General features: G+C 63.6%; 47 protein-coding genes. 11 read left to right on the top strand and 36 right to left on the bottom strand.

The window, feature by feature from the left end; all coding sequences use genetic code 11:
* The 3 genes from ACLFKU_RS34695 to ACLFKU_RS34685 form a co-directional block, all read left to right on the top strand.
* The coding region (locus ACLFKU_RS34695; RefSeq protein ID WP_410852155.1) for a hypothetical protein at positions 1-207 on the top strand (207 nt) is incomplete at its 5' end.
* A gap of 161 nt (positions 208-368) precedes the next feature.
* Positions 369-551: a type II toxin-antitoxin system HicA family toxin gene (locus ACLFKU_RS34690; RefSeq protein ID WP_410852154.1), complete on the top strand. Its 183-nt coding sequence runs from the start codon at positions 369-371 to the stop codon at positions 549-551.
* Positions 548-958 carry a type II toxin-antitoxin system HicB family antitoxin gene (locus tag ACLFKU_RS34685; protein ID WP_368585666.1) on the top strand — a complete coding sequence of 137 codons (411 nt, stop codon included), beginning with the start codon at positions 548-550 and terminating at the stop codon, positions 956-958. The genes ACLFKU_RS34690 and ACLFKU_RS34685 overlap by 4 nt, the downstream gene beginning before the upstream one ends.
* A 94-nt stretch (positions 959-1,052) precedes the next feature.
* On the opposite strand, the gene ACLFKU_RS34680 is transcribed toward ACLFKU_RS34685, so the two are convergent.
* The 20 genes from ACLFKU_RS34680 to flhD form a co-directional block, all read right to left on the bottom strand.
* Positions 1,053-1,787: an RNA polymerase sigma factor FliA gene (locus ACLFKU_RS34680; protein ID WP_368585665.1), complete on the bottom strand. Its 735-nt coding sequence runs from the start codon at positions 1,785-1,787 to the stop codon at positions 1,053-1,055.
* A gap of 30 nt (positions 1,788-1,817) precedes the next feature.
* Positions 1,818-2,687 (bottom strand): MinD/ParA family protein, encoded by an 870-nt coding sequence (locus tag ACLFKU_RS34675; protein WP_368585664.1) that lies wholly within the window; start codon positions 2,685-2,687, stop codon positions 1,818-1,820.
* The gene (gene flhF / locus ACLFKU_RS34670; RefSeq protein ID WP_410852153.1) at positions 2,680-4,635 is read right to left on the bottom strand and encodes a flagellar biosynthesis protein FlhF; all 1,956 of its coding nucleotides are present in this window, start codon (positions 4,633-4,635) and stop codon (positions 2,680-2,682) included. Before flhF ends, ACLFKU_RS34675 begins: the two co-directional genes overlap by 8 nt.
* Before the next feature lie 282 nt (positions 4,636-4,917).
* Positions 4,918-7,020 (bottom strand): flagellar biosynthesis protein FlhA, encoded by a 2,103-nt coding sequence (gene flhA, locus ACLFKU_RS34665; RefSeq protein ID WP_410852152.1) that lies wholly within the window; start codon positions 7,018-7,020, stop codon positions 4,918-4,920.
* Positions 7,017-8,252: a flagellar biosynthesis protein FlhB gene (gene flhB / locus ACLFKU_RS34660; RefSeq protein WP_410852151.1), complete on the bottom strand. Its 1,236-nt coding sequence runs from the start codon at positions 8,250-8,252 to the stop codon at positions 7,017-7,019. The genes flhA and flhB overlap by 4 nt, the downstream gene beginning before the upstream one ends.
* A gap of 175 nt (positions 8,253-8,427) precedes the next feature.
* Complete coding sequence (locus tag ACLFKU_RS34655; RefSeq protein ID WP_410852150.1) at positions 8,428-9,741, bottom strand: DUF3443 domain-containing protein; 1,314 nt, start codon at positions 9,739-9,741, stop codon at positions 8,428-8,430.
* A 14-nt stretch (positions 9,742-9,755) separates the two neighbouring features.
* Complete coding sequence (locus tag ACLFKU_RS34650) at positions 9,756-10,301, bottom strand: DUF2844 domain-containing protein (RefSeq protein ID WP_410852149.1); 546 nt, start codon at positions 10,299-10,301, stop codon at positions 9,756-9,758.
* A gap of 337 nt (positions 10,302-10,638) precedes the next feature.
* Complete coding sequence (cheZ, locus tag ACLFKU_RS34645) at positions 10,639-11,349, bottom strand: protein phosphatase CheZ (RefSeq protein WP_176109974.1); 711 nt, start codon at positions 11,347-11,349, stop codon at positions 10,639-10,641.
* A gap of 1 nt (position 11,350) precedes the next feature.
* A complete protein-coding gene (gene cheY, locus ACLFKU_RS34640; protein WP_368585658.1) occupies positions 11,351-11,746 on the bottom strand; it encodes a chemotaxis response regulator CheY in 396 nt (131 codons plus the stop codon).
* Between the two features lie 61 nt (positions 11,747-11,807).
* Entirely contained in the window at positions 11,808-12,896 is a 1,089-nt protein-coding gene (locus ACLFKU_RS34635) for a chemotaxis response regulator protein-glutamate methylesterase (protein ID WP_176124469.1), read from the bottom strand.
* A gap of 5 nt (positions 12,897-12,901) precedes the next feature.
* A complete protein-coding gene (cheD, locus tag ACLFKU_RS34630; RefSeq protein ID WP_368585657.1) occupies positions 12,902-13,615 on the bottom strand; it encodes a chemoreceptor glutamine deamidase CheD in 714 nt (237 codons plus the stop codon).
* On the bottom strand, positions 13,612-14,574 hold the full coding sequence (locus ACLFKU_RS34625; RefSeq protein WP_410852148.1) for a CheR family methyltransferase: 963 nt from the start codon (positions 14,572-14,574) through the stop codon (positions 13,612-13,614). Before ACLFKU_RS34625 ends, cheD begins: the two co-directional genes overlap by 4 nt.
* A 204-nt stretch (positions 14,575-14,778) precedes the next feature.
* Positions 14,779-16,641: a methyl-accepting chemotaxis protein gene (locus tag ACLFKU_RS34620; RefSeq protein ID WP_368585655.1), complete on the bottom strand. Its 1,863-nt coding sequence runs from the start codon at positions 16,639-16,641 to the stop codon at positions 14,779-14,781.
* A gap of 39 nt (positions 16,642-16,680) precedes the next feature.
* Positions 16,681-17,214 (bottom strand): chemotaxis protein CheW, encoded by a 534-nt coding sequence (locus tag ACLFKU_RS34615; protein WP_368585654.1) that lies wholly within the window; start codon positions 17,212-17,214, stop codon positions 16,681-16,683.
* Positions 17,215-17,292: 78 nt separating this feature from the next.
* Positions 17,293-19,629 (bottom strand): chemotaxis protein CheA, encoded by a 2,337-nt coding sequence (gene cheA, locus ACLFKU_RS34610; protein ID WP_368585653.1) that lies wholly within the window; start codon positions 19,627-19,629, stop codon positions 17,293-17,295.
* A gap of 96 nt (positions 19,630-19,725) precedes the next feature.
* On the bottom strand, positions 19,726-20,103 hold the full coding sequence (locus tag ACLFKU_RS34605) for a response regulator (RefSeq protein WP_176109968.1): 378 nt from the start codon (positions 20,101-20,103) through the stop codon (positions 19,726-19,728).
* An 83-nt stretch (positions 20,104-20,186) separates the two neighbouring features.
* Positions 20,187-21,197 (bottom strand): flagellar motor protein MotB, encoded by a 1,011-nt coding sequence (gene motB / locus ACLFKU_RS34600; RefSeq protein ID WP_013090903.1) that lies wholly within the window; start codon positions 21,195-21,197, stop codon positions 20,187-20,189.
* A 22-nt stretch (positions 21,198-21,219) separates the two neighbouring features.
* Entirely contained in the window at positions 21,220-22,080 is an 861-nt protein-coding gene (gene motA, locus ACLFKU_RS34595) for a flagellar motor stator protein MotA (protein ID WP_368585652.1), read from the bottom strand.
* 136 nt (positions 22,081-22,216) lie between these two features.
* On the bottom strand, positions 22,217-22,867 hold the full coding sequence (flhC, locus tag ACLFKU_RS34590) for a flagellar transcriptional regulator FlhC (RefSeq protein ID WP_410852147.1): 651 nt from the start codon (positions 22,865-22,867) through the stop codon (positions 22,217-22,219).
* The gene (gene flhD, locus ACLFKU_RS34585) at positions 22,867-23,187 is read right to left on the bottom strand and encodes a flagellar transcriptional regulator FlhD (RefSeq protein ID WP_176109964.1); all 321 of its coding nucleotides are present in this window, start codon (positions 23,185-23,187) and stop codon (positions 22,867-22,869) included. The genes flhC and flhD overlap by 1 nt, the downstream gene beginning before the upstream one ends.
* A gap of 799 nt (positions 23,188-23,986) precedes the next feature.
* On the opposite strand from flhD, the gene ACLFKU_RS34580 reads away from it, so the two are divergent.
* Complete coding sequence (locus ACLFKU_RS34580; protein WP_152852578.1) at positions 23,987-25,051, top strand: glycosyltransferase family 4 protein; 1,065 nt, start codon at positions 23,987-23,989, stop codon at positions 25,049-25,051.
* Between the two features lie 293 nt (positions 25,052-25,344).
* Here ACLFKU_RS34580 and ACLFKU_RS34575 read toward each other — a convergent pair whose 3' ends face one another.
* Positions 25,345-25,647, bottom strand: a complete 303-nt coding sequence (locus ACLFKU_RS34575) for an H-NS family nucleoid-associated regulatory protein (RefSeq protein ID WP_013090908.1) — start codon at positions 25,645-25,647, stop codon at positions 25,345-25,347.
* 286 nt (positions 25,648-25,933) lie between these two features.
* Between ACLFKU_RS34575 and aqpZ the strand changes: the two genes are divergently transcribed.
* From aqpZ to ACLFKU_RS34560, 3 genes are all read left to right on the top strand, one after another.
* Positions 25,934-26,674: an aquaporin Z gene (gene aqpZ, locus ACLFKU_RS34570; RefSeq protein WP_410852146.1), complete on the top strand. Its 741-nt coding sequence runs from the start codon at positions 25,934-25,936 to the stop codon at positions 26,672-26,674.
* Between the two features lie 152 nt (positions 26,675-26,826).
* Positions 26,827-27,594: a histidine phosphatase family protein gene (locus tag ACLFKU_RS34565; protein WP_410852145.1), complete on the top strand. Its 768-nt coding sequence runs from the start codon at positions 26,827-26,829 to the stop codon at positions 27,592-27,594.
* A 287-nt stretch (positions 27,595-27,881) separates the two neighbouring features.
* Positions 27,882-28,178, top strand: coding sequence for a PXPV repeat protein (locus ACLFKU_RS34560; protein WP_410852144.1), 297 nt, complete (start codon positions 27,882-27,884; stop codon positions 28,176-28,178).
* Between the two features lie 113 nt (positions 28,179-28,291).
* Here the strand turns inward: ACLFKU_RS34560 and ACLFKU_RS34555 are convergent, their stop codons facing one another.
* Positions 28,292-29,113 carry a Cof-type HAD-IIB family hydrolase gene (locus ACLFKU_RS34555; protein WP_410852143.1) on the bottom strand — a complete coding sequence of 274 codons (822 nt, stop codon included), beginning with the start codon at positions 29,111-29,113 and terminating at the stop codon, positions 28,292-28,294.
* Positions 29,114-29,172: 59 nt separating this feature from the next.
* Entirely contained in the window at positions 29,173-30,051 is an 879-nt protein-coding gene (locus tag ACLFKU_RS34550; protein WP_410852142.1) for a BadF/BadG/BcrA/BcrD ATPase family protein, read from the bottom strand.
* Positions 30,052-30,191: 140 nt separating this feature from the next.
* On the opposite strand from ACLFKU_RS34550, the gene ACLFKU_RS34545 reads away from it, so the two are divergent.
* Complete coding sequence (locus tag ACLFKU_RS34545; protein ID WP_410852141.1) at positions 30,192-30,788, top strand: DNA-3-methyladenine glycosylase I; 597 nt, start codon at positions 30,192-30,194, stop codon at positions 30,786-30,788.
* A gap of 161 nt (positions 30,789-30,949) precedes the next feature.
* Complete coding sequence (locus ACLFKU_RS34540; RefSeq protein ID WP_368585642.1) at positions 30,950-31,375, top strand: hypothetical protein; 426 nt, start codon at positions 30,950-30,952, stop codon at positions 31,373-31,375.
* A 101-nt stretch (positions 31,376-31,476) separates the two neighbouring features.
* Here the strand turns inward: ACLFKU_RS34540 and rpsU are convergent, their stop codons facing one another.
* The 6 genes from rpsU to ACLFKU_RS34510 all read right to left on the bottom strand — a co-directional run bounded on the left by rpsU (position 31,477) and on the right by ACLFKU_RS34510 (position 39,230).
* On the bottom strand, positions 31,477-31,689 hold the full coding sequence (gene rpsU, locus ACLFKU_RS34535; RefSeq protein WP_006050883.1) for a 30S ribosomal protein S21: 213 nt from the start codon (positions 31,687-31,689) through the stop codon (positions 31,477-31,479).
* 418 nt (positions 31,690-32,107) lie between these two features.
* Entirely contained in the window at positions 32,108-33,049 is a 942-nt protein-coding gene (locus ACLFKU_RS34530) for an aldo/keto reductase (protein ID WP_410852140.1), read from the bottom strand.
* A 211-nt stretch (positions 33,050-33,260) separates the two neighbouring features.
* The gene (locus ACLFKU_RS34525; protein WP_410852139.1) at positions 33,261-35,615 is read right to left on the bottom strand and encodes a tetratricopeptide repeat protein; all 2,355 of its coding nucleotides are present in this window, start codon (positions 35,613-35,615) and stop codon (positions 33,261-33,263) included.
* A gap of 337 nt (positions 35,616-35,952) precedes the next feature.
* Entirely contained in the window at positions 35,953-36,252 is a 300-nt protein-coding gene (locus ACLFKU_RS34520) for a flagellar protein FliT (protein WP_410852138.1), read from the bottom strand.
* A 19-nt stretch (positions 36,253-36,271) separates the two neighbouring features.
* Positions 36,272-37,858: a flagellar filament capping protein FliD gene (fliD, locus tag ACLFKU_RS34515; protein ID WP_410852137.1), complete on the bottom strand. Its 1,587-nt coding sequence runs from the start codon at positions 37,856-37,858 to the stop codon at positions 36,272-36,274.
* Positions 37,859-38,006: 148 nt separating this feature from the next.
* Positions 38,007-39,230 carry a flagellin gene (locus ACLFKU_RS34510; protein ID WP_368585637.1) on the bottom strand — a complete coding sequence of 408 codons (1,224 nt, stop codon included), beginning with the start codon at positions 39,228-39,230 and terminating at the stop codon, positions 38,007-38,009.
* Between the two features lie 415 nt (positions 39,231-39,645).
* On the opposite strand from ACLFKU_RS34510, the gene ACLFKU_RS34505 reads away from it, so the two are divergent.
* Positions 39,646-41,778, top strand: a complete 2,133-nt coding sequence (locus tag ACLFKU_RS34505) for a tetratricopeptide repeat protein (RefSeq protein WP_410852136.1) — start codon at positions 39,646-39,648, stop codon at positions 41,776-41,778.
* Positions 41,779-42,061: 283 nt separating this feature from the next.
* On the opposite strand, the gene rffA is transcribed toward ACLFKU_RS34505, so the two are convergent.
* From rffA to ACLFKU_RS34470, 7 genes are read right to left on the bottom strand one after another with little or no spacing between them, the layout of a single operon-like run.
* The gene (rffA, locus tag ACLFKU_RS34500; protein ID WP_368585635.1) at positions 42,062-43,222 is read right to left on the bottom strand and encodes a dTDP-4-amino-4,6-dideoxygalactose transaminase; all 1,161 of its coding nucleotides are present in this window, start codon (positions 43,220-43,222) and stop codon (positions 42,062-42,064) included.
* Between the two features lie 9 nt (positions 43,223-43,231).
* Complete coding sequence (locus tag ACLFKU_RS34495; RefSeq protein ID WP_410852135.1) at positions 43,232-44,101, bottom strand: hypothetical protein; 870 nt, start codon at positions 44,099-44,101, stop codon at positions 43,232-43,234.
* Between the two features lie 56 nt (positions 44,102-44,157).
* Entirely contained in the window at positions 44,158-44,922 is a 765-nt protein-coding gene (locus ACLFKU_RS34490; protein ID WP_410852134.1) for an acetyltransferase, read from the bottom strand.
* Positions 44,820-45,455: a class I SAM-dependent methyltransferase gene (locus ACLFKU_RS34485; RefSeq protein WP_368585632.1), complete on the bottom strand. Its 636-nt coding sequence runs from the start codon at positions 45,453-45,455 to the stop codon at positions 44,820-44,822. The genes ACLFKU_RS34490 and ACLFKU_RS34485 overlap by 103 nt, the downstream gene beginning before the upstream one ends.
* A 12-nt stretch (positions 45,456-45,467) precedes the next feature.
* The gene (locus tag ACLFKU_RS34480) at positions 45,468-46,292 is read right to left on the bottom strand and encodes a phytanoyl-CoA dioxygenase family protein (RefSeq protein ID WP_410852133.1); all 825 of its coding nucleotides are present in this window, start codon (positions 46,290-46,292) and stop codon (positions 45,468-45,470) included.
* Between the two features lie 26 nt (positions 46,293-46,318).
* A complete protein-coding gene (locus ACLFKU_RS34475) occupies positions 46,319-47,017 on the bottom strand; it encodes a WbqC family protein (protein WP_410852132.1) in 699 nt (232 codons plus the stop codon).
* Entirely contained in the window at positions 47,014-49,242 is a 2,229-nt protein-coding gene (locus tag ACLFKU_RS34470; protein ID WP_410852131.1) for a glycosyltransferase, read from the bottom strand. The genes ACLFKU_RS34475 and ACLFKU_RS34470 overlap by 4 nt, the downstream gene beginning before the upstream one ends.
* 165 nt (positions 49,243-49,407) lie before the next feature.
* On the opposite strand from ACLFKU_RS34470, the gene ACLFKU_RS34465 reads away from it, so the two are divergent.
* Complete coding sequence (locus tag ACLFKU_RS34465; protein ID WP_410852130.1) at positions 49,408-49,584, top strand: hypothetical protein; 177 nt, start codon at positions 49,408-49,410, stop codon at positions 49,582-49,584.
* Positions 49,585-49,786: the final 202 nt, after the last annotated feature.

Here is a 49,786-nt window from a genome sequence, read left to right as displayed (position 1 = left end):
GGTAACAATGGGCATGGATTTCCCCTCCTGTGGGTATTGATGAAGGCTCAGACCTCATCATGGCACTTTGATGCCGAACCGCGGCTTCCGCCGCAGCCTCGGGACGGGGAAGTCCCTTACATTCGAAAAGGCCCGTCGATGACGGGCCTTTTCATTTTTCGCCACCGCTTTTTCACCCACTTTCCTCCGCATTCCACGCCGCGTTAGCCGTTCGGCTAGCTGGCGCCAATCGACCTCATCACGTTGAAATGATGACTTCGTTCGAGGTTTCTCAGACGCCGCGGCTTCGAGGGGGCCGAGCATCGACGGGCGAAATCTTGTCTGCTAGTGAGTTTGTGTAGGTGTGTGTATGATGGAGGGTGTGATGTATGAACAGTGCCGAGGTCGTCAAATTGATTCAAGCAAATGGCTGGCAGCTCGTCCGCATAGCGGGCAGTCATCATCATTTCAGGCACGCGGGAAAGCGGGGGCTCGTCACCGTCCCCCCTCCGAAAAAAGATTTGCCGGCCGGCACCCTGAACAGCATTCTGAAACAAGCGGGGCTCAAATGAAGCATCTGATCTTTCCGATCGCCATCGAACCCGGAGACAACACGCACGCGTTCGGCGTCGTGGTGCCCGATATCCCGGGCTGCTACTCCGCGGGCGACACGCTCGAACAAGCGTATGCGAACGCGAAAGAGGCGATCGAATCGCATCTCGAAACCTTGCTCGACGAAGGCTTGCCGCTGCCCGAGCCGCTCACGCTCGGCGAGCATCGGCGCAATCCTGAGTTCGAGGGGTTCACATGGGGTTTCGTGACAACGCGCAATATCCCGGCGTTGAAGAAGGCGGTTCGCATCAATATCTCGTTGCCCGAGGTGCTGGTGCAGGAGATCGACGCGTATGCACAGGCGCGCGGCATGTCGCGCTCGGCGTTTCTCGCGCTCGCCGCCGAACATGAAATGGCGGACGCTTGAGCAACGGTGGGCGGCATCGGCGTGCATCGGCATCGTCGCACCGCCGCATCTGAACGGCAGCGCCTGAAGATCGCCGGCCTGCCCCGCGGTCGCGTCAGTTCGTTTCGGCGTTCGCCCAGGCCATTTCGCGTAACCGGGCGCGCAGGCGTGCCACCGCCTGGCTGTGCAACTGGCATACGCGCGATTCGCTGACTTCCATCACCGCGCCGATCTCGCGCAGATTCATGCCGCGCTCGTAGTACAGCGACATCAGCAGCTTCTCACGCTCCGGCAAGCGGTCGATCGCTTCGATGAGCGCCGAGCGCAAGCTGTCGTCGAGCAGCGCCGACAGCGGATCGGAATGATCGACGCAGTAGCGGTCCAGAAAAGGTTCGTCGTCGGCGGAGCGGTCGAAGTCTTCGTAGTAGATCAGCTGGCTGCCGTGCAGGTCCTGCAGCATCGACTGATATTCGTCGAGCGGCATCTGCAGGTGCTCGGCGACTTCCGCCTCGCTCGCCGAGCGGCCCAGGTTCTGCTCCACCTTGTGCACCGCGGATTCCACTTCGCGCGACGTGCGGCGCAGGCTGCGCGGCAACCAGTCGTTGCTGCGCAGCTCGTCGAGCATCGCGCCGCGAATCCGCTGGCTGGCATAGGTCTCGAACTGTGCGCCCTGGTCTTCCTTGTAGCGGCCGGCGGCATCCAGCAAGCCGATCATGCCGGCCTGGATCAGGTCGTCGAGATCGACGCTCGCCGGCATTTTTGCGACAAGCTGCAAGCCGAGTCGACGCACGAGCGGTGCGTATTTCGTCAGAACGTCGGCCTGAGAAATCTTTCCCTGAGCGTTGTACATCGTGCTCCCCTTATCCTTCGTGCACGCCTTTTAAGCGTGATGCGCGGACGGTTGGTCGGCGTGGTGCGCCGCTGTAACTGTCGCAGGCGCCCGCCAGGGCGTTTGCGACGACATCGCTGGCCGCATCGGCCAGTACTGCAATTCGGCGGCGAGATGGCGGAAGTCGCGCGCGGCCGGGGTCGACGGAAACGCATCGACCACACAGCGCGACAGCTCGAGCGCCCGCGCCATGCGCACGTCGGCCGCGATGCAGCCGGCGCATTCCAACGCGACGGTCAGGTAACGGCCGGCCACGCCGGCGAGCTTCGCGAACGCGGCTTGCGCGTCGTTGGCGCTTTGCACGTGATTGGCGAGCACGCGCAACTGCGCGATCGCGTGCGCGTAGTGCAATCGCTTGATGCACGCATACGCGTCGGTGATCGCCTCGCCCGACATGCGCGCGACGATCATCACGTCGTGCGCCTGCTTCGCGAGCGGCGACAGATGCCCTTCGACGTCGAGCTGCGCGTCGATCAGCACGATGTCGGCCGAGCCGCCGAGCAGCGCGCTGAGTTCGGCCTCCGTGTGACCCTCGCGGTTGTTGCGCGACGCGGCCAGCACCGAAAAGCCGAGCGGGTGACGCGCTGCGGCGAAGTCGACCGGCGTGTCGCCGCGCATCACCGCCGCGAAGTTGCCCGCGCCGCGCAAGCCGCCAAGCATTGCGCTCACCGAGTTCTCACCGACGCATTCGTCGATCACCAACACGTCCTTGCCCTGCTGCGCGAGCGCCGCGGCGAGGTTCACCGCCGCTGTCGTATTGCCGACGCGCGACGACGCACCCGCCAGCGCGATCACGCGCGCACCGCCGCGCGCGAGCAACCGCCGTAACCCTTCGGCTTGATCTGAACCGAACTTATCCAAAGCGAACCTCGTGCAGCTCGGCCGTCGAACGTGCGGAAAGCGAGGACAGCAAAGCAGGGATGTCGTCGTCGTGCGGCACGAACGGCGAGTTGTCGCGCGGAATGCAGAAGGTGCTCTTGATCAGGAATTTCTTCGTCGCGACGTACAGGTTCTCCGGCACCTTCTGTCCGGTCGATACGTAATGCACCGGCAGCTTGTAGCGGATCACCGTATCCAGCACGCCGCCGAGGTTGGTCGCTTCGTCGAGCTTGGTCAGGATGCAGCCGGCGAGCGGATGCTGGTCCGGCGCACGCTGATAAGCCTGCACGACTTCGTTCAGCGTGTCGCCGTGGCTCGTTGCGTTGAGCAGCAACAGACGCTGCACCGGCTGGCCGGCGCGGCTCAGCATCGCGATCTGCTCGGACACGAGGCGGTCGCGCTGGCTCATGCCGATCGTGTCGATCAGCACGATGTGCTTGTTACGCAATTCAGAGAGCGCGAGTCGCAGATCGGCGCTGTCCTTCACCGCGTGCACGGAAACACCGAGAATCTTGCCGAAGATGCGCAGCTGTTCATGACCGCCGATGCGGTAGCTGTCGGTGGTCAGCAGCGCCACCTTGCTCGCGCCGAAGCGCATCACGCAGCGCGCGGCGAGCTTCGCGGTGGTGGTCGTCTTGCCGACGCCGGTCGGCCCCATCAGCGCGAACACGCCGCCGCGCTCCATCAGCGCGTCTTCGTTTTCCATCACCGGCAGGTTCGATTCGAGCACCGAGCGCACCCAGTCCATGCCGCCGTCCATCGTGTCGACGGTTTCGGGCATGTTGTCGACCAGCATCTGCACGAGCTGCGCGGAAAAGCCCGCGGCGAACAGATGCTTGGTGAGCGCGGCGCGCGCCGGACTGCGGCGCTGTCGATCGCCCCACATCAGACCCGCGAATTGCTCTTCCATCATGTCGCGCATCGACGACAGCTCGTTCATCACGGTGTCCCGGACGACCTGCTCCATGCGCCCCTTGATCGCTTCGGCGACGGCGGCCGGCGTGCGGCCCTCGTCGCTAGGGGACGCCGGCGCGATCTTCTGCGCGCTGCGGCGCGCGGCGACTTCGGCGGCTTCGCGCGCCCAGTCGGGCGTGTCGATCACCGGCCGCGCGTCGACCGCGTTGCCGAGGCCTTTGGCGGTCGCGACGGCGGGCGTCATCGCGGCGGGACGTGCGCTGTATTGGCCGTCCTGTTGCTGCTGCTCGGCCGCGATGCGGCGCGCGTGATCGATCAGCCACGGATTCGATTCGGCCATCGTGCGCGGCGCGGCGGCCTCGCTCGCTGCGACGGCCGGCGCTACCGGCACGCCGGCGGCCTTCAGCAGATCCGCGCGGATGTCTTTCGACAGGCGCGTGGATGCGGCGCGGGCGCTCGCGCCGGAAGGCGCGGCGGCAGCGGGCTGGCTCGCGACGGGCGCGGCGCTCGTCGCGATGGCCGCGGACGCGCCGCTCGCGCCCAGCATCGCCGGGCCAACTGGCGAACCGGCGGGTAACGAGGCCGGCGCTGCTTCGGTCGCGGACAGCATGTCGGCCGCCTGGCCGACCGCGGAATTGAGCGCCGAATTGAGCGGCGTCCTGTTCGCCGGGCCGCCCATCGAATCCGCGGCTGCATTCGCAGGCTCGATCGCCGGCATCGCTTCGGCACCCGCTTCCGGGCTCGCGCCGAACACCGACGAAAACACGTCCGGCATGGCACTCGCATACGGATTCATCGGCGCCGCGGACAAGCCTCGCGGGGCCGCCGTCGATGCCGCGCCTTCGCGCGCCTTCGGCGTGATCGCGGCCAGATCGCTATCGGCGAGCGCGACGATTTCGACGCTGCCGTCGTCCATCGTCCGATTCGACAGCACGACCGCATCGGCGCCCAGTGCTTCGCGAACGAGACGCAACGCATCGCGACTGGTAGCACCGACAAATTTACGAATGTTCAAGCTGGACCCCCGATGAGGTATACGGACTGACGGACCGGCAATACACCGCTTCCCATTGCGATCAATTATTGCGAAACGCGTCGGGCGACGATCGATGGATAAAGACCGTTAAAGGCGGGCAATTCGCGCGATGGACACACGGCAGGCATACCGCCTGCGGAGGCCCGCAAAGGCGTTTTTACCGATCCAACGGCAGACGGAATCGCAAGCGCAAACAAAAACCGGCGCCCCACTGGAGCGCCGGTTTGCGTCGTATCGACAGTCACGAGCGAGCGGCCTGCGTCAGCCGTGCGCGCCGATCAGGTTCACCACCTTGACGTTGCGCGTATCGGGCACTTCCGCATACGACAGCACTTTCAGCTGCGGCAGGCTGCGGCGCAGGAAGCGCGCGAGCATCGGCCGCAGTGCGTGCTGCACGAGCAGCACCGGCGCGAGGCCGAGGTTTTGCTGACGCATCATCGCCTTCTGCGTTTCGCTGAGCAGCGTGTTCGCGAGACCCGGTTCGAGACCCGGGTTCGGTCCGGTCGAGAGCGCCTGCGACAGCACCCGTTCGAGGTTCGCGTCGAGGCCCATCACCTGCATGTCGGCGGTGCCGGGGAACCACTGCTGCGTGATCGCGCGACCCAGCGCGAGCCGCACCGCGGCGGTCAGCTCGTGCGGGTCGGTGATCTTGGTCGCGTGCTCGGCGAGCGCTTCGAGGATCGTGCGCATGTCGCGGATCGGCACGCCTTCTTCGAGCAGGTTCTGCAGCACCTTTTGCAGCGTGGTGAGCGGCAGCATCTTCGGCACCAGATCGTCGACCAGCGACGCCGTGTCCTTCTGCATCCGCTCGACCAACGACTGCACCTCGCGGCGGCCGAGCAGCTCCGACGCATGCGTGACGACGAGGTGATTCAGGTGGGTCGCGACCACCGTGCTCGAATCGACGACCGTGTAGCCGTACACCTGCGCCTGCTCGCGCAGGTTCGTATCGATCCAGATAGCGGGCAGGCCGAACGCCGGGTCCTGGGTCGGCGTGCCCGGCAGCGCGGCCGACACCTGACCCGGGTTGATCGCGAGCCACTGGCCCGGGTACGCCTCACCCGAACCGACCTCGACGCCCTTCAACGCGATCCGATAACCGTTCGGCCGCAATTCGAGGTTGTCGCGGATATGAATGACCGGCGGCAAGAAGCCGATTTCCTGCGCGAACTTCTTGCGGATGCTCTTGATCCGCTTGAGCAGCTCGCCGTCCGAGTTCTTGTCGACAAGCGGAATCAGCCGGTAGCCGACTTCGAGGCCGAGCGTGTCGATCATCGTCACGTCGTCCCAGCTCGCCTCGGCGTTTTCGACCGGCGCGAGCGCGGCCGGCGCGACGTCGACGAGCGCCGGCGCGTTCTTGCGCTCCTCGTTGCGCTTCTTCATCGTGCGGCCGAGCTGGATCAGGCCGCCGCCCAGAATCAGGAAAGCGAAGTGCGGCATGCCCGGGATCAGGCCCATCAGCACGAGAATGCAGCCCGTGATCATCAGCACGCGCGGGTTCGTGAAGAGCTGCCCCGTCAGCTGCGTGCCGATATCTTCGTTGGTCGCGACGCGCGACACGATCACGCCGGCCGCCGTCGAAATCACCAGCGACGGAATCTGCGCGACGAGGCCGTCGCCGATCGTCAGCAGCGTGTAGTTCTTGCCCGCCGCGGCAAAACTCATGTCGTGCTGGACCATCCCGACGATCAGCCCGCCGATGATGTTGATCACCATGATCAGCAGACCGGCGATCGCATCGCCGCGCACGAACTTGCTCGCACCGTCCATCGAGCCGTAGAACTCGGCTTCCTGCGAGATTTCCGTGCGACGCTTACGCGCCTGCTCTTCGTTGATGAGGCCGGCGTTCAGATCGGCGTCGATCGCCATCTGCTTGCCGGGCATCGCGTCGAGCGTGAAGCGCGCGGACACTTCGGCGATCCGGCCCGCGCCCTTGGTGATCACCATGAAGTTGATCACCATCAGGATCACGAACACGACGATACCGACCGCGAAGTTGCCGCCGACGAGGAAGTGGCCGAACGACTCGATCACCTGGCCGGCCGCATCGGGGCCGGTATGGCCTTCGAGCAGCACGACCCGCGTCGAGGCGACGTTCAGCGACAGCCGCAGCAGCGTCGAGAACAACAGCACGCTCGGGAACGCGGCGAAGTCGAGCGGCTTCATCGTGTACATGCTGACGAGCAGCACCATCACCGACAGCGCGATGTTGAACGTGAACAGCAGATCCAGCAGGAACGGCGGCAACGGCAGAATCATCATGCCGAGGATCATGCAGATCAGCACCGGCCCGGCGAGGGCGCGCAGGTTGGTGCTGCTCAGCGCATCCGGCCGTCGGGCGAGGAAACCGGCGCGAGCGTTCATGCGGAGGCTCCGTTGTTGTCGCCGCTAGTGGCGTCGTTGGCGTTGTCGGCGGTCGGGTTCAGCGTGTCCGCGGCTTCTTCGGCGGCGTCCTCGTCCGACACGCCGCCCTTGTCGAGTTCCGGCGGCACGTCGAGTTCGGTCGGCGCGAGCGGCACGTCGCCGCCTTCGGCCTTGAAGCGGCGCAACTGATAGACCCACGCGAGCACTTCGGCGACCGCGCCATAGAGCGGCCCCGGAATCTCGCGATTCAGATCGACGTTGTGATAAAGCGCCCGCGCGAGCGGCGGCGCTTCGAGCAGCGGCACGTTGTTTTCGGTGGCGATTTCGCGAATCCGCGCGGCCACGAGGTTCACGCCCTTGGCGACCACCTTCGGCGCGCGCATCTCGCCGTCCGTGTATTGCAGCGCGACCGCGAAGTGCGTCGGGTTCGTGACGACCACGTCGGCCTTCGGCACTTGCGCCATCATGCGGCGCCGCGCGATCGCGCGCTGCTGCTGGCGAATCTTGCCCTTGATGTGCGGATCGCCTTCGCTCTCGCGATGCTCGCGCTTCACTTCTTCCTTCGTCATGCGCAGCTTCTTGTGGAACGACCACAGCTGATACGGGACGTCGAGCGCGGCCACCGCGAACATGCCGGCCACCGTCATGCCGCAGCACACCGCGATCAGATGCATGGAGTTGGCGAGTGCGACTTCGAGCGGCTGCGTCGCGAGCGCGAGGAATTGCTCGTGGCGATTCCAGATCGCCGTGCCGCCGATCAGACCCACCACCAGCGTCTTCGCGAGCGACATGCCGAGCTGGATCGGTCCGTTGATCGAAAACATCCGGCCGAAGCCCTCGATCGGGTTCAGCCGGTTGAACTTGGGCTCGAGCCCTTTCGCCGAGAGCTGCCAGCCGCCCAGCGCCATCGGTGCGAGCAGCGCGGCCAGTCCGGTGACGCCGAGCACTGGCAAGAGCGCATACAGTCCTTCGCGACCGGCCGTGCCCGCGCCGATCAGCATGCGGTTCGTGTCGAACACGCTCGCGTGGTTGAACATCAGCGACGCACGCACCATGTTCTGCAGATGGTCGCCGATGTTGCCCGACATGCCCCATACACCGTAGAACCCGGCCGCGAGCAGCGCGAAGGTCGACAGTTCCCGCGAACGTACGATCTGCCCCTCCTCGCGCGCCTTCTGCAGGCGCCGAGGGGTGGCGGATTCGGTTTTTTCGAGGTCGCTGTCCTCTGCCACATAGCTCTCCAGTCGGCCGAGGCACGGCGCCTCTTTCCAGTGAGAGCGATTATTCCTGCTCGACGCAAGCGCCGATCGGCGGATAAAGAAGGAGAAACGGGGGTATTTCGACGGATGACCGGACGGCTCGCGCGTGTCTCACGCGCGCCGTCCGGCATCGGATAGACGTGCGGCTTTAGTAGCCGACGAATGGGGAAGGACCGCCGCTCGCGGTCTGATCGAGGTGGTAGTACACATGGCGGCCGTAGAAGAACGGCAGACCAAGGTCGAAGCTGGCGTTGCCGCCGATCTGACCGGCGAGGTTGTTGAACGCGAAGTTGCTGCCGTTCGCGAACAGCGTCTGCGCATTCAGAATGCCGATGCTCGCAACCGCCGACACCTTGTTCAATCCCACCAGCGTGACCGTGCGGGTTTGCGCCGACGACGGGCAATAGAAGCCCGCGAACTGGCTGCCGCACAGCGCGATCGAGCTATCGGTGAAGAAATAGCCGTTCGAGCCGGAATCGAGGAACGCCTGGACCGTCGCGCCGTTGAAGGTGCTGTTGTTGAGGTCGCCGAACGGGTCGGTCGTGAAGACCTGCGCAGCGGCGAGCGGGTTGTTCCCCTGCGTGCCGATGCCGAACACCAGCGTGCCGGTCGCCGACGCCTGCCCGAAGTCCGACACGGGTGCCATCTGTACGATCACACCGTTGTTGTCGAGCGGGAAGTTCGCGACCGGGTTGGCCACCTGTTGGTTGAGCGGCACCGCGGTGCGGCTGCACGACGTGCCGTTCGGGCAGGCGAAGTAGTTGCTGTAGGTCACCGCGGTCACCGGGTTCGCACAGGTCGCGCCGCAATCGGTCGGCGCGGTGCCGACGCCGAGAATGCCGTTGGCGCCCAGATCGCTGACCGTGTTTTGGGGCGAACCGCTGCCGCAGCCGCGCGTGGGTACCGTGCTGGTGGGCTTGTCGCCGATGATCTGCAGCGGAATGGCGCCGGTCGTCGTTTCACCGCCGATCGTCACGAGCGCGGTGCGCACCGAGCCCCACGTGAAGCCGTCCGCGAACGTCGCGCACTCGGCGAGCTGCGCGCCGTTGCCGCCGATCGTGCTGACCGGCAGCGCGCCGAGCAGCGTCGAATTGAGTACCGAGCTGACCACGCGCAAGCCGAACGAGCCGGTATCGAGCTGAATGTTGTTGATGGTCTGGCAGTTGGCGGTCGAGCCCGGCGCGCAGATCGTCACGCTGACGGTCGGGATGTTGATGACACCGGCCGCGCCCCGGCCGACCGTGATCGGCACCGTGTTCGACGCGTTCGCGGAAATCGGCTGCTGGGTCGGGCTGGGCGGCAGCGAACCGCCGTTCAGTCCGTTGGACGCGCCGCCGCCATTGTTCGAGTTGTCATCGCTACCGCCACCTCCTCCGCAGGCAACGAGCGTCGCCGTCAGCAGCACGGCAAGGGCGGCCTGCATCCAGCCTTTCAGATTCGCGGTCGTGAGCATGATTCGCATCGTCGTCCTCGCCGTTACTGGATGTCGGAGCCGCTGACGCCGGCCGGTAGCGCTGACGGCAGCCACGCGACGCCGCTGAACGCGCCCATATGGCCGCCCGAATGCACCACGATGTCGCTGTCATTCACGGCGACCGGCCCCCGCGCGTTGCCGCGCGCGGCCCGAGCGGCCTTCACGCCGGCCACGTACTGCGGGAAATAATTGCCGAGCAGATCATTGAGGTCGGGCATTTGCGGACCACGCCACGCAATGCCGAATACCGCGCCACTCGTGCTCAGATATTCGCGCACCACGGTGCCGTTGCCGAACGTGGTCTCGCGTACCGTATAGGAAGCAGGTGTGGAAGAGGTGGACGATGCCCCGCTCGCTTGGGAACGCATCACACTTTGCGATGATCCGCTGGAGGGCTGCACCACGCGGGACGACACCGACGCGTCGGACGGTGGGGTAAGCGGCGCGCTGCCCAGCGCCGCATGGGCTGACTGCGCGGCCGTCAGGGCCAGTAACGAACATGGCAACACGAGCGCCGTAACTCCGGCGCGACGAATACGACTCCACATGAGAAGCTCCTCCCGGGCCGCGGTGCGCTTCGCCGGTTACGCGAAGCGGCCGCTTATAGGCAGATGATACGGCGCCACCGTGGCCGCAATGCCGAGGGATCCCCTCACCACGCGACTGCCCGGCGGTGCGCGGGCCGGGTGCCGTACCGCTTTGACCTCGTAGTATGCCTGCGGATTCTTTCAGCCGGCGCAAGGTGCGCCCGCACGTGCGATTTACCGGCTATTACTAGCAGGAAATCGTAAAGAAGATGTGGAGTCGGTGCTGATTTACCGCGTGTTTGGCGTAAATCGCGGAGAAAGCACCAGCCCGGCGCGCTTGCCGGGCCGAATCGCCTGATCAGAAACCGAGACTCGCAAGCAGATCGTCGACCTGCGACTGATCCTGGACCACATCCGTCTTGCCTTCCGGATTGATCTGCGGACCGTTGAGCAGATGCTCGGGGCTGCCCGTCGACGACACCTCGGCCTTCAGAGCCGCCGCGTGCGCCGCGAACTGCTCGCGCCGTTCGAGCGCGATGTTTTCGACCAGCACGCCGAGCAGCTGCTGCTCGATCAGATAGACGACCTCGGTGATCTTCTTGATCACCTGGCCGGTCAGATCCTGGAAGTCCTGCGCGAGCATGATCTCCATCAGCTGCGAGTTGGTCGCGCTGGTCGAGTCGGGCACGCCGCGCAGGAAGGTGCGCGTGTCGTTCATCAGCGCGCGCACTTCCTCGCGTTCGATCGGCGCCGCGTACCACTGCTCCCAGCGCGCGTCGAGCGTGCACGCGTCTTTCTGCAACTGCTCCTGGATCGGCTTCGCGATGTCGATCGCCGACAGCACGCGCTCGGCGGCCTGCTCGGTCATGTTGGCGATGTACTTCAGCCGGTCGCGCGCATCGGGCACGGCTTCGGCCGCGCGCTCGACGTGCTTGTCGAGCCCGAGCTCGCGCATCGAATCGCGCAACGTGCGCGTCAGTTGACCGATACGGGCAAGGATGCGGTCCGACGCGAAGTCGCCGCTATCGCTGCCCGCTTCGGCGCCAGGCGTTTGGGTCGGCGGCGTCACGTCAGCTCCCGGCTTTCGCCATCTTCTCGAGGATCTTGTTGAGCTTCTCGTCGAGCGTCGCGGCCGTGAACGGCTTGACGACGTAACCGCTCGCGCCGGCCTGCGCCGCCGCGATGATGTTTTCCTTCTTCGACTCGGCCGTCACCATCAGCACCGGCAGATGCGCGAGGCTCGCGTCGGCGCGAATTTCCTTCAGCATCGCGAGGCCGTCGAGGTTCGGCATGTTCCAGTCCGAGATCACGAACTCGTAGTTGCCGCTGCGCAGACGCGCGAGACCGGCCGCGCCGTCTTCCGCCTCGTCGACGTTCGAGTAGCCCAGTTCCTTCAGCAGGTTGCGGACGATCCGGCGCATCGTCGGAAAATCGTCAACCACCAGAATCTTCATTCCCTTATCCATTTCTTTCCCTTTGCTTGATCCATGTTGCGGCGTTGAACCGCGTCATTCCATCCGGCACGCATCATACCCGCTGAACGCGGTCACCCATCGACGACAAACGCGCCATCACGCGCCGGCTCATGTCCGGCAGCGAGGCGATTTCGTCGGCCGCACCGAGCGCGATCGCCTCGCGCGGCATGCCGAACACGATGCAGCTCGCCTCGTCCTGCGCCAGCGTGTAGGCACCCGCCTTTCTCATCTCCAGCAGACCGGCCGCGCCGTCGCGCCCCATGCCGGTCAGAATCACGCCGACCGCGTTCTTGCCCGCGTGCTGCGCGGCCGAGCGGAACAGCACATCGACCGACGGACGATGCCGGTTCACCGGCGGGTCGTCGGACAGATGCGCAATATAGTTCGCACCGCTCCTCGCGAGCAACAGATGCGCGTGGCCCGGCGCGATGTATGCGTGCCCCGGCAGCACCCGCTCGCCGTGCTCTGCTTCTTTAACGGTAATCCGGCACAAACCATTGAGGCGTTGCGCAAAAGATTTCGTAAAGCCCGGCGGCATGTGCTGCGCGATCAGCACCGCGGGCGCATCGGGCGGCAGCGGCACCAGCACTTCGCGAATCGCCTCGGTGCCGCCCGTCGACGCACCGACGATGACCAGCTTCTCGGTACTCAGCAGCGGGTTGTTGAAAAGCGGCGCGGAGCCGACCGGCGCGTGCGCCGCCTGAGTGGCCGCCTGCTGCGCGGGCGCCGCCTGGCGCACGCGCGCGCGGGCCGCCGCGCGAACCTTGTCGGCGAGCTTTTCCGCGTAGTCCAGCATGCCGTCGCGAATGCCGACCTTCGGCTTGGTCACGAAATCGACCGCGCCGAGTTCGAGCGCGCGCAGCGTGATTTCGTTGCCGCGCTCGGTCAGCGACGACACCATCACGACCGGCATCGGCCGCAGACGCATCAGCTTCTCGAGAAAATCGAGGCCGTCCATGCGCGGCATTTCGACGTCGAGCGTCAGCACGTCCGGGTTGTGCTGCTTGATGAGCTCGCGCGCGACGAGCGGATCGGGCGCCGTCGCCACCACCGTCATGTCCGGCTGGCCATTGATGATCTCGGTCATCAGGCTGCGGATCAGCGCCGAATCGTCGACGCACAATACCTTGATCTTTTGCACAGCGCTCACGCCTCCTCTGTGGTTCTGGCGTTGTTGGAATAAGTCGGGCGCGGGCTCGCGCCGAACAGTTCGATTTTCGGCCGCGCGGCGGCCGGCTTCGCGAACAGCTCGACCCGGCTGCGCGCCGCGGCGAGCCGCTCGGCGCGCGCTTCGGCGCTCTGCCGCACGAGCGCCTGTTCGCGCTCGGCGACGCCCGCTTCCTGTTGCAAGCGCAATTTCTTCACCATCACCTGACCGGTGCGCGGCATGAACGCGACCTTGCGCGGATGCGAGCCCTGCAGGTCCTCGGCGACGATGCGGATCTTTTCGGTGGCCAGATAGCGGCGCACGAACTCCGAGTTGCGGTCGCCGATGTTCATCGTCGTCATACCCGCGAGCACCGCGCCGCCGCCGAACACCTTGGCCTCGAAGCGCTCGCGCCGGCCGCCCGCCTTGATCAGTTCGTTGATCAGCACTTCCATCGCGTACGCGCCGTAGCGCATCGAGTCCGACGCGGCCTGCGCGACGTCCGCGCCGTCGTCGGGCAGCATGAAGTGATTCATGCCGCCGATGCCCGCGGTGCGGTCCTGGATGCAGGCCGCGACGCACGAGCCGAGTACGGTCACGAGCACCATGTCTTCGCTCGTCGTGTAGAACTCGTTGGGCAACAGCTTCACGCCGGGGCGCTGGAAGTGGTTGTCGTAGTACAGGTTGGTAGCGATCGGCAGCGTGCTGCTCATGCGGCCACCCCGCTCGCCTGATGCGCGTCATGCGCGTTCGCGCGCGACGGCGCGCGCGCGCCGCTGGCGTCGCGCGTCAGTTCATAGACGGTCTGGCCGCGCAGCCGGAACGCCTGCGTCACGTACGTGAAGTTTTCCGAATGACCGGCGAACAGCAGGCCGCCCGGCTTCACCAGCGGCTCGAAGCGCGCCAGCACCTGCGCCTGCGTCGGCTTGTCGAAATAGATCATCACGTTGCGGCAGAAGATCGCGTCGAACTGCGTGCGCAACTGGTAATCGCGATCGGTCAGGTTCAGTTGCTCGAAGCGCACGAGCGCGCGCACTTCGGGTCGCACCTTGACCATCCCCGCATGCGCGCCCGTGCCCTTCAGGAAGAAGCGCTTCAGGCGCTCGGGGGACAGGTGCTTGACCTGATCGAACTGGTAGACGCCGGCCTCGGCCTTCGCGAGCACCTGGGTGTCGATGTCGGTCGCGAGCACCGACGCCTGGCGCGCGCCGGTCTCGCCGAGCGCCTCGATCAGCGTCATCGCGATCGAGTACGGCTCCTCGCCGGTCGATGCCGCCGAGCACCACACGGACACCGGTTGCGACCGGCGCGGCACGAACTCGGCGAGGATCGGAAAGTGATGGGCTTCGCGAAAGAACGCGGTCAGGTTGGTGGTCAGCGCATTGGTGAACGCTTCCCACTCGGCCGGATCGTTTTCCGCTTCGAGCAGATCGAGATACTGGCGGAACGTATCGATGCCGCGCGCCCGCAAGCGTCGCGCGAGGCGGCTATACGCCATGTCGCGCTTGTGGTCCGACAGCGAGATGCCCGCCACGCGATGAATCAGATCGCGGATGCGGGCGAAATCCGCCGCCGTGAATTCGAAATCGCGTCCCGTCTCGACGGACCTGGCCGGCTCGATGCCGTCAGGTGCCGCCCGCACGGGGCGTTGTGTTGCGCGCGTTGCCATCATCAAAATTCCTGTCTGCGATATGAGCCATCACGCTCGCCGCCCAGCCGGACTGGCTGGGAGGTAGGAATTGTCTTCGCGGGGTCGCGCCCTCCCGCGAGTACCATCGACATACGGCCGGCTCGCGACACGCGTGCTGCGCGTGCTTCGATGCTTCGCCCATCCGCGGGCGCGATGCCGGTTGACCACATATCACTCTGCCGTTGCCTAAAACGTTTCCCAGTCCGCGTCCGAGCTTGCCTTCGCCGTGCTCGCCGGAGCGGCGCGCGCGGGCGTGTCGGTCGTCGCGCGAGCCGCTGCTGCGGCCGGCCTGGACTTCAATGCCGGTTCGACTCGTGCGGCTGCCTCGTGCTGGGCCGGGGCCGCCGGGGCCGCAGCGGTTGCCTTCGCTTCGCTGCTCGCGCCGGCCGGGTTCACCGGCGTCGCCGCGCTCGCTGCTTGCGGTGCGGCCTTGGCGAACTGCGCGGAGGCTTGCGAACGCGGCGTCGCCGGTGCGCTTTGACGCGCCGGTGTGCCGCCGGTCACCTTCCAGCCACTCAGCACCGCCTGCAACTGGCGCGTCTGGTCTTCGAGCGACGCCGCCGCGGCGGCCGCCTGTTCGACCAGCGCCGCGTTCTGCTGCGTGACCGAATCCATCTGCACGACCGCGCGATTGACCTGCTCGATGCCGCTCGACTGCTCTTCCGACGCCGCGCTGATCTCGCCCATGATGTCGGTCACGCGGCGCACCGCCTGGACGATTTCGTCCATCGTCGTGCCCGCGCGGCCGACCAGTTCGGAGCCGCTCTTCACCTTGTCGGCCGAATCGCCGATCAGCTCCTTGATCTCTTTCGCGGCGCTCGCGCTGCGCTGCGCGAGGCTGCGCACTTCGCCCGCGACCACCGCGAAGCCGCGGCCCTGTTCGCCGGCGCGCGCGGCTTCGACCGCCGCGTTCAGCGCGAGGATGTTGGTCTGGAACGCGATGCCCTCGATCACGCCGATGATGTCGACGACCTTGTTCGAACTGGTCGCGATTTCCTGCATCGTCGTGACGACCTGGCTCACCACCTCGCCGCCGCGCGTCGCGATGTCCGACGCGTTGACGGCGAGCTGGCTCGCCTGGCGCGCGTTCTCGGTGTTCTGCCGCACGGTGCCGGTCAGCTGATCCATGCTCGACGCGGTTTCCTGCAGCGACGCCGCCTGCTGCTCGGTGCGCTGCGACAGATCGGTGTTGCCCATCGCGATTTCGCGCGCGCCGGTGTCGATCGATTCGGTACCGCTGCGCACCGCGCGCAGCATCGTCGCGAGGCTTTCCTGCATCCGCTTGATGCCCGCGAACAGGCGGCCGATTTCGTTGTTGCTGAATGCCTCGACCGGGGTGGACAGGTCGCCCGCGGCGATCCGCTCGAAGCACGCGGTCGCGTCTTTCAGCGGCTGCACGATGAGCCCGCGCAGCGCGAAGCTGATGCCGACCACCACCAGCAGCGCGAACACCGTGATCACGCTGATCAGCGTGATCATCAGCGATGTGTTCGACTGCGCGCTCGCCTCCTGATCGGCCACGCTCTGCTGCAGCGCCTGGATCACCGCGGCGGCCGCCGCGTCGTAGGCGATGAACATCGGGCTGATCTTGGTGTCCGCGACCGCGTGATACGCGTCGAGATTGTTCGCATTCAACGCGGCGAATTCGACGTCGACGCCGTCGTGCATCACCGTCGTATGTTTGGCGAGCACATCGTCGAGCAAGGGCTGCTCGACGCCGTGCTTCGGCGCGTCGAGATACGCCTGCCAGCTCTGATTGCTCTTGCCGAGCAGCTCCTGCGCGCGATCGAGTGCCTTCTTCGCCTCGTCCGCCTTGCCGGCGGCCGTCAGCGTGTTGAAGCGTTCGATCGCGATGCGCGCGCGCAGTAGAGACGCCGACGCGTCGTCGAGCGCATGAATCGCGACCAGTTCGCCGCGCGCGATGCGTTCGAGCGAGCCGCTCGCGCGATTCAGCGCGGTCAGCCCGAGCGCGCCGACCGCCACGGTCAGCGTCACCAGAAGAATCCCCACCATCGTCAGCGACGTGCGGATCGACCACCTGCTCAGCATGTTGATGCTCCTTGTGCCGGGTTCCGTTGCTGCATGCCGTCAGACGCCGAGCGTCTCGGTCAGCGCCATCTCGGAGCTGGTCATCAGCTTCTCGATGTCCATCAGGATCAGCATGCGGCCGTCGACCGTACCGAGGCCGGTCAGGTATTCGGTCGTCAGCGTCGCGCCGAATTCCGGCGCCGGCATGATCTGGTCGATCGCCAGCGTCAGCACGTCCGACACGCCGTCCACGACCATCCCGACCACGCGATGCGCGACGTTCAGGATGATCACGACGGTCTGATGGTCGTACTCGACGCGGCCCAGATGGAACTTGATCCGCATATCGACGATCGGCACGATGATGCCGCGCAGGTTGATCACGCCCTTGATGAACTCGGGCGCGTTGGCGATGCGCGTCACGTTGTCGTAGCCGCGGATTTCCTGCACCTTCAGGATGTCGATGCCGTACTCTTCCGCGCCGAGCGTGAAGACGAGGAATTCCTGACCGCCGGCGTCCGCCTGCGCGTCGCGGCGGCCATTCGTACCGCTCGCGTTTGCGACGCTCGAATTGATGGATTGGACTTCTGCCACGTTAGCCCCCAAACGGTTGGGATGAATTGAGTTGAAGTTGTGTTGCGGTGTCTGTCATTGCGGCGTTTGCTGCAAGCGTCACGCGAGGCTCATCGCCTGCGCATGCCCATGCGCATGACGCGTTTCGCGGTTCAGCGCCGCGACGTCCACGATCAGCGCGACGCTGCCGTCGCCCAGAATGGTCGCCGCGGAAATGCCGTGTACCTTGCGGTAATTCGTTTCCAGATTCTTCACGACCACCTGCTGCTGGCCGACCAGTTCGTCGATCAGCATCGCGAAGCGCCGTCCCTCGGTCTGCATGATCGTGACGATGCCCTGGGTCGGCTCCTGCTTCGCTTCCGACACGTTGAACACCTCGTGCAACGCGACGAGCGGCAGGTATTCGCCGCGCACGCGCACCACGCGCTCGCCGTTGGCGACCGTGTAGATGTCTTCGGCTTGCGGCTGCAGCGACTCCATCACGAAGTTCAGCGGCAGGATGAAGATCTCGTTGCCGACCTTCACCGACATGCCGTCGAGAATCGCCAGCGTGAGCGGCAGCACGATCCGCGTGGTGCTGCCCTTGCCCGCGTGCGACGTGATCTCGACGTGACCGCCCATCGACTGGATGTTGCGCTTCACCACGTCCATGCCGACGCCGCGGCCGGACACGTCGGTGACCTGCTCGGCGGTCGAGAAGCCCGGCAGGAAGATCAGGTTCCAGACTTCCTCGTCGGTCATCGTTTCGCTGACCTGCATGCCCTGCTTGGCCGCCTTCGCGAGAATCTTGTCGCGGCGCAGGCCCGCGCCGTCGTCGCTGACCTCGATGACGATGTTGCCGCCATGGTGGGCCGCCGACAGCACCAGCTGACCGGTCGAATCCTTGCCCGCCGCGCGCCGCGCCTCGACCGTTTCGATGCCGTGGTCGAGACTGTTGCGCACGAGGTGCGTCAACGGATCGATGATCCGTTCGATGAGGCTCTTGTCGAGTTCGGTCGCCTGACCGAAGGTGACGAGTTCGACCTCCTTGCCGAGTTTCGCCGCGAGATCGCGCACCAGACGCGGGAAGCGGCTGAATACGTAATCCATCGGCATCATGCGGATCGACATCACCGCTTCCTGCAGATCGCGGGCGTTGCGCTCGAGCTGCGCCATGCCGTTGAAGAGCCGGTCGTGCAGCGCCGGATCGAACGTGCTGGTGGTCTCCGCGAGCATCGCCTGCGTGATCACCAGTTCGCCGACCAGGTTGATCAGCTGATCGACCTTCTCGACGCCGACGCGAATCGAGCTGCCTTCGCCGCTCGCCGCCGCGGCGGCCGGGCGGGCCGCCTTGCGGTCGTGTTCGGCGGACCCGGCCGAAGCGGGTTTGGCTGCCGCGGGAGCCGCCGCGGGCGGCGCTGGCGGCGGCTCGATGCTGTCGGCGTGACTGGCCGCGCTTGCGGGCGCCGCGGCGTGAGCCGCCGGAGCCGACGATGCCGGCTGCTCCGCATGAACGACCGGCTGCGCCTGCGCTTGCGCCGCCGGAGCGGCGGGGGCGACAGGCGCGCTTTGCGCCGGTGCCGGAGCGGCGGCAGCGGCGGGCGTTCCAGGTTCGCCCTGCTGCGCGTCGTCCGCCGGCGCGGTGCCGCGGCCGATCGTGATCTGACTTTCGTCGATCACGAAGCAGCACACGGCGATGATGTCGTCGGAGGGTACGTCGCTCGAGAGCCACAGCATCAGATCGCCGCCGCTCTTGACCTGCCCGACGATATTGCCCAGGTTGCCCAGCTCTTCGGCGAGCAGTTCCTGGTCTTTCTCTCCCACGCCCCGTAGCGTGATTTTCAGATGTGGGCCGGCGCTGTCGTCCGTGCCCGCGGCTTGCCCGGTCTGTGCCGGTTCGCCGTCCATCCATTCGCCCGCCATTTGCACCGCCTGTTCGACGACGTGCTCAGGCGGGGTGCCGCCTTGCTGCTGTACCGCGGTTGTTGCTGTTGTTGTTTGGGTTGCCGCCTGCGCCGCGACCGGCGCGGGCTCGACGGCTGCCGCTGCCGGCGCGCCGCCCATGCGGCTTTCCGCGTGCAGCTGCTCGAGCTTCGCGCAGATCGCGCGCGCCACCTCGGCGTCGGGCTCGGCGCTCGCGCGGTAGTCGGCGAGCTGGCCGGAAAGCACGTCCTTGGTTTCCAGGAACGTGTCGATCATGTCCTTGCGCAGCACCAGCTCGTTATTGCGCGCGCGATCGAGCAGCGACTCGAGAATGTGCGTGGTCTCGGTGAGCGCGGTGAAGCCGAACGTCGCCGCGCCGCCCTTGATCGAATGCGCGGCGCGAAAGATCGCCGCGAGGTCTTCGGGGTCCGGGCGGGCCACGTCGAGATTGAGCAGCAATTGCTCCATCTGCGCGAGCAGTTCGTCCGCTTCGTCGAAGAACGTCTGATAGAACTGTGTGATGTCGAGTGTCATGCCTGGTTCACCGCGAGAGTGCCTGTCTGGCGTGAGTTGCCGGAGAGGCGCGTCGAGAGCTATCGGTACTGTGTCTAAAGGTATTGATTGCGCGGATCAATCCGGGTCCGGTTCGGCCAGCGCCGCCACCAGCTCGGTCAACATGTCCGGGTCGAGCGGCTTTTCGATCCAGCCGGTCGCACCCGCTGCGCGCGCCGCCTCTTTGAAGGGCTCGCCCGATTCCGTCGTGAGGACGAGGATGGGCGTCGCCTGGTAGGCTGGATTTCCGCGCAGCGCGGTGATCAGATCGAGACCGGTCTTGCCGGGCATATGCTGGTCGGTCAACACGAGATCGAACGCCATCGCGAGCGCGTTTTCGAGCCCTTCGTTGCCGTCCGCCGCGAGCGTGACCTCATAGCCGGCGCCTGTCAGCGTCGCGGCGAGGATCTGCCGCATCGATGCCGAATCGTCGACTGCCAGGATGTGCCTGATCATGAAAACCTCGCTGCGCTAAACACTGGGCCGCCTGGCGGGGCGCGCCGCTCGGGCGCGGGCCCCGGCCCGGCGGCCGCGGTCTGTTACTTTGCCGGCGGCGCCGCCGCCGGCAACTTCGGTGCAGCCGTCACCGGCTGCGCAAGTTTTTGCAGCAGCGGCTTCGAGCCGGCTGCGTCGTCCGACAGCGTGGTCGTCGTCGAATCGTCGTGATCGAGCGCCGCCTCGGACTTCTTGTTCAACACGATGATGCTGATGCGACGGTTCTCCGGATCAAGGGGGTCCGCCTTGTTCAGGTTCTGCGTCGACGCGAGGCCGAGCACGCGCATCACCTTCGCTTCGTCCATGCCGCCCGCGACCAGCTCGCGCCGCGACGCGTTCGCGCGGTCGGCCGACAGCTCCCAGTTGCTATAGCCCTTCTCGCCGCCCGCGTACGGCACGGCGTCGGTGTGGCCCTGGACGATGATGCGGTTCGGCACGTCGTTCAGCGTGTGGCCGATCTCGCGCAGAATGTCGCGCATGTACGGTTCGACGACGTCGCGCGCGGTCGCGAACATCGGCCGCTTCTGCGAGTCGACGATCTCGATGCGCAGGCCGGTCAGGGTCGAGTCGATGCGGATCTGCTGCTTGAACTGGCGCAGCACCGGGTTCGCCTCGATCGCGGCCATCAGCTTGACCTGCAGGTCGTGCAGGCGCACCTGCTCGCGGCGTTCGAGCTCGCCCTGCAGCTGCTTCACCGAGTCTTCGTTGTTGCGCGACGCGGTGCGCTCGGCGCGGTTGCTGCTGCCGTCGGTCGAGCGGGTCACGCCCTGCGCGTCGGTCGAGATGTCACGCCCGCCGCCCTTCAGGATGCTCGAGTCTTCGGCGCTGCGATCGCCGCCCCACAGCGTGATCTTCAGCGGCTGATTGAAGTACTCGGCGATGCCCTTCAGCTGCACGGTCGAGGCCGAGCTCAGCAGCCACATCAGCAGGAAGAACGCCATCATGGCGGTCATGAAGTCCGCGTAGGCGAGCTTCCATGCGCCACCGTGATGACCGTGCTTCCTCGGTGCCGAGCGCTTGACAACGATTGCGCGGTCTTTGTCCTTGCTGCTCATCGATTCGGTTCCCGTCGCCGCCTTATTTCGCCTTGACGCGGCGCACGTGCTCTTCGAGCTCGGCGAACGACGGGCGCTCGGTCGAGAACAGCACCTTGCGGCCGAACTCGACCGCGATCGCCGGCGCGTAGCCGTTCAGGCTCGCGAGGATCGTCACCTTGATGCACTGGAACATCTTGGTGGACTCGGTCACGCGCTGTTCGGCGACGCTCGCGAGCGGTCCGATCAGCCCGTACGAAAGCAGAATGCCGAGGAAGGTGCCGACCAGCGCCTGCGCGATCATCTCGCCGAGCACCGCGGGCGGCCTGTCGGCCGAGGCCATCGTGTGCACGACGCCCATCACCGCGGCGACGATACCGAACGCCGGCATCGCGTCGCCGACCTTGCTCAGCGCCTGGGCGGGCGCCTCGCCTTCCTGATGGTGCGTTTCGATCTCCTCGTCCATCAGGCTTTCGATCTCGAACGCATTCATGTTGCCGCCGACCATCAGCCGCAGGTAGTCGGTCAGGAACTCGATGATGTGCTTGTCGGCGAGGATCTTCGGGTACTGCGTGAAGATCGGGCTCTTCGACGGATCGTCGATGTCGGCTTCGAGCGTCAGCGTGCCTTCCTTGCGCGCTTTCGCGAGCAGCACGTACAGGAGCCCCATCAGCTCCATGTAGACGTCCTTGTTGTACTTCGCGCCCTTGAACAGGGTCGGAATGACGCGCAGTGTCGCCTTGATCGTCTTCATCCCGTTACCGAGAATGAACGCGCCAAGTCCGGCGCCGGCGATCATCAGCACCTCAACGGGTTGCAGCAGCGCGCCGAGATGGCCCCCTTCCAGCGCGTAACCGCCGAAGACGGACAACAGCGTCACGAGTGTTCCCACGAATATCAGCACTGCCGAGCCCTCACAAAAATGCGACGGTCACCGTCGTTAGTCAGGTTTACGGCACCGAGGCGGAAAACTTTGGGGAAAAAGACGGCGCTCGCGTCCGGTGTAAACCAGAGGCTTGCGCTGCCTCAACGTGCGCCGCTCAAACTTCGGCGGTGGCGAGGGTGTCGAGCGTGGGAGCGGTGCGGCGGACCTCGTGAGCCCGCGTGTCGGCCACCTGCGGCACTCCGGCCGGGATTCCGGCGACGGCGGTTTGCCGCTCGGCCCGCGTTTGCGCTGCTTTTTTCGTTTTGCCCGCGCGCGACGGCGGCTGACACAGCCCGCAAACGAACGCGTGCTGCGGATCGTGCGCGTGCGCGACGAAGTGGCCGCCGCAGCGGCGACAGGCGCTCAGCTGCAGCATGCCCGAGTCGAAGAAGCGCACCAGCGTCCACGCGCGCGTGAGACTGAGCACCGGCTCGTCGTCGTGCAACTGCACGTGCTCCAGATACAGCCGGTAGCTCTTCACGATCGATTCGATCGCGCGGCAGCCGCCGTAGCCGGCCATGAAACGGTAGATGTTGTAGAACAGCGATGAATGAAAGTTCGGCTGCCAGGTCATGAACCAGTCGGTCGAAAACGGCAGCATGCCCTTGGGCGGCGACACCCCTTTCAGTTCCTTGTACAGCTTGATGAGCCGGTCGCGCGACAGGCTGGTTTCAGCCTCCAGCAATTGCAGACGCGCGCCCAGTTCGATCAGCTCGATCGCGAGGGTGATTTGTTGGGCTTCGAGTACGACGCTCTTACTGGCCATCAGCCGAGCTGCTCGACCGGCTGGCTCGCCATCAGGATGGCCGAATGAGCCTGCGCGATCGCGCTCGACTTGTCCTTGTCCGCGAGGGCGGACAGTACCGCGTGATCGTCGAAGCGGAAGCGGCACAGCATCTGGTTGGACGCCGCGAGCTTGACGGTCTGCGCCAACGACAGGTTGGCGAGCACGTCGGCCAGCTGGTCCGAAATACCCATGCGGAACATGCCCATCGGCTTGTCTTCGCGCAGCAGACGCTGGGCGAGCAGCAGATAGGACAGGTTGACTTCTCTGATCTCACTGAGCATGTGGCTGGTCGTGCTCATGATTCCCCCGTTCGTATGCCCGGCTGGTCAGGCCGATTTTTTTTGCGGAAACGTTTGCTCGAACGCGCGCGCTTAACCCGCGCGAATCGACTCGTCTCTGGTCTTGCAAGCATTGTCTCGAAAGGGGGCACAGCCGAAAATCGGAGAGACACCCCACCGGGATGACGGATTAATCCGTCATTTGTGTAGGAATAATTCCTACAAGCCAGGGTGCGGCGAGGCCCAAATTGGGACGAATTGAGGCGCTGGGCGGGACCGATGATGCGCACTGGGAATATTTACGGCTGCGGCGTGTACCGGTTGGTGAGTTTTTAGAATTTCATCACCGCACCGTAAGACGGTGAAAAAGAATTATAAGACGTTTTCACCCGCCTGCCATCCGCCTCCGTTACCCGCGTTTTCCATTCATCCGACCCCCGGGTCCGCTGCTTGCTACGGTGCATTTCGCCTGTGGCGCGCTCGATTGAGTCGGCGCAATTGCGTTTGCCGATCATGGGACGGTTGCGATTGGACTGTGTATCCAGGCTGTAACGGTCCATGTTTCGCGCTGTAACAACATTAAGCGTTTGAAAAATAACTCGAATTACCGCGGTCGATCCCGATAATGGAGGCTAAGGGATTACCCGATACCTATTTCGGACCACCCTTCGGGCGGGGAGAAACCGCGCCCAACCGCCCGTTAGGGCTACGTACCTCGAGCGGTCCCGCCGTCGTGCGAAGCCCCGGTGAGATCAAAAATCTGCATGGGATTCGGGTCAGCGCCCCTCGCGCTAACTCCAATCGATACAGGAGAAAACGCATGCGAATCGCACAAATCGCGCCGCTCTACGAAGCTGTCCCTCCGAAACTCTATGGCGGCACCGAACGTGTCGTGTCGTATCTGACCGAAGCGCTCGTCGACCTCGGCCATGACGTCACGCTGTTCGCGAGCGGCGACTCGGTCACGTCCGCCAATCTCGAGGCGTGCTGGCCGCGCGCGCTGCGCCTCGATCCGACGATTCGCGATGCATTGGCGCCGCACGTGCTGATGATGGAAAAAGTCCGCAAGGTCGCGCACGAGTTCGACGTACTGCACTTCCATCTCGACTACATGCCGTTCCCGCTGTTCACGACGATGGACACGCCGTTCGTGACCACGCTGCACGGCCGTCTGGACCTGCCGGAATTGCAGCCGGTGTTCGACGCGTTCTCGCATGTGCCGGTCGTGTCGATTTCGGATTCGCAGCGTCTGCCGCTGCAGCAGGCCAATTGGCTCAGCACGATCTATCACGGTCTGCCGGACCAGCTGTTGACGCCGCAGCCTCACAAGAAGCCCGAATACCTCGCGTTCCTCGGCCGCATCTGCCCGGAAAAACGCGTCGATACAGCCATCAAGATCGCCGCGCAAAGCGGTCTGCCGCTGAAGATCGCCGCCAAGGTGGACAAGGTCGACATGGAGTACTTCAAGCGCGAAATCGAGCCGCTGCTGTCGATGGCGCATGTCGAGTTCGTCGGTGAAATCAACGAGGCGCAGAAACCCGAGTTTCTGTCGGGAGCGAAAGCGCTGTTGTTCCCGATCGACTGGTCCGAGCCGTTCGGCCTCGTGATGATCGAGTCGATGGCCTGCGGTACGCCGGTTATCGCGTTCAACCGCGGCTCGGTGCCCGAGGTGATCGACCACGGCGTGACCGGCTATATCGTCGAGGACGTGCAAGGCGCGGTAGCGGCTCTGCAGCGTCTGGACGAGCTGTCGCGCACCGAAATCCGCGCACAGTTCGAACGCCGCTTCAGTTCGAAAACGATGGCGCAGAACTATGTCGACGGCTATTCGGCCTTGATTGAAACGTCGCGGCGCCCGGTATTGCGCCAGGTCGCGGTCGGCTAAGCGCGCTTGAAAACGGCCGGCGCTTTTACGGCCGGCCGTTTTCGGTCCGCTTTGAAGCGGCGCTGTGAACCTTCGCTTATAACGCCCAATAGCGGACGAATCCGGCATCGGTATCGTTTGCAGGACCGGAAGACGAAGTCATTCTCGCCGCCGGACGCGAAAAAGCCGCCCTGTATGGGCGGCTTTTTTAATACTGCGATGGTGGCGCTTCCACCGCGGATTAGCGCGTAGCGATTAAGCCGAAGCGGCAAAAAACCTTCAGACCGCTTGCACCGCGTCACCTCGAGCGGAGATCAGGCCGAGCCAATCAGAAAGCGCTCGCGATTCTTGCCAACGATCCATTTGGGCGGCTTGCCGCGCCCGCTCCATGTATTGCCCGACTTGGGGTCCTGATATTTTGCCGGCAGCGGCGTCTTCTTGGGCGGGCGGCCGCGCTTGGCGGCGACCGCGAAACCGAGATCCTGCGCGGTCAGACCGTATTCGGCGATCTTTTGGCGGATGTCGGCAACGACATTGTCGATTTCCGTGCGTCGCGCTTCTTCTGCCTGTGCCTGCAATTTGGCTATCTGCGCCTTGAGGTCTGCATATTGAGACATTCGGTTCTCCCCTTTCTAGAACTCATTCGACCGCAGACTAGCTGCAATTATAGAAATTCGCAATGGCCACTAATACCGGTTTAGCGAATTTTCCTCTGATAATTATTAAAGCGTGTGAATTGTAAAACATGCGCTTTATCTCGTAATAGTTTATAAATTCTGTCCAGATTGACAATCCTTGACACCTGATTTGGCGCTGCCTACCTAGAATTGCGCGCTCAACGTACGTACTCGCGGTTTCCGATGCGTGCTTCTGAAGTGCCAATTCTTTTTAGGATCACCAAACATGCAGTTGTCAAAGCGCCTCGTTGCCGAACTGTTCGGCACCTTCTGGCTCGTACTCGGAGGCTGCGGCAGCGCGGTCCTCGCCGCCAACTTCGCCGGGCCGGTTCATGGTCTGGGCATCGGCTTCGTCGGCGTGTCGCTGGCCTTCGGCCTGACCGTGCTGACGATGGCTTTTGCGATCGGCCACATTTCAGGCTGCCACCTGAATCCGGCGGTGAGCGTCGGCCTGACCGTCGCCGGCCGATTCCCGGTGCGCGATCTGCTGCCCTATATCGCCGCGCAGGTAGTCGGCGCGGTGTTCGGTGCATTCGTGCTGTCGCTGATCGCGTCGGGCAAGCCGGGCTTCGACCTTGTCGCGAGCGGTTTCGCGACGAACGGTTATGGCGAGCAATCGCCGGGGCACTATGCGCTCGCCGCCGCCTTCGTTTGCGAAGTGGTGATGACGGGCTTCTTCCTGTTCGTAATTCTCGGCGCGACTGATCGCCGCGCGCCGGCCGGCTTCGCGCCCATCGCGATCGGCCTGTGCCTGACGCTGGTCCACCTGGTCTCGATTCCGGTCACCAACACGTCGGTCAATCCGGCGCGCTCGACGGGGCCGGCGCTATTGGTCGGCGGCGCGGCGATCGATCAGCTGTGGCTGTTCTGGGCTGCGCCGATCATCGGTGCGGTGATTGCGGGAGTCGTCTATCCGCTGATCGCCGAGGATCGCTGCAGCGATGCGAGCAAGCTGGCGCTCGACTGACGGCTGGTTCGACGCGTCGGTCGCATGAATGGGCGCCCCGGCGCCCATTATTCATTGCGAGCGCCAATGCGATATCAATGCGCGGCGGCCGCGTGCCGGAGAGCACCGCTGCTAGAATCGGGCGACTTCCCAGCCTCGCACAGGTGCTTTCGATGAACCGTTTCCGCGGATTCCTGCAAGGCGTCGCACTGTCGCTCGGCGGCTTGTGCGCGAGCGCGCTGACGTTGCCGGCCGCGTCCGCGGCGACGAACACGGCGACTGTCGTCGCAACCGCAGCCCCCGCCACGGCTGGGGCGGGCGGCAATATCGAAACCCTCGTATTCGTTCGCCATGGCGAGAAGCCTGCGCAAGGCTACGGCCAGCTAGACTGCCAGGGGCTCAACCGTGCGCTCGCGTTGCCGGCGGTGATCGCCGCCAAATTCGGCAAACCCGATGCGATCTACGCGCCGGACCCCGGCCAGCAAAAAGAAGACGGCGGTCATCCGTACTATTACGTGCGCCCGCTCGCGACGATCGAGCCGACCGCGATTCAATTCCAGCTACCGGTGCAAACGCCGTACGGCTTTGCGCAGGTCGACCAGCTCGGCAACGCGCTCGTCGACCCGGCTAATCGCGGCAAGCTGATCGTGATTGCGTGGGAGCACAAGCTGATCGAGAAGCTGTTGCGGCAGCTGTTGAGCGCGCATGGCGGTCGCGCGGCCGACGTGCCGAAATGGCAAAGCGACGACTTCGACAGCATTTACATCGTCCGGCTCGACTGGCAGAACGGCATGCCGCGCGCGAGCTTCAAGCATGACCGCGAAGGGCTCGATGGCCGGGCGACCGATTGCCCTTGTGCTGCGTTGCCGGCGGTGTCGGCGTCTTCGGCAGGCGCGGCCTCTTCCGCCAGTTCGACCGCTTCGGCGCCTGCGGCGGATTAATAGGGTAATACAGATGTAAGCCACGATTACGTGGGCCGGTGCATCAAGCTGCAAGCGTGTGCGACGCGCCGCCTGCCGGCCTGAATTGTCCGGCCGCAAAGCCCCGTGGGGCGCGGCTGCCAGCGAAGTAAGGTGTCTGCGCGCAACGTCCGCGAGTTCTTTCCGCCTGCCTTCGCTGACTTCGACGATGCTTGCAGTCCGTAACATCTGGTCGCAGTCCTCCCCGGCTCGAGTGCGTACATTGGTCCTGTGCGACAAACCTACGTCGCCTCACAGGAGAGACCAACATGAAGCGCATCGTCACTCACTTGCTGGTTGCTGCCGGACTCGCGGCGGGCGCATGCGGTGTCGCGCAGGCGCATACGGATCTGAGCGTCGGCCTATCGCTCGGCGCTCCGGTTTATGCGGCGCCCGCGCGCGTCTACGCCGCGCCGGAGCCGGTGTATTACGGCGGATGGGATCATCGCTACCCGCGCGGCGACTACTACTACCGCGACTATCACCGCGATGACCGCGGCTGGGGTCACGACAATCGTCGCTGGGGCCATGACTATCGCGGTGAGCACCGCGGCTGGCGGGATTGACGGGCGTAAGCGGAGTGCATCACGCTCCGCGCTTCTCGCTTCGCGAGCAACTTTTGCGGCCCGCATCCACGCGAGTGTGGATGCGGGCCGCCTTCAATTTGAGTGATTGCGGTTCAGGACGCCAGTTCGTCTTTGAGAGCAAACAGTTTACGCAGATGATGGGCAACGCCGGCCTCGAAATTGTTGCCAATGCGCGGCACATGCGGCAGACGCGTGATCAGATCGGGATTGGCATTGTTCATCATGAATGGATGGCCGGCCGTCTCGAGCAGATCGATATCGTTCATGTTGTCGCCGAACGCGACGCACTGCGACGCGTCGATAGCGAGTCGCTCGAGCACGATCTGCAGCGCGCGCCCCTTCGACACATTCGCGGTCATCACTTCAAGACAATCCGGCAACGAATACGTCACGTATAGCCGCTCGCCGAATTCGCGTTCCAGATTGGCGGCAACCTGCGCGAGATCGGCGGGATCGCCGATATACAGCGCCTTGGCAATGTCGACGCCATTGTGCTTCGGCAGGTCGGTCACTTCGTACGTGAAGCCCGAATCCTGGTGAAATTCCAGCAGATGGGGCGCGTCGCGATCGATCAGCCACGCCTCGTCAGCAAACAGACTGACGATCACTCGACCATGCGCGCCGACAATTTCTGGCTGCACGAGACGCTGGACGATCGCGGGCTGCAGATCGTCGGCGTGAATCACGGTGTTGTCAGGCGCGTGAACCCGCGCGCCGTTCGACGTGATCAGGTATGGATTGATGCCGAGCAGATCGCGGATGCCCGCGACGTCGCAGTAGTGCCGCCCCGTGGCGATCACGAACTGCAGCCCGTCGCTTTCGAGCTTGCGCACCGTGGCGACCGTGAACGGGTCGACCTGGTGGTCGGCGTTGAGCAGTGTGCCGTCGAGATCCGTGGCGATGACTTTATACATGGTGAGTCCGGCGGCTGAGCCGTCGAGGCAGCGTCAAAGCCGATATTTTACAGGTCTCGTCAAGCCAGCCGCTGCGCCTCGCGCCGCGCCAGCTGCAAGCCGCCATGCGCCGAATCCGCCCGCGGCTCGCGCAGGCGCGCCTGATACGCCTCGGGCACGTACTCGCGCAGCGGCGCGCCGAGGCCTCCGCATAGCGCGACCGGCAGCGCGCCCGTCGCGTCCAGCGCGGCGATCATCTTGCCCACTTCGACGCCAGCCTCGCCGAGCAGGCGCGCCGCGAACGGATGTGCGCGGTGTTCGATCGCGATCGGTGCGAGCCGCGCGTAGGCAGTTTGATTAGCCGCGCACAGCCACACGACCAGGCTGTCGCGATCCTGAGTGCCGGTATGCGCGAGCAACGCATGCGCGAGATCGTCGACGGCAGCGCGGCCGTCTAGCGCCTGTTGCGCGTGCACGATCAGCCGCAGGCCGAGCCACGCGCCGCTCGCCTCGTCGCCTGACGGAAAGCCGTAGCCGCTGGCCATGCGGAACTCGCCGTCGTTCGCAAGCGAGGCCGCGACGCTGCCGGTGCCGAGTGCGACGATCACGCCGGGCGCGCCTTCGTGCGCGCCGAGCAAGGTCGTGTAGGCGTCGGATTCGACGGCGAGTCCGGCCAGTCGCGGCGCGTGCTCGTGAAACTCGGCGAGCCAGTCGCGATTGTTGACGCCCGCAAGTCCGCAACCGAGCACGCAGCGCGACCAGTCCAGCGCGATGCCGGCTCGCTCGAACGCTTCGCCGCAGGCGGCCTGAATGGACTGCCATGCGCGCGGGATGCCGAGCCCGAGGCCCGATGGTCCGCTTGCCGCCTGCGCCAGTTCGCGGCCCTGCGCATCGGCGAGCACGACGCGCGTGCCGGTGCCGCCGCCGTCGACGCCGATCAGAAAGAAGTCGTGGTTCATCGAATCGAATCAGTTCTGTGGGTGAATAACGCTTAGCGTGGCAGGTCAGTTTGAATCGCGCAATTAGCCGATTGGCCAGCTTGCGGCGTACACCGCTTCCGCTATGCTGGCGATCGATACGACCACGCGGGAGCGCGACAGTGACACAACGATGCAACTGGGTATCGAGCGAAGCGCTCGCACAGTACCACGACACCGAGTGGGGTGTACCCTCGCGCGACGACCAGCACCTGTTCGAAATGCTGGTGCTCGAAGGCGCTCAGGCCGGATTGTCGTGGTCGACGATACTCAACAAGCGCGCCGGCTACCGCCGTGCTTTCGCGGACTTCGACATCGACAAGGTCGCTGCCTTCACGCCGAAGCACGTGGACGCGCTCGTCGCCGATGAGAGCATCGTGCGGCATCGCGGCAAAATCGAGGCGGCGATCCAGAACGCGCGCGCCGTGCTGCAGATCCGGGCCGAACACGGCTCGCTCGCGAACTTCGTGTGGTCATTCGTCGACGACACGCCGATTCAGAACGAATGGGCTTCGTATAAGCATGCGCCTGCGTCGACGGAAGTATCGGACGCGCTGAGCAAGGCGCTCAAGCGTTATGGCTGCAAATTCGTCGGGTCGACGATCTGCTATGCATTCATGCAGGCGGTTGGCATGGTCAACGATCATGAGACGACTTGCATGTGCCGTGAGGGATGCGCGTCGCTGGGCAAGAAGGGGCGTCGTCGTAAGGCGGGGTAAGGCCAAGGGGTCGTCGGACGCGCAAACTCGCGAATTGGCGCCTTTTCATGCTCGTAGTCGGTCCTTCGTCGGACGGCGCACGGTGGATACTCATCGCCATGCGCTCGCTCGATGTGCGCTCAACAACAAATAACTACCGCCTCGGACGCGGGAGACCAACCATGAAAACTCTTCGCTTCCTGACGCATCAGGACATATACGATCGGTCCGTCACGCATCTGTTCGAACAGAAACGCGCTGCATTGCTACCGAGGGGTGGCGGCGCCTACCGCGGCTATTGTGGCGGATGCCCGGTCGGCAACCTGATCAAGCCGCGCGACTATGTGACTGCGATGGAAGGCGTGCCCGTGCGCTTCATCGGCAAACCACCGACGGAAGTGCCCGCTTACATGGATGTCGGCGTGGCCGCGCTGAAAAAAGCGCTGCTGCGCGCCCGCATCAACGTGTATGACCCCGTGACCATCGCTCTGCTCAGTTGCCTGCAAAACGTGCACGACGTGTTCGGCACGTGGGAGTGGCACGACCGGCTGGGCTCGATCGCGCGCGAATTCGGACTGTCGGCCGAGCGGCTGAGGAACGCGGCGTAACGGCTGCCCCGGCGGCGCACAAATCCGATGCCGCAAAAATAAAACGGCGGTGTGGCTTCTGTCGAAGCTCACACCGCCGTTCGGCGTACGTAAAAGCGTGCTTAGTGCAGCTTTTTCGGCAGCATCTGGCTGCGCAGACGCTTGTGCAGGCGCTTAACAGCTGCTGCCTTCTTGCGCTTGCGAGCCGTAGTCGGCTTTTCGTACGACTGGCGCTCACGCAGTTCAGCGATCAGGCCATTCTTTTCGATTGCGCGACGAAAGCGGCGAATTGCCACTTCGAACGGCTCGTTTTCCTTCAGAAGAATCGTCGTCATGTAATTCCTAACTCAATCACTAGATACGGGTTTAATTGCTTGGCGGTAACCGCTCAGGTCACCACTTACGCACCGGCACTCCGGTCACTCCGATTCATGGCCAGTAACAGGCAAACGCGAGGCTCATAAACAACCCCGGCCAAACCACGAATGAAGCGAGAGGCAAAGCGGCCACGGAGGCCGGAAAAGAGAGGTGGGGAGTTCACCGCGGAACGCGGACAGACGTAATGCAAAAGCCGCGTCTGTTGCCGTTTCGCCAACCTTTCATCAATGAAGAACACTGACGAAACAGGCAAAGATCTCAATTCACTCCCGATGATATCAGGAAACTCTCCATCCTACCAGGGGTTTACCGATTGCGCCAGGCTTTTCCCTGGCGCCGATGGCCTTCGCGTGGGCGATCGAGGCGCCCGCCTTATCAGGCGCTCGCTTCGTCCAGTTCACGGATATCGTCGGCGGTGAGGGACAGGTGGACAGCTGCGATCAGGCTCTTCAACTGCTCGACCGAGGTCGCGCTCGCAATGGGGGCCGTAACGCTCGGCCGCGCGATCAGCCATGCAAGCGCGATCGCGGCCGGCGTACTGCCGTGCCGTTGCGCGACGCGGTCGAGCGCGCCGAGAATCCGTAGGCCGCGCCCGTCCAGGTATTTCTCGACCCGGCTCCCGCGGGCCTTGCCGGCCAGATCGGCCTCGCTGCGGTATTTGCCCGACAGGAACCCGCTCGCGAGGCTGTAATAGACCACCACGCCGAGATGATTCGCCAGCGCCACCGGTTCGTTGTCGCCCTCGTATTGCGCGCGGTCGTACAAGTTGTATTCGGGTTGCAGCAACTGATACTCGGGCAGCCCGTGCTCGCGCGACACCGCAAGCGCTTCCTCGACGCGCGCGCCACTATAGTTAGACGCACCGATCACGCGCACCTTGCCCGCCTCGATCAGCTTCTGATACGCACCGAGCGTTTCAGCAAGCGGCGTCGCGGAGTCGTCGTCGTGGGAGAAATAGACGTCGACGTAATCGGTTTGCAGGCGGCGCAGCGAGTCTTCTACGGCCGCCTGGATATTTGCCGCCGACAGCCCCTTGCGCTGCGGATGCTTCGACACCTTGGTCGCGAGCACGATCCGTTCGCGCTTGCCGCTTCGCCGGAACCACTTGCCGAGGATCGTCTCCGACTCCCCGCCCTGGTTGCCGGGCACCCAGGCCGAGTAGACATCGGCGGTGTCGATGAAATTGAGTCCGGCTTCGACAAACGCATCGAGGATCGAGAAAGAGGTGGCTTCATCGGCCGTCCAGCCGAATACGTTGCCGCCGAACATCAGCGGGGCGACCTGCAACGAGGAAGTGCCGATCCTGCGTAGTTCCATGATGGCTCCAGACTGGGGTGGACGGAATGGCGTGAGCGAACTGCTTGGGACGATGCCGGGACCGTTGAGCATACGCCGCCTTGCACCAGGTTGCAGCCGGGACCGACGGCTACGCTGCACGCCTCGTGCCTGAACGCAGTCGATGCATGGGACAAAAGATGACGCAATTGCTCGCGCGCGCCTCGAGCATTTTCAGAACACCGCTGGAGTTTTATGAATGCCGCCCTGCATTGTGCGCATTGCTGACATCCGCTAGCACCTCGAAATGCTCAGGCTTGAGCCCATCGCACCACCGCTGCCACATGATGCGAAACGCGCGCGACGCGGCATTGGCGATCGTACCCGCATCGATAAGGACCGACTGCCTGCAGTAGTCGCGAAGCTCCCGCCGCACTACCGCGAGCGCTTCGGGGTCGGCGGCCAGCGCGGCGCACTTGCGCACGAAGTCGTCCTTGTCCCGCGCGACGAAGGCCGCGTCTAGCCCGAGGTGCGAAAGCCACCCCGTGCTGCTGCGGCTCGCCATCGAAACGCCGGGCAGCGTCATGGTGGGCACGCCCATCCACAGCGCTTGCATGGTCGTGGTCGAATTGCCGAAGGGGAACGTGTCGAGACAGACGTCGATCAGATGGTGCTGCTGCAGGTAGTGCACGACGTTTCCACGCTTCAGAAAGCTGAGGCGACTCACGTCGATGCCTTCGCCCGCGAGCAGTCCGGTCAGTTTGGTGATCTGCTCCGGCTCGCTAATCGCACCGACGAGCAAGCGGGAATCCGGCACCTCGCGTAGCACCCGCGCCCAGAGCGCCACAACTTCGGGGCCGATCTTGACGATCCGGCTGAAGCTGCCGAACGTGATGAAGCCGTTCTTCAGCGCGGGCAGATCGTTGACTTCGGGCGCTTGCGGATGCGGCTTGAACGGCGCGAGCGCGGGGAGGAACACGAGTTTCTCGGAGAACCAGCTCTCGAACTGTTCAAGCGGCGTGACAAACCGGTCCGACAGGTAGTAATCGACGGAATCGAGACCGGTCGTGGCTGGGTTGCCGATCCAGCTCACCTGGACCGGCGCCGGCTTGCGCGCGAAGGTCAGGAGTCGGTTGCGGCCGGTATGGCCCGACAGGTCGATGAGGATATCGATGCCGTCGTTACGGATCTTCTGTGCGACGGTGTCGTCGCTCATACCGAAGATTTCGCTCCAGGTCCGTGCATGGGCGCGAATCTCCTCGGTGAAGCTGTCAGTCACCGTGTAGTTCGAATAGATGTGCAATGACAAGCTAGGGTCGCGCGCCAGGTGCTCCAGCACCGACAGGAAGAAATACGCAACCGGGTGATTGATCAGGTCGCCCGAAACGAAGCCAATCCGCAGACGCCGCGCCGGATCACGGTCGTTGGTGTGCCGGGGCCGACGCGTGTTCAGCGGTGCTTCGTGGCGTGCCGCGAACGCGCGGAACTCCGCGAATGCGCCGGCTGCATCGAGGTCGGGCTTGTGCATCAGGTAGAACAGCAGGTTGCTGTGTGTCACTGACTGCATCGGAGCCAGTTCGAGTGCGCGGCGAAAGGCGGTTTCGGCTTCGTCGTACAGTCCATGCTTGCCCAGCGCGCAGGCGAGCGAGTCGAATTCGTATGCATCGTTCGGCGCTAGCTCCACGGCACGGCGGAGATAGCCAATCCCCTCGGCGAATCTACCCATTTCCAGCAAGGCGGAGCCCAAGTTGCGATGCAGTGAAGCATTCTCGGGGTATTTTTCGAGCGCCTGTCTGCAATGCGCCTCGGCACGCTGATACTGGCGAGTGACAATGAGCCGGTCTGCCAGTATCGTCTGGGCGAGGATGTGTTTAGGCAGCAAGCGGGCGGCATGCTCGGCCGCCTCGACGGACTCGTTGAAGCGTCCCGTGAGTTGCAGGATACGCCCAAGTTCGAACCAACATTCGCCGTGCGCAGGGTATTGCTGCGTCAGTCTGCGGGCAATCTTCAGCGCAGCTTCGAGTTTCCCGCTGTCCAACAAGTGCTGGTATTGGCGCATCTCCTTGAGGCTTGCTCGGCGTGTATCGATTTTCACGCGCTCGTCCGTCTCGGGTGCCAGAGCAGGTGCGTTGCAACCGCTCGCGTCGGCCTGCGGAGCGGTTGCCTCGCCCTCCGGATCAGACATGAGCCGCTCATTTTCCCCGTTAATCCGCGCGCCCAGCGTCCGGACGGCTGCATCGGGAAGGCCTTGTTGGCGCGCGACGTCGAGCGCGATCCGCGCCGCCTCGGTCTGCTTGCTGGCGACGAGGGCGTTGATGTAATAGACCCAGATCTGCCCGTTCTGCGGCACCTGCCCGAGCACCGTCTCGAAATGCGGCACGGCCTCGGCGGGCCGCTCCGTTTGCATGAACAGCACGCCGAGGTGGTAGTGCGCGTCGGTGTGATCGCTCGCGACCTCCAAGACAGATGCATAGAGCGCTGCGGCCTCACCATATTCCTGCTTCTGATGATGGTCGATCGCGCTCTGCATGGCGAGCGCGATGTCGTGATTCTGCTGTAGTTCGGAGGCAAACGGGACGGTGTCGGCCGGAATAGGAAAAGCGGTCATGACGAAGGCGCGCGTGTGCGGCAGGAAGTCGGAACGATGAAATTATGGGGGGCGGACAATTGCGCCGATGGTCCGAGCTAGCGTCAAAACAGCCGCCAATTTGGCTTCGATTACGAGGAATACGCGGGGAATCCAGCGTGAAACTCATCCTCAATGAGAAGAACGATGGCAGCGCAAAGGGTTTTGGGCAGTCGTGAACTCCTTCTTTCTTGCCTGAAGTGATTGCGAAAACGGTCCGTTCTCAAGTCAGAGCAACGGAAAGGCAAGAAAAAGCCCGCACAAGGCGGGCCGGGAAGCGCGCGCGCCGCGAACGGCGCGATGGAACGTTAGGGCAGCTTCAGTACCGCGCCATGTTCAGATACTGCCCGGCGTTCCGGCTCGCTTGCATGCTCGCCTGATACTCGGCGCCCAGCGCCTGCTGCGCGGCCTGCGCGGCCTCGACAATTCGGCTGTCGATCTCGTGGATCGCCTTGAGCCGCGCCATAACCTCCTGCGGCTGGTGCGCGCCTAGCGCCGTCAAGAGCGGCGAGCGCTCGTCCGCGATTTGCGCGGCCCGCTCCCACTCGCCGACAGCGACCGCCAGTTCGAGCTCTTTCGTCATTTGCCAGATGCGCTCGATCGTTGCAACGTTCTGCATGACTCGCTCCTCGTTGCGCTCACTTCTTGTTCGTGGCGAGCGCGCCTGCGCTGTTGGCGCCACCGAACAGTTGCGTGAGGTATTGCGAGTTGCTGCTCATCGTCGCCATGAGCGTGTTGAGCGCCGTGAATTGCGCGGTGTACATGCTAGTGAGCTGGGCCTGCCACGCCGTGAGCGTCGTCTTCTGATTCGAGAGGCTCGTCAGCTCGCTGTTGATCGCATCCGTGCGGTTCTGGATGATGCCGCCGGACGAGGTGTAGGTCGTGATGCTGTCGTCCAGTTGCGCGGCGATGCCGTTCGTCGGGTTGAACAGCGAGGCTACCGCCGACTGTTTGTTCTGGAGCGCATTGCTGAGCGTCGTGTTGTCGACCGAGAGGGTGCCGTCCGCCTGGAGCGTGATGCCGATCGCGGCGAGCGTCGTCTTCGAGGTGCCGCTGCCCACGCCGCTGCCCACGATCTTGGCGAGCTGATTCTGGATCATGTTCACCGTAGAATCGCCGATCAGCACGCCCTGCGACGTCGAGTTCGCGTTGTACGCCGTCAGCGATCCCATCGTCGTAACGAGCGTGTTATAGAGGCTGACGAAATTGTTGATCGCCGAGGACTCTGCGCTGGTGTTCTGCGCGATCGTGAGCGTCTGCGTGGTGCCGACCGCCGCTGCCGTGAGGTTCAGCGTTACGCCGGACACGGCCGCCGTCACGGTGTTCGAGGAGCTGGTTACGCCGACACCGCCGAGCGTAAAGTACGCATCCTCGGCGGCTTGCGTCTGGGTCCAGCCCGTGCCGGTAATGGTCGACTGGCTGGGGTTGATTGCTTTGCCGCTGCTATCGGTACCCGTGAGGTCGCTCGCACTGGAGATCGACCTGCCAGCGGTCGTCGTCACCGCGAGTTGGTTGAGGGCATCGGCGTTGCCGCTCGCATCCTTATTCGAATCGTTGACAGTGACGCTGATGCCGCTCGACGCGCCGGTCGAGGCCGATTGCAGCACGAGGTGCGCGCCGTCCGCGCCCGTCACCACGGTCGCCACTACGCCGGGATTGTCGTTTGCCGAATTGATCGCCGATGCAATGCCGGCGATCGAGCTGTTCGAGCTATTCAGGGAAATCGTGCTGCTCTTGCCGTTGACCGTCAGGGTCATCGTGGCCGCGTCGGAAGCCAGGTTCGTGGCCGAACCGTAGCCCGCCGAGGTGAGTACTTGCGACGTGGCGACCTGCGCCACATTGAGCGAGTACGAACCCGCCACCGCGCCGGTGCTGGCGGTTGCAGTCACACCGCTGCCGCTCAGGGTGGTGGAGAACGAGTTGAGCGTCGCGCCGTCGCTGAGCGGCCCGGCGGCTGCCTGCAACGCGGACAGTGCCGCGGATAGCGTGCCGTATGCCGAGATCAGCGTGTTGTCCGCGGTCTGCTCGGCAGCGATGGTCGCGGCCTGGCCGGCGGTCTTGGCGTTGACGAGCGCGCTGACGAGCGAACTTGTGTCCATCGACGAATTGGTCGAGCCGCTAATGATCGACTGGGCGGCTGCCTGCACCGTGGCGTTGGCGCTTGCGGTCGTGGTGGCGACTGCACTTGCGATCGCGCTGGTGGTGGATCCGGTTACGGTGGACATGAGAAGGCTCCGAGCGTCGGCAATGCCGGTTAAAGCGATTTAACAAGCGGGGTAACGCAGGAAAAGACAATCGGGAGGCAAGCCTCCCGACGGGTTTGCGTCCGGCGCGCATCGAGCCGCGCGCCGGATGCCTGCAGCGGGAAGCGCCTTACTGGAGGAGCTTCAGGATCTGCTGCGGTTGCGAGTTCGCTTGTGCCAGAACCGAGATACCGGCTTGCTGAAGCACTTGCGCCTTGCTCAGGTTCGCCGTTTCTTGCGCGAAGTCCGCGTCCCGGATCGACGACTGTGCGCTCGACAGGTCGGTCGATTGCGCTTGCTGCGTTGAGCCAATGACGCTGAAGCGGTTTTGCGCCGCGCCCAGCGTTGCCTGGAGGCTGTTAAGCGTGTTCAACGCGTTGTCGATCGATTCCATCGCCATGCTGCCGCCGCTCTGGGTGCTGATGTCGATCTTTGCAACAGTCGACGGCGTGTTGAACGCATTGATCTGAGCAATTGCATTGGCGTTGTCGAGTCCAGCTTGAGCTGCGTCGACGGCACTTTGCGATCCGGTACCAGCGGCGAGATTTGCCTTGGCGGTACTGAGCGCAGTCTGGTAGGCGGACGCAGAGCTCACGGCGGCATCCGCAAGCGTCATAGCCGCACCGGTGCCGTTGAAGCTGCTGGCTGCCGCACCGAACACACCCGAGACTTCAGCGCTGGTCAGTGCCTGGTTGTTCTGATCCGTGAACGTGAAGCCACCGCTGCCGTCGGAGAGCACGTTGATGGAGGTGATCGTGGCCGTTCCAGTCGTAGCAGCACCGGCCGAGTCCAGCGACAGGTTGGTGAGTGTGCCGAGCGTATTGCCCTTTACCGGCACGCCGTTGCCGAGCTTCGCAGCCGACATGTCTTGCGTCAGGTTCAGGCTGATCGTCTGGCCAACGTTCGCGCCGACCTGGAACGACACGTTGCCCATCGTACCGTCGAGCAGGTTCATGCCGTTGAACGTCGTTTGCGACGCGATACGGTTGACTTCCGAAACTTGCTGTGCAACTTCCTTCTGCAGCGCTGCACGGTCATCGTCGGTCATCGAGCCGTTCGCCGATTGCGTAGCCAGCTGGCGGATACGCTGCAGGCTGTTCGTCAGCGACGCCAGGCCGCTCGATGCCGTTTGCACCATCGAAGTGCCGTCGTTCGAGTTCGACACACCCTGGTTCAGACCGTTGATCTGGGTCTGCATGATGTTCGAGATCGCAAGACCTGCTGCGTCGTCCGCTGCGCTGTTGATGCGCTTGCCCGACGACAGGCGCGTGATCGCCTGCGACAGTGCGCTACCCGAACCAGACAGGTTCTGTTGCGCGACGAGCGAGTTGATATTGCTGTTGATTCCGAGCATTGAAATTCTCCTGATGGGGCCCTCGGCCCAGTAACGGCAGCGGTTCGTTGGTTGGCCGCCTTGTTTGTGATTACGACCCCACCCGGGAAAACTTTAGCCACTTGTTGATACGCCCCTGCCCCCCTTCCTACGTCAGCGCGTCGCGGGGGACAGGTCATTAGAGATCGGGGGAACCTGGGCTTCGTCCTTCTGGTTTCCGCCGTTTGAGGCTCGGGGGCGTCGATGACCTCTTTCGCGTCGCAATGCTGATGCGTCGCGGATCGCGCTCGATGTGCGCCCGACCTTACGGCTTCGAAATACAAAGCCCGCGCTGCCCGTCATCGGTCGAATTGAACCGCGCTTCGCGCTCAATTCGGGCCGCCACCGCGCGAGCTCATACCTTAAGCTGCAAATCCACGATTCCCCCACGCCCACCGTGACCGCTACGAGCCCACTCGCCCCCACGCGCCAGCACATTCTGAGCGAAGCCACCGCCCTGAGCGCCACCGGACAGTTCGCCGACGCACTGGCGCTGCTTGCGCCTCTGGTCGGCACGGAGGCCACCCCCGAGGACGCGCAGCACGCCGATGCGCTCAACCTCGCGGCCGTGTGCGCGACGGGTGCGGGCCGGCCCGCGCACGCGCAATCTCTATGGTTGCGCTGCATTCAGGCGAAGCCGGATTTCGCCGATGCGTATCTGGGCCTCGGAGCGATGCTCGCGACCCTCAACCAGCTTGCCGAAGCGGAAGCGGTTTACGGACTGCTTGCTGCGATACGCCCCGAGGATCCCGATGTCCACAGCAATCGCGGCATTGTCCTGCACCGTCTCGGACGGCACGACACCGCCGAGGCCGCGTACCGCGTGGCGCTCGCTCTTCGCCCGAATCACGTCGACGCGAATTACAACCTCGGCATCGTGCTTCACGAGCAGCGCCGCCTCGACGAAGCGGAGGCGGCCTATCGCACAGCGCTCGCCGCGAATCCTCAATTTGCGAAGGCGAACAACAACCTCGGCAATCTTTTGTGCGAACGCGGCCGGATCGAAGAGGCTGAAGAAGCGTATCGGCAGGCTCTGCTCGCGCACCCGCAATACCCCGAGGCACTGAACAACCTGGGCGCCACTTACAGGACGCGCGGCCGGCTTCGCGAAGCCGAGCTGGCCTGCCGGCTCGCGCTTCAGATCCGGCCGGCCTACGCGGACGCGCTCAACAACCTCGGCTGTGTGCTCACCGAACTCAAGCGCCTGCCCGAGGCGGAAAACGCCTACCGGCAGACGCTTGCGTTGCGCCCCGCGTTCGCCGAGGCGCACTACAACCTCGGTTGCGTGCTGCACGCCCTGGACAAACTGGCCGATGCCGAATCCGCGTATCGCGACGCGCTTCGGCTCGCGCCGAACCGTGTCGAAGCGGCCAATAACCTGGGCTGCACGCTGCTGGCGCAAGCTCGCCTCCCCGAGGCACTCACGGCGTTTCGCCACGCGCTCTCATTGCGCGCCGATATCGCCGAAACCCACTTCAACATCGGCAGCATCGTGAAAGAACTCGGCGACCTGGAGCAAGCCGAAGCCGCCTATCGCCGCGCGCTCGCACTGCGCCCCGACTACGGCGACGCGAAGTTCCGTCTCGCCACGCTGCTCATCAGCATGGGCCGCTTCGAGGAAGGCTTTCTGCTCTACGAATGCCGCTACCACATGCCTGGCTTCGCGCATCACGCCTCGCAGTCGATGCTGCGGTGCCCGCGCTGGCGAGGCGAGCCGCTCGCCGGCAAATCACTGCTCGTTTGGCAGGAGGATGGACTGGGCGACATGCTGCAATTCGGGCGCTATCTGCGCCTCTTGAAGGCTCAGGGCGCCGCTCACGTCGCGTTTGCCTGTATGGCACCGCTACAACGCCTGTTCGCCGATGTCGATGGAGTCGACGCCGTGCTCAGTCATGACGAAGCCTCCGCGCGTGCCGGCGATTTCGATTGCTGGACCAGCGCGCTCAGCGCACCGCTGTATCTAGGCACGACGCTCGACACGATTCCGCCGCCCCTGCGCATCACCCTGGCCCCGTCGCGCGTCGACCATTGGCGCGCGCGCCTTGCCGCTCTGGGCGCGGGACACCGCGTGGGTCTCGTGTGGAAGGGCAACCCGAAACACCACAACGACGTGCACCGGTCGCTACCGTTGCTCAACTCACTTGCGCCGCTGTGGAGCCTGCCGGACGTGAAGTTCGTGAGCCTGCAAAAAGGCGCGGGGGAAGACGAAGCGCTGTCATTTCCTGCGAGCCTCCCGATCCTGCCTCTCGGCGCGGACCTCGAAGACTTCACCGACACGGCTGCGGTCATCTCGCAACTCGATCTGCTGATCTGCGTGGACACGTCGACAGCACATCTGGCAGCCTCGCTCGGCAAACCATGCTGGGTGCTCTTGCCGGCACGCGACGTGGACTGGCGCTGGATGCACGGCCGCGACGACTCGCCGTGGTATCCCGATACAGTTCGTCTGTTCAGGCGAGGGCTGGATGAACCGTGGCCCGCGGTCGCGGAGCGCGTGCGACAGGCCTGCGCTGCGTGGTTCGGCGCGTGACATCAACGCCGCGCTTGCGGTGCAGTGAGCAGACAATTAATTAGGCCTGTGCGCGACGCGCACCGCCGTCTGGCGATCTCCCTGGCGGCATATGCTCAACGATCATCCCGGTTTCGTCCGCGTGAGTCCCCCGCTCATGTTCGGGCGCCTTCGCATTCGGCTGCGACCGCCGGCAAAGCCGCCTCGTTCTCGATCCTCGCTCTCTTTTCCGACGCCGGAATTCAACCCGCAATTTGAGCCGGAATTACCATTCTTTTCATAATTAGGCTCAACCTGGGGGACTCTATACTGCCTCGACGAAATTCCGTTCTCGAATCTGGAACGCAGCAAATGCGCGAGTCACTTGCTGCTGGTCGTCCTCCGTCATGCCGAACCAAAGCGGCAACCGGATCAGCCGGTTCGCCTGCGATTCCGTCACCGCGAGCGAGCCGTGCGTGCGGCCATAACGCAGCCCCGCAGGCGAAGAATGCAGCGGCACGTAGTGAAAGACCGCATCGATCCCGTTTTGACGCAGCCGTTCCAGAACACGCTGTCGCTCGCTGAGCGATTCGACCAGCACGTAATACATATGCGCATTGTGCTGGCAGTGCTCCGGAACGACAGGCCGCCTGAGCATGCCTTTCGCCTCGAACGGCTCCAGCATGGCGTGATAGCGCGACCAGTTTTCCAGTCGCGTTTTCGTGATCTGCTCGGCCTCTTCGAGCTGGGCCCAAAGAAAAGCGGCAATCAGCTCGCCGGGCAGAAACGACGAACCGATGGATTGCCACGTGTACTTGTCGACCTGGCCGCGATAAAACTGGCTTCGGTTCGTGCCTTTTTCACGGATGATTTCCGCGGCTTCGGCGTATTCGGGCCGATTGACCAGCAATGCACCGCCTTCGCCCGAAATCACGTTTTTCGTTTCGTGGAAACTGTAGGTGCCGAGGTCGCCGATGCTGCCGAGCGCCCGCCCCTTGTACGTCGCCATCACCCCTTGCGCGGCGTCTTCCACCACCTGGAGATTATGGCGTTGCGCGATCTCCATGATCGTGTCCATTTCGCACGCAACGCCTGCGTAATGCACCGGCACGATCGCGCGCGTACGCGGCGTGATTGCGGCTTCGATCAGACGCTCGTCGAGATTGAGCGTGTCTTCCCGAATATCGACAAATACCGGAATGCCGCCGCGCAATGCGAACGCATTGGCCGTCGATACGAAGGTATAAGACGGCATGATGATTTCGTCACCGGGCTGGATATCCAGCAACAGCGCGGCCATTTCGAGCGCCGCGGTGCACGAGTGCGTGAGCAGCGCTTTATCGCAGCCGGTCGTCGTTTCCAGCCAGGTGTGGCATCGCTTGGTGTACGGGCCGTCGCCGGCCAGTTTTCCGTTGATGTGAGCCTGTGCAATGTAGAACAGCTCTTTGCCGCCCATATGGGGCTGATTGAACGGGATCTTTTTCATTTTATGACTCTAGTCTCGACGCAGAATTGCGAGTCCGAATCCAGTCGCTCCGAACCGGTCGCCGTTGTAAAGCATGTATCGTTCGTTTTTATGATCGAACACGTACGGGTACTCGATCATGTTGGCGTCCCAACCTTGCGGTGACGGCTCGATGCCGACTTCGTCGAGCGCGAGCACCCAGTTTCTGCCGTCGGCGCTTTTTGCATAACCGATCTGATAAGGCATGCCGCTGCCGCTGCGATACGAAAACCACATCTCGTAGCCGCCTTGCGGATGCAGACAAACGGTGGGGCGAGAAAACGCCTGTGCCGTGCCGAGTTGATGCGGCACGACCTGACCGTGACGGACCCACTGATCGCCGTCGTCGGAGGTGGCGTAGTTGAAGACGTGCAGCATTTCACCGTTACCGGCATTCCACGTCACGGTGGAGCCGTACCACATCTGCAAACCGCCGCCCTCGGCGCCCATCACCCACGGATACGACAAGCTGACGGGATCGCAGGCATCGGAGCCCATCAGCATTTCGACGCGACTTTCGTCGAGCATCAGATCGTCGGTAACGGGCACCCGGCCGATATCTCCGCGCCAATGTCCGCCTTCGGGGTTTTGCCAGCCCATGAACAGCATGTAGCGGATGCCGTTCGCGACATAGCAATTGCCGATACTCACGCCGGCGGCATAAAAACTGCCTGCGGGGCCGTGAATCAGGAATGGCTCGCGATGCGTCGCGACAATCTCGCGCCGGACAATATCGACATCGACCGCGCCGACCGACGAGCGATTTTGCTCATCGCGGCCGCTATAGAAGATGCGATAGACGTCGCCGTCCAGCTGCAAAGGCAGCGGATTAGCCGCGTGCGAACGCAGTTTGGGATGCACGCCTGTTTCGGGCGGGCAGAAGATCATTCGCTGCTTCTCCCACCGTGGCGTCCTGTTCATATCCCGCGGAGCCTTGTGCTGGGAACGCGCGAACGTTCCGTCGCCTGGCCGATATAGACGCCTTCGCTTTCGGCATTGGCCAACAGGATGGCGCCGGCGCCAACCACGCATCTATCGCCGATCTGAATATGATCGCGAAGCGTCGCATTGACGCCGATAAAACACTGCTCGCCGATCTTTACGCCGCCCGACACGACAATGTGCGAAGCCACGAAGGTGTGATCGCCGATCTGCGAGTGATGGCCGATATGATTGCCGCTCCAGAGCGTCACGTTGTTGCCGATCGTGGCGAACGGCTGGATCGTGTTGTCTTCGAGGATGAAACAGTTCTCGCCGATCCGGTTGGGGTCCGGCACATACGCACGCGAGCTGACATAGCTGGCGATGCCATAACCCATTGCCTTCGCCGCCAGATATTTCTCTTTGCGAATCGCATTGAGCTTCGAATAACTCAGAGCGATGAAGATGTCGTACTTGTCAGCGGGGTAAGTCGAGGCCAGCGATTCGAACGCCACCACCGGCCGACCGCAGAACACCGGCTTGTCGATCCAGGCCTCGTCGACCGTAAACGCGGCGACTTCACGATCCGAATCGTGCGTGAAGTAGAAGTGCGCGAGCTCAGCAATGTCACCGGCGCCAAAAATCACCAAGGGTTTCTTCATGGTTTCTGCCTTACGAGGATGGTGAACTCGTACAAACCGTAGTCGTGCAACAGCGCGACGTGCGGGGAATAACGGCGCTTGCAGAAATCGAATGCCCAAGCCGGGTCGGCGTAATAGAGGTAGTCGCGCATCTTGTCGCGGTCGGAATACGACGTCAAACAATTGAAGGAGAAACCTTCACGACTGGATTCGGCGATCACATCGAGCGTTGCTTTGACGTAGTCGAGCCACTCGCCGTCCGTGCGCTCCATCCGCACATTGAAAATGCCGCTCGCCACGCTATAGTCGGCCGGCTCGGCGGGGCGTTCGGTAAACAGGAATTTCGCGTTATCGGCTTCGGCATGGCGATTGCGTGCGGCGACCACCATGTCGTTGCTGATGTCGGTGCCGACATAACTGAAATCGCGATGCGTCGTCGACAGAAAGTCGTAATACGCGCCGTACCCGCAGCCGATATCGTTGATCGAAAACTGTCGATCCGGGGCGATCACTTTGGAAAGCTGGACGAATCGCAGCGTCTGGCCTTCCTCGCCGTTCCAGTCAACGCCGCGCGGGCTTTCCCCGTGCTCGCTGAGCTTGCCGCTGTAGTACTTCGCCACTTCGGCGTGAATCGTGTCGTTATTCCGGGTCATATTTTTTCCTGATTACTGTCGCGATTCGCGCTGCGCGAAATAAGCATCGACAGAGGCGGGCTCCTGATGACCGAAGCCTAGGATCGCCTGATCCCGGGGCGTCAACGCCGCCGAAGCCAGATTGGCTGGAATATTGATCTGCTGCTTGAGGTACGGAATGGTGAATACGTGATTCACCGCGCGGCGTTGCAATGGCGAACTGTTGATGCCGCCGCAGTGGTAAAGCATGCAGTCCAGCAGAATGAACGAGCCGGCTTTGGCTTCGACCTGAAGCGCATTGCGGCGCACGTATTCGTCGCTCGGGAATTTCTCGGACTTGTGCGAGGCCGGGAGAATAAAGGTCGCACCGTTCTGGCTCGTGAAATCGTCGACGCAAAAGAGCGCGTTGATGGCGATCGGACGCGACGCCACAAAATGCTGGTACGGCAAATCCCGGTGCCACGCGCCCTGGCTGTACGCCTCTCCAGGCGGATTCACCAGTGCATTCTGCTGATTCAGAATGAACGTCCCGGTGATGGCGCACCTGAGCGTATCGAGTAGCGCCGTATTCAAGGCCAGGTCGAGGAACGAGCGGCTATCGAGCGTCAGCGGCGAGCGCACCGTATGAAACTCGTTCAGACGGCGCAGGCGGTCTTCGCCGAAATGATCGATATAGGCGTGGCGCACTCGTTCGAATTCCGCCTGCAATGCCTGCAAACCGGCGGCGTCGTATCCGGCGTCGAGAACGGCATAGCCGACATTGCGGAGGCTTTCGGCCGCGAGTTCTGCTTCGGAGGTTCCCTGGACCTGTTCCGTTATGCCGTAACGGCCGGTGGGGACAGTGCGTTCGACGAACATGGTTTCAGTTTTCCCGTCTTCCGACATCACGACGCGACGTACTTCATATACTGCGCCGAGGATTTCCCGCAGTTGAACAGCAGGTCCAGGATGGTCACGCCGTGCGTGAACTCTCCCCACTGCTGCGGATACTCGGGATACCCGGCGTACTCGAACCACTGCAATTCGATTCCGGCATTCTGAAAAATGCTCTCGTCGACGTAGTCTTTCGCCGCCGGCCCCGAGATATAGGTCGCCCCCCCGGCTTGCGCACAGAGATCGGCCAGCCGCTCCGTTTTGCCATCCGCCAGCACGTAATCCGACGAACTCGTAATACGCGTCTTGATGCCTAGATACTTACAAATCTCGCTGATCAGACTTCGATTGAAATCCGAAAGCAAGACGAACGATTTTTCCTCGTAGAACGGCGCAAGCCAAGCCGCGATTTCTTCGAAGTGCGGCGCCCGGCGGTAGTTCTGCGTCAACGCCTTCCAGTGATTGCCGGCCCAAGGCGTCTCGCTGTCTATCTCCGTTTCATTGATTTTCTGGTCGTAACGGCCCTTGACGCGCACGGGCACCGTTAGCCATTGAACGCCTTGCGGCGTTTTGATCTGATTGCGATTGCGCCAGTCGCGTCGCGTGTATTGCATGTCGTCGTAGAGAATGAACTCGTCGACGGCCGCGATCATGTCGAAATATCCTTTCCACGGAATGTAGTTGGATTGGACGATGGCAACTTTTTTCATTGCACTTGCATTCCCGCTTGAATGGTTCCCGCCTCGGTCACAAGCGCCCAATCGAAAGTCGGCAGCGCGAGCAGTTGAGCGGCGGCGGCTTCGTATTCCCGCGGATTGGCGGCTTTCAGATATCGCAGTTTCGTCGTCCATTCCGGCAGGATGTCCTGCTGAGTAGTCAGCACAACACGAATCAAATCCCTATACGGCGTGGAGTCGATATAACCGAAGGTCCGGTCGATCTGCTCGCCGCAACCTTCGGGATCGAGAACGAGCACGCCGCGCACGATTTCCGACGCACTCTCCGTTTGCGACGGCGGCTCGGGTTGTTCGACACCCAACGCGCTCATTAGCGCGCCTTCCAAAGACGCGGGCAATTCGCGCAGCGAATGCCATCTGCGCACCTTGGCCTGCGCCGTATGCGCCAGTTGCCGGCGCAGCGACGGCGTCTCGATCAATTTGCCGATGGCATCGATCCAGTCTTGCTCGGTGTCGTTCGCCAGCAAGCCGTCGTAACCGTTTTGGATCGCCGCGCCATAGGCCGCGCGCGCGCTCGCGATGGTGGCCATACCGGCCGCGGAGAATTCCAGATACGACGCCGTCGAGCCGCTTTCATTGAAAGCGGTATTGTCGAGCGGCACAAGCGCGATATCGAGCTCGAGCTCATGCAGTTGACGCGCGCGCTCGTCGAGCGTCGGCGCGACTTTGACGAACCGGGCGCCCCGGCCTGCACCCCAGCCCGCAGGAGATGTCTCGCCCACGAACGCGAATTTGACCTGGTTGCCGTAACGGTCATGAATCTTGCGAAGCGCTTTGTCGAGCACCGCGAAATTCGACGCTTCCAGCGAATTGCTGAATACACCGATACGAACCACCGGCGCGGCCGCGCGAACCGGATGCTCGAAGAGCTCGAATACCACCTGGCTCGGTACGACATGCACGCGCGACGAGATCGCGCGATACGCGTCGGCCAATTGCTCATTGGCCACGATTACCGCATGGGCATGTTGCACGGCATAGTCGATCGATGCCTTGAACTGCTCGCTCTGCGCATCGAAACGCGCGTCCGTATCGTAGACAATGGGGATGCCGAGACGGAACAACTGTTTCAGCGCATCGAGCGAGAACATGCCGACGATGGCCCGTTGAAGCACGATCAGTTGCGGCGGATTTGTAAGGTCGACGTTGACCTGACCGTCCTGCAACCCTGACACGACTTCCCAGTCGTCCGGCGCGAGACCCAGCGGCTTGATGAGGCGCATGAGCGGCGCGGTGGCGCCTGCGGGATCGGCCGACAACAAAACCACGCGCTTTTTTGCGGGAATCAGGCCGGCTTGCGCGGCTTGCGCGGACGCGAATTTGCGCACACGCGCTTGGGTCCGATCGATGAAAGCTTCGAGTTCGCGCAGGAACGATTGATTGACCTGCTCGTAGACCTCGGGAACGCGATCGATCGTGCGCCGCGCATGCTCGATCTGTTCGGGCGAATTGCCCCACGCCGAACCGACATCGGTCAGGTAGCTCGGCGGCGGCATGTCGAGCATGACGTTATTCGGCAGATACACGACCGGGCATCCGCACAGCATCGCCTCGAAGCAGGCTGTCGAGGGCTCGTACGTGTAGAGGAATTCGGCCGACCGATAAAGCGCGGCAAGCTGTTCGGGCGTGCGCCGCACGACACGGAACGATATTTCCGTGCACCCTTCCGTAATCGGACTGAGTTGCCCCCCGCGGCCCAAATAGCGATTAATGAAGACCAGAGTGCCCGAGCGCTTCGTATCGTCGACGCCGTCGCGGTTGTAAATGCTCGTATTGATGAGCGGCAGTTGCAGCAGATCCGCTTCCATACCCGCAGGAACGACACAGCTTCCATGCGCGTAAATGAGGTCGTCGGCGCCCCACGTATATCCTTTCTGATGCAGAAAGCCCGGCACATTCAGCAGATAGCGGACGACGTGGCGGGCGTTGGCAGGATTGCCGCTCACGACCTCCGGATAAACGATGATCGGCTCGCGATTTTCGGCGCGATGACGCTCGACCTCCTTGAGCGTGAGCGTGGGCGTGCGCAGACCGGGAGACACCTTGTCGGTCGTGACGTAGGCTTCTTCGCCTGCCAGATTGAGCGCATGACACAGGTAGTGCATCGCGCGAATGCCGCCGGATGCAAGCGTGAAATCCGGCGCATAGACGTAGTACGGCGAGTTGAGCTTGGCAAATAATTGCAGCTGGCGATTCATGAGTTTCTACTTTGCCGGGAAGGGGAGCCGATCAGCGGATCGCTACAGATGAGGATGAGACTAAATCGGATTGGGCTCAAACAAACCCCCGAACTGACGGTCAAATCCTCGCCAATTCCTCTGCCAGTCCATTGAATCAGAAGAATCGGCGGTAATGGGTCGTGTTTGACGGGGGCGATCGAGGACCTGGCGTCGGCGCTTCATGCGTCGTGCGTGACGCTGCGCGGGGCCGGCGCGGCGTTGCTCGCCCGCGCGCAGGCCGACGGCGATGCGCGCGCCGATCGTGTGTTCGATTTGATTACCGGGGAGATTTTGGCGAAGCGCAGCGCGGGAACGGATTGACGACCTTGCCTTGCCCGCGCAATCGACCGCCGACTATGAACTCTAGGGGGAAAAATTCTTGGCGCGCCCGGCTGGGAGGGAGTGTCTGAATTTTTGTGTGCAAGGCGTCTGAACATTTCAGGCGTGGCAGGCGATCAATTTCATTCTAGCTGTTGGGTCGTGTGAAGCGATCCTCGTAGAGGATCGCGAACTGCCGCATGGC

It is taken from the genome of Paraburkholderia sp. EG304 (assembly GCF_046543485.1).
GTDB lineage: Bacteria > Pseudomonadota > Gammaproteobacteria > Burkholderiales > Burkholderiaceae > Paraburkholderia > Paraburkholderia youngii.
This window is presented reverse-complemented; position numbering and strand designations above follow the sequence as displayed.

Coding starts and splice junctions, on each gene's coding strand:
- motB (WP_013090903.1), bottom strand. CDS start 21,197: ATGAGCAGCAAGGACAAAGACCGCGCAATCGTTGTCAAGCGCTCGGCA.
- flhC (WP_410852147.1), bottom strand. CDS start 22,867: ATGGCCAGTAAGAGCGTCGTACTCGAAGCCCAACAAATCACCCTCGCG.
- ACLFKU_RS34655 (WP_410852150.1), bottom strand. CDS start 9,741: ATGCGAATCATGCTCACGACCGCGAATCTGAAAGGCTGGATGCAGGCC.
- rpsU (WP_006050883.1), bottom strand. CDS start 31,689: ATGACGACGATTCTTCTGAAGGAAAACGAGCCGTTCGAAGTGGCAATT.
- cheY (WP_368585658.1), bottom strand. CDS start 11,746: ATGGATAAGGGAATGAAGATTCTGGTGGTTGACGATTTTCCGACGATG.
- cheA (WP_368585653.1), bottom strand. CDS start 19,629: ATGACACTCGACATCACACAGTTCTATCAGACGTTCTTCGACGAAGCG.
- flhD (WP_176109964.1), bottom strand. CDS start 23,187: ATGAGCACGACCAGCCACATGCTCAGTGAGATCAGAGAAGTCAACCTG.
- ACLFKU_RS34485 (WP_368585632.1), bottom strand. CDS start 45,455: ATGACCCGGAATAACGACACGATTCACGCCGAAGTGGCGAAGTACTAC.
- ACLFKU_RS34520 (WP_410852138.1), bottom strand. CDS start 36,252: ATGCAGAACGTTGCAACGATCGAGCGCATCTGGCAAATGACGAAAGAG.
- ACLFKU_RS34620 (WP_368585655.1), bottom strand. CDS start 16,641: ATGCTGAGCAGGTGGTCGATCCGCACGTCGCTGACGATGGTGGGGATT.
- ACLFKU_RS34680 (WP_368585665.1), bottom strand. CDS start 1,787: ATGTACAACGCTCAGGGAAAGATTTCTCAGGCCGACGTTCTGACGAAA.
- ACLFKU_RS34470 (WP_410852131.1), bottom strand. CDS start 49,242: ATGAATCGCCAGCTGCAATTATTTGCCAAGCTCAACTCGCCGTACTAC.
- rffA (WP_368585635.1), bottom strand. CDS start 43,222: ATGAAAAAGATCCCGTTCAATCAGCCCCATATGGGCGGCAAAGAGCTG.
- ACLFKU_RS34540 (WP_368585642.1), top strand. CDS start 30,950: ATGAAAACTCTTCGCTTCCTGACGCATCAGGACATATACGATCGGTCC.
- ACLFKU_RS34625 (WP_410852148.1), bottom strand. CDS start 14,574: ATGATGGCAACGCGCGCAACACAACGCCCCGTGCGGGCGGCACCTGAC.
- ACLFKU_RS34550 (WP_410852142.1), bottom strand. CDS start 30,051: ATGAACCACGACTTCTTTCTGATCGGCGTCGACGGCGGCGGCACCGGC.
- ACLFKU_RS34530 (WP_410852140.1), bottom strand. CDS start 33,049: ATGGAACTACGCAGGATCGGCACTTCCTCGTTGCAGGTCGCCCCGCTG.
- ACLFKU_RS34685 (WP_368585666.1), top strand. CDS start 548: ATGAAGCATCTGATCTTTCCGATCGCCATCGAACCCGGAGACAACACG.
- ACLFKU_RS34575 (WP_013090908.1), bottom strand. CDS start 25,647: ATGTCTCAATATGCAGACCTCAAGGCGCAGATAGCCAAATTGCAGGCA.
- ACLFKU_RS34510 (WP_368585637.1), bottom strand. CDS start 39,230: ATGCTCGGAATCAACAGCAATATCAACTCGCTCGTCGCGCAACAGAAC.
- ACLFKU_RS34555 (WP_410852143.1), bottom strand. CDS start 29,113: ATGTATAAAGTCATCGCCACGGATCTCGACGGCACACTGCTCAACGCC.
- ACLFKU_RS34690 (WP_410852154.1), top strand. CDS start 369: ATGAACAGTGCCGAGGTCGTCAAATTGATTCAAGCAAATGGCTGGCAG.
- fliD (WP_410852137.1), bottom strand. CDS start 37,858: ATGTCCACCGTAACCGGATCCACCACCAGCGCGATCGCAAGTGCAGTC.
- aqpZ (WP_410852146.1), top strand. CDS start 25,934: ATGCAGTTGTCAAAGCGCCTCGTTGCCGAACTGTTCGGCACCTTCTGG.
- ACLFKU_RS34580 (WP_152852578.1), top strand. CDS start 23,987: ATGCGAATCGCACAAATCGCGCCGCTCTACGAAGCTGTCCCTCCGAAA.
- ACLFKU_RS34525 (WP_410852139.1), bottom strand. CDS start 35,615: ATGACCGCTTTTCCTATTCCGGCCGACACCGTCCCGTTTGCCTCCGAA.
- ACLFKU_RS34560 (WP_410852144.1), top strand. CDS start 27,882: ATGAAGCGCATCGTCACTCACTTGCTGGTTGCTGCCGGACTCGCGGCG.
- ACLFKU_RS34650 (WP_410852149.1), bottom strand. CDS start 10,301: ATGTGGAGTCGTATTCGTCGCGCCGGAGTTACGGCGCTCGTGTTGCCA.
- ACLFKU_RS34565 (WP_410852145.1), top strand. CDS start 26,827: ATGAACCGTTTCCGCGGATTCCTGCAAGGCGTCGCACTGTCGCTCGGC.
- flhA (WP_410852152.1), bottom strand. CDS start 7,020: ATGAACGCTCGCGCCGGTTTCCTCGCCCGACGGCCGGATGCGCTGAGC.
- ACLFKU_RS34480 (WP_410852133.1), bottom strand. CDS start 46,292: ATGTTCGTCGAACGCACTGTCCCCACCGGCCGTTACGGCATAACGGAA.
- cheD (WP_368585657.1), bottom strand. CDS start 13,615: ATGAGCAGCACGCTGCCGATCGCTACCAACCTGTACTACGACAACCAC.
- ACLFKU_RS34605 (WP_176109968.1), bottom strand. CDS start 20,103: ATGATCAGGCACATCCTGGCAGTCGACGATTCGGCATCGATGCGGCAG.
- ACLFKU_RS34475 (WP_410852132.1), bottom strand. CDS start 47,017: ATGAAAAAAGTTGCCATCGTCCAATCCAACTACATTCCGTGGAAAGGA.